The sequence below is a fragment of the Paracoccus sp. FO-3 genome, assembly GCF_006386455.1.
Classification (GTDB): domain Bacteria; phylum Pseudomonadota; class Alphaproteobacteria; order Rhodobacterales; family Rhodobacteraceae; genus Paracoccus; species Paracoccus versutus.
In genome coordinates this window covers 53,643-102,202 of record NZ_VCBQ01000002.1, presented here as the reverse complement: position 1 = coordinate 102,202, position 48,560 = coordinate 53,643, and the positions used below count along the sequence as shown (strand labels likewise).

The 48,560-nt window shown below is 68.4% G+C and carries 46 protein-coding genes and 1 tRNA gene (1 of these 47 only partly in view); 17 read left to right on the top strand and 30 right to left on the bottom strand.

Annotated features, from left to right (window positions below; all coding sequences use genetic code 11):
* Nucleotides 1-498 (top strand): WYL domain-containing protein (locus tag FE811_RS01120; protein ID WP_140846478.1); only part of this gene is annotated, 498 nt, incomplete at its 5' end.
* 97 nt (nucleotides 499-595) lie between these two features.
* On the opposite strand, the gene hslV is transcribed toward FE811_RS01120, so the two are convergent.
* Entirely contained in the window at nucleotides 596-1,150 is a 555-nt protein-coding gene (gene hslV, locus FE811_RS01115; protein WP_036758586.1) for an ATP-dependent protease subunit HslV, read from the bottom strand.
* A gap of 103 nt (nucleotides 1,151-1,253) precedes the next feature.
* On the opposite strand from hslV, the gene FE811_RS01110 reads away from it, so the two are divergent.
* Nucleotides 1,254-2,174: a hypothetical protein gene (locus tag FE811_RS01110; protein ID WP_116223211.1), complete on the top strand. Its 921-nt coding sequence runs from the start codon at nucleotides 1,254-1,256 to the stop codon at nucleotides 2,172-2,174.
* Nucleotides 2,175-2,176: 2 nt separating this feature from the next.
* Here the strand turns inward: FE811_RS01110 and trxA are convergent, their stop codons facing one another.
* The 6 genes from trxA to dapB are packed head-to-tail and all read right to left on the bottom strand — an operon-like array spanning nucleotide 2,177 to nucleotide 11,769.
* The gene (trxA, locus tag FE811_RS01105; protein WP_011749068.1) at nucleotides 2,177-2,500 is read right to left on the bottom strand and encodes a thioredoxin; all 324 of its coding nucleotides are present in this window, start codon (nucleotides 2,498-2,500) and stop codon (nucleotides 2,177-2,179) included.
* Nucleotides 2,501-2,552: 52 nt separating this feature from the next.
* Entirely contained in the window at nucleotides 2,553-5,927 is a 3,375-nt protein-coding gene (addA, locus tag FE811_RS01100; RefSeq protein ID WP_116223212.1) for a double-strand break repair helicase AddA, read from the bottom strand.
* Entirely contained in the window at nucleotides 5,917-8,859 is a 2,943-nt protein-coding gene (addB, locus tag FE811_RS01095; protein ID WP_116223213.1) for a double-strand break repair protein AddB, read from the bottom strand. Before addB ends, addA begins: the two co-directional genes overlap by 11 nt.
* Nucleotides 8,852-9,523, bottom strand: coding sequence for a nucleotidyltransferase family protein (locus tag FE811_RS01090; RefSeq protein WP_084197007.1), 672 nt, complete (start codon nucleotides 9,521-9,523; stop codon nucleotides 8,852-8,854). Before FE811_RS01090 ends, addB begins: the two co-directional genes overlap by 8 nt.
* Nucleotides 9,520-10,938, bottom strand: a complete 1,419-nt coding sequence (gene tsaE, locus FE811_RS01085; RefSeq protein WP_116223214.1) for a tRNA (adenosine(37)-N6)-threonylcarbamoyltransferase complex ATPase subunit type 1 TsaE — start codon at nucleotides 10,936-10,938, stop codon at nucleotides 9,520-9,522. Before tsaE ends, FE811_RS01090 begins: the two co-directional genes overlap by 4 nt.
* Before the next feature lie 24 nt (nucleotides 10,939-10,962).
* Nucleotides 10,963-11,769, bottom strand: coding sequence for a 4-hydroxy-tetrahydrodipicolinate reductase (gene dapB, locus FE811_RS01080; protein WP_116223215.1), 807 nt, complete (start codon nucleotides 11,767-11,769; stop codon nucleotides 10,963-10,965).
* Nucleotides 11,770-11,838: 69 nt separating this feature from the next.
* On the opposite strand from dapB, the gene rbfA reads away from it, so the two are divergent.
* Genes rbfA through truB form a run of 3 tightly spaced genes read left to right on the top strand, consistent with a single transcriptional unit; the run spans nucleotide 11,839 to nucleotide 13,898 of the window.
* Nucleotides 11,839-12,255, top strand: a complete 417-nt coding sequence (gene rbfA, locus FE811_RS01075) for a 30S ribosome-binding factor RbfA (RefSeq protein ID WP_024842789.1) — start codon at nucleotides 11,839-11,841, stop codon at nucleotides 12,253-12,255.
* Complete coding sequence (locus FE811_RS01070) at nucleotides 12,245-13,000, top strand: phosphodiester glycosidase family protein (protein WP_116223216.1); 756 nt, start codon at nucleotides 12,245-12,247, stop codon at nucleotides 12,998-13,000. The genes rbfA and FE811_RS01070 overlap by 11 nt, the downstream gene beginning before the upstream one ends.
* Before the next feature lies 1 nt (nucleotide 13,001).
* Complete coding sequence (gene truB / locus FE811_RS01065) at nucleotides 13,002-13,898, top strand: tRNA pseudouridine(55) synthase TruB (RefSeq protein ID WP_140846477.1); 897 nt, start codon at nucleotides 13,002-13,004, stop codon at nucleotides 13,896-13,898.
* Here truB and FE811_RS01060 read toward each other — a convergent pair.
* From FE811_RS01060 to FE811_RS01020, 9 genes are all read right to left on the bottom strand, one after another.
* Entirely contained in the window at nucleotides 13,895-14,731 is an 837-nt protein-coding gene (locus tag FE811_RS01060; protein ID WP_116223218.1) for an oxaloacetate decarboxylase, read from the bottom strand. The genes truB and FE811_RS01060 overlap by 4 nt on opposite strands.
* Before the next feature lie 110 nt (nucleotides 14,732-14,841).
* Complete coding sequence (locus FE811_RS01055) at nucleotides 14,842-15,780, bottom strand: MBL fold metallo-hydrolase (RefSeq protein ID WP_116223219.1); 939 nt, start codon at nucleotides 15,778-15,780, stop codon at nucleotides 14,842-14,844.
* Nucleotides 15,781-15,851: 71 nt separating this feature from the next.
* Nucleotides 15,852-16,499 carry an RluA family pseudouridine synthase gene (locus FE811_RS01050; protein WP_116223220.1) on the bottom strand — a complete coding sequence of 216 codons (648 nt, stop codon included), beginning with the start codon at nucleotides 16,497-16,499 and terminating at the stop codon, nucleotides 15,852-15,854.
* Nucleotides 16,496-17,122, bottom strand: a complete 627-nt coding sequence (locus FE811_RS01045; RefSeq protein ID WP_116223221.1) for a LysE family translocator — start codon at nucleotides 17,120-17,122, stop codon at nucleotides 16,496-16,498. The genes FE811_RS01050 and FE811_RS01045 overlap by 4 nt, the downstream gene beginning before the upstream one ends.
* Nucleotides 17,123-17,171: 49 nt before the next feature.
* Nucleotides 17,172-17,567, bottom strand: coding sequence for a GFA family protein (locus tag FE811_RS01040; protein ID WP_036753757.1), 396 nt, complete (start codon nucleotides 17,565-17,567; stop codon nucleotides 17,172-17,174).
* A complete protein-coding gene (locus FE811_RS01035) occupies nucleotides 17,494-17,997 on the bottom strand; it encodes a GAF domain-containing protein (protein WP_116223222.1) in 504 nt (167 codons plus the stop codon). The genes FE811_RS01040 and FE811_RS01035 overlap by 74 nt, the downstream gene beginning before the upstream one ends.
* Before the next feature lie 382 nt (nucleotides 17,998-18,379).
* Nucleotides 18,380-19,201: an NAD(P)-dependent oxidoreductase gene (locus tag FE811_RS01030; RefSeq protein WP_116223223.1), complete on the bottom strand. Its 822-nt coding sequence runs from the start codon at nucleotides 19,199-19,201 to the stop codon at nucleotides 18,380-18,382.
* Entirely contained in the window at nucleotides 19,198-20,052 is an 855-nt protein-coding gene (locus tag FE811_RS01025) for a glycosyltransferase (RefSeq protein ID WP_116223224.1), read from the bottom strand. The genes FE811_RS01030 and FE811_RS01025 overlap by 4 nt, the downstream gene beginning before the upstream one ends.
* Nucleotides 20,049-21,266, bottom strand: coding sequence for an NAD-dependent epimerase/dehydratase family protein (locus FE811_RS01020; protein WP_140846476.1), 1,218 nt, complete (start codon nucleotides 21,264-21,266; stop codon nucleotides 20,049-20,051). The genes FE811_RS01025 and FE811_RS01020 overlap by 4 nt, the downstream gene beginning before the upstream one ends.
* A 153-nt stretch (nucleotides 21,267-21,419) precedes the next feature.
* Here FE811_RS01020 and FE811_RS01015 point away from each other — a divergent pair, with 153 nt between their 5' ends.
* From FE811_RS01015 to FE811_RS00990, 6 genes are all read left to right on the top strand, one after another.
* Nucleotides 21,420-21,866 carry an Rrf2 family transcriptional regulator gene (locus FE811_RS01015; protein WP_024842801.1) on the top strand — a complete coding sequence of 149 codons (447 nt, stop codon included), beginning with the start codon at nucleotides 21,420-21,422 and terminating at the stop codon, nucleotides 21,864-21,866.
* Nucleotides 21,867-22,021: 155 nt separating this feature from the next.
* Nucleotides 22,022-22,870, top strand: coding sequence for a shikimate dehydrogenase (locus FE811_RS01010; RefSeq protein WP_116223225.1), 849 nt, complete (start codon nucleotides 22,022-22,024; stop codon nucleotides 22,868-22,870).
* Nucleotides 22,867-23,463 (top strand): dephospho-CoA kinase, encoded by a 597-nt coding sequence (gene coaE, locus FE811_RS01005; RefSeq protein ID WP_116223226.1) that lies wholly within the window; start codon nucleotides 22,867-22,869, stop codon nucleotides 23,461-23,463. Before FE811_RS01010 ends, coaE begins: the two co-directional genes overlap by 4 nt.
* Complete coding sequence (gene dnaQ / locus FE811_RS01000; RefSeq protein ID WP_036753738.1) at nucleotides 23,456-24,175, top strand: DNA polymerase III subunit epsilon; 720 nt, start codon at nucleotides 23,456-23,458, stop codon at nucleotides 24,173-24,175. Before coaE ends, dnaQ begins: the two co-directional genes overlap by 8 nt.
* Nucleotides 24,176-24,251: 76 nt before the next feature.
* Nucleotides 24,252-25,130, top strand: coding sequence for a YihY/virulence factor BrkB family protein (locus tag FE811_RS00995; protein WP_036753735.1), 879 nt, complete (start codon nucleotides 24,252-24,254; stop codon nucleotides 25,128-25,130).
* A 35-nt stretch (nucleotides 25,131-25,165) separates the two neighbouring features.
* Nucleotides 25,166-25,558 (top strand): GFA family protein, encoded by a 393-nt coding sequence (locus FE811_RS00990; RefSeq protein WP_116223227.1) that lies wholly within the window; start codon nucleotides 25,166-25,168, stop codon nucleotides 25,556-25,558.
* A gap of 5 nt (nucleotides 25,559-25,563) precedes the next feature.
* Here FE811_RS00990 and FE811_RS00985 read toward each other — a convergent pair whose 3' ends face one another.
* From FE811_RS00985 to FE811_RS00970, 4 genes are all read right to left on the bottom strand, one after another.
* On the bottom strand, nucleotides 25,564-26,196 hold the full coding sequence (locus tag FE811_RS00985) for a LysE family translocator (protein ID WP_072462152.1): 633 nt from the start codon (nucleotides 26,194-26,196) through the stop codon (nucleotides 25,564-25,566).
* 359 nt (nucleotides 26,197-26,555) lie between these two features.
* Nucleotides 26,556-28,337, bottom strand: a complete 1,782-nt coding sequence (locus tag FE811_RS00980) for a histidine kinase dimerization/phosphoacceptor domain -containing protein (RefSeq protein ID WP_072462153.1) — start codon at nucleotides 28,335-28,337, stop codon at nucleotides 26,556-26,558.
* A gap of 9 nt (nucleotides 28,338-28,346) precedes the next feature.
* Nucleotides 28,347-28,940: an RNA polymerase sigma factor gene (locus FE811_RS00975; protein ID WP_036753724.1), complete on the bottom strand. Its 594-nt coding sequence runs from the start codon at nucleotides 28,938-28,940 to the stop codon at nucleotides 28,347-28,349.
* Between the two features lie 5 nt (nucleotides 28,941-28,945).
* A complete protein-coding gene (locus FE811_RS00970; protein WP_019352327.1) occupies nucleotides 28,946-29,092 on the bottom strand; it encodes a NepR family anti-sigma factor in 147 nt (48 codons plus the stop codon).
* A gap of 93 nt (nucleotides 29,093-29,185) precedes the next feature.
* Here FE811_RS00970 and FE811_RS00965 point away from each other — a divergent pair, with 93 nt between their 5' ends.
* On the top strand, nucleotides 29,186-29,989 hold the full coding sequence (locus FE811_RS00965) for a response regulator (protein ID WP_072462154.1): 804 nt from the start codon (nucleotides 29,186-29,188) through the stop codon (nucleotides 29,987-29,989).
* 121 nt (nucleotides 29,990-30,110) lie between these two features.
* On the opposite strand, the gene FE811_RS00960 is transcribed toward FE811_RS00965, so the two are convergent.
* The 10 genes from FE811_RS00960 to FE811_RS00915 form a co-directional block, all read right to left on the bottom strand.
* Nucleotides 30,111-31,076, bottom strand: coding sequence for a nitronate monooxygenase family protein (locus tag FE811_RS00960; RefSeq protein WP_116223228.1), 966 nt, complete (start codon nucleotides 31,074-31,076; stop codon nucleotides 30,111-30,113).
* A gap of 84 nt (nucleotides 31,077-31,160) precedes the next feature.
* Nucleotides 31,161-32,216: an aldo/keto reductase gene (locus FE811_RS00955; protein ID WP_116223229.1), complete on the bottom strand. Its 1,056-nt coding sequence runs from the start codon at nucleotides 32,214-32,216 to the stop codon at nucleotides 31,161-31,163.
* A gap of 20 nt (nucleotides 32,217-32,236) precedes the next feature.
* A tRNA-Sec gene (locus tag FE811_RS00950) sits at nucleotides 32,237-32,332 on the bottom strand.
* Nucleotide 32,333: 1 nt separating this feature from the next.
* Nucleotides 32,334-34,265: a selenocysteine-specific translation elongation factor gene (gene selB / locus FE811_RS00945; protein WP_116223230.1), complete on the bottom strand. Its 1,932-nt coding sequence runs from the start codon at nucleotides 34,263-34,265 to the stop codon at nucleotides 32,334-32,336.
* Between the two features lie 19 nt (nucleotides 34,266-34,284).
* The gene (gene fdhE, locus FE811_RS00940) at nucleotides 34,285-35,193 is read right to left on the bottom strand and encodes a formate dehydrogenase accessory protein FdhE (protein WP_116223231.1); all 909 of its coding nucleotides are present in this window, start codon (nucleotides 35,191-35,193) and stop codon (nucleotides 34,285-34,287) included.
* A 24-nt stretch (nucleotides 35,194-35,217) separates the two neighbouring features.
* Nucleotides 35,218-35,904, bottom strand: a complete 687-nt coding sequence (locus FE811_RS00935; protein WP_114536060.1) for a formate dehydrogenase subunit gamma — start codon at nucleotides 35,902-35,904, stop codon at nucleotides 35,218-35,220.
* Nucleotides 35,904-36,902 carry a formate dehydrogenase subunit beta gene (gene fdxH / locus FE811_RS00930; RefSeq protein WP_072462160.1) on the bottom strand — a complete coding sequence of 333 codons (999 nt, stop codon included), beginning with the start codon at nucleotides 36,900-36,902 and terminating at the stop codon, nucleotides 35,904-35,906. Before fdxH ends, FE811_RS00935 begins: the two co-directional genes overlap by 1 nt.
* Nucleotides 36,899-39,982, bottom strand: coding sequence for a formate dehydrogenase-N subunit alpha (gene fdnG / locus FE811_RS00925; RefSeq protein ID WP_116223232.1), 3,084 nt, complete (start codon nucleotides 39,980-39,982; stop codon nucleotides 36,899-36,901). Before fdnG ends, fdxH begins: the two co-directional genes overlap by 4 nt.
* A 152-nt stretch (nucleotides 39,983-40,134) precedes the next feature.
* Complete coding sequence (locus tag FE811_RS00920; protein WP_052095844.1) at nucleotides 40,135-41,211, bottom strand: hybrid-cluster NAD(P)-dependent oxidoreductase; 1,077 nt, start codon at nucleotides 41,209-41,211, stop codon at nucleotides 40,135-40,137.
* On the bottom strand, nucleotides 41,211-42,449 hold the full coding sequence (locus tag FE811_RS00915; protein ID WP_116223233.1) for an aromatic ring-hydroxylating dioxygenase subunit alpha: 1,239 nt from the start codon (nucleotides 42,447-42,449) through the stop codon (nucleotides 41,211-41,213). The genes FE811_RS00920 and FE811_RS00915 overlap by 1 nt, the downstream gene beginning before the upstream one ends.
* Nucleotides 42,450-43,017: 568 nt before the next feature.
* Between FE811_RS00915 and FE811_RS00910 the strand changes: the two genes are divergently transcribed.
* The 5 genes from FE811_RS00910 to rsmG form a co-directional block, all read left to right on the top strand.
* Nucleotides 43,018-43,464 carry a CopD family protein gene (locus FE811_RS00910; protein ID WP_116223234.1) on the top strand — a complete coding sequence of 149 codons (447 nt, stop codon included), beginning with the start codon at nucleotides 43,018-43,020 and terminating at the stop codon, nucleotides 43,462-43,464.
* 123 nt (nucleotides 43,465-43,587) lie between these two features.
* On the top strand, nucleotides 43,588-44,859 hold the full coding sequence (gene rho / locus FE811_RS00905) for a transcription termination factor Rho (protein WP_024842822.1): 1,272 nt from the start codon (nucleotides 43,588-43,590) through the stop codon (nucleotides 44,857-44,859).
* A 16-nt stretch (nucleotides 44,860-44,875) separates the two neighbouring features.
* Nucleotides 44,876-46,132: a tRNA uridine-5-carboxymethylaminomethyl(34) synthesis GTPase MnmE gene (gene mnmE / locus FE811_RS00900; RefSeq protein WP_116223235.1), complete on the top strand. Its 1,257-nt coding sequence runs from the start codon at nucleotides 44,876-44,878 to the stop codon at nucleotides 46,130-46,132.
* An 8-nt stretch (nucleotides 46,133-46,140) separates the two neighbouring features.
* Complete coding sequence (mnmG, locus tag FE811_RS00895) at nucleotides 46,141-48,000, top strand: tRNA uridine-5-carboxymethylaminomethyl(34) synthesis enzyme MnmG (RefSeq protein ID WP_116223236.1); 1,860 nt, start codon at nucleotides 46,141-46,143, stop codon at nucleotides 47,998-48,000.
* On the top strand, nucleotides 48,000-48,560 hold the 5' portion of the coding sequence (rsmG, locus tag FE811_RS00890) for a 16S rRNA (guanine(527)-N(7))-methyltransferase RsmG (RefSeq protein WP_116223237.1). Its footprint extends 21 nt past the window's final position; 561 of the gene's 582 nt are visible here — the first part of the coding sequence; its start codon is at nucleotides 48,000-48,002; its stop codon lies beyond the right edge, outside the window. Before mnmG ends, rsmG begins: the two co-directional genes overlap by 1 nt.

The window sequence follows — 48,560 nt, the reverse complement described above, 5'->3', positions numbered from 1 at the left end:
CCCGCCGCGCCGGCGCTCGACCCGGAACTGCGCGACGCCGCGCTGCGCGGCCTGGCGCTGGCGGATCATCGCGGCGATCCGGTGCATGCCGCCGCCGCCCGCGCGGCGATGGACCGGCTGCAACAGGCCGACCCCGAGGGCGCGTTGCTCCTGCGCCTCTATCGCAAGCTGGACGTGCGCCCCGCCGCCCATTACCGCGAGGACATGCCCCAAGCGGCCGCCGCCGACCTGGCGCTGCTGCATGCGGCGATGCGCGCATGCCGGCCGGTCGCCTTCGGCTATGCCGACCTTGCCGGCAATGAAACGCAGCGAACGGTCCTGCCGCTGGCGCTGGTCCACCCGCCGCAGGGCGTCAAGCTGCTGGCCTGGTGCGAAAAGGCGCAGGACTACCGCCAGTTCTTCGTGCGCGCCATGCAGGGGCTAGCCACCGGCTCCGGCGATTTCCGCCGCGACCGCCTGGCGCTGCTGCAAGGGCTGGCGGCAAAGGAAGGCGCCTGAACCCGGCGCCTGCCTGCTTTCTCCGTTGCACAAATACCCTGGGGGACGCCCCGCAAGCCCCGTCGAGGGGCTTGCGGGGCGGGGGGCGAAGCCCCCGCTAGCCCAGAACCTCGACCGTCAGGTTGCCGTTGGTATAGACGCAGATATCCGCCGCGATCGCCATGGCCTTGCGCGCCACCGCCTCGGCATCCAGGTCGCCCTCCATCAGCCCGCGCGCCGCGGCCAGGGCGAAATTGCCGCCCGAACCGATGGCGGCCACGTCATGCTCGGGCTCCAGCACGTCACCGGCCCCCGTCACCACGAAGATGTCGCGCCCGTCGGTCACGATCAACATGGCCTCCAGGTTACGCAGGTATTTGTCCATGCGCCAGTCCTTGGCCAGGTCGACGCAGGCCCGCGCCAACTGGCCGGGCGCCGCCTCGAGCTTCTTCTCCAGCCGTTCGAGCAGGGTAAAGGCGTCCGCGGTCGAGCCGGCAAAGCCCACCACCACCTCATGCCCGCCGGGGCTCAGCCGGCGCACCTTGCGCGCCGTGCCCTTCATCACCGTCTGGCCGACGCTGACCTGGCCGTCCCCGGCGACGACCACGCGGCCGCCGCGTCGCACCGCCAGGATGGTGGTGCCGTGCCAGCCGGGAAATTTGTCTTCGGACATGCCTCTCTCCGATCTCTCGCCTGCGGGGTCAGATATGGGCCGGCCGGGGCTTTCGCAACCCGCCCCCTTCCGCCACGCCGCGCCAGCCGCTAGCGTGCCGGCCATGACCCACGCCCCCGTCCTGCGCGTCTACCTGGAAGGCTCGATGCTGGAAACGGCGCGGGCGGGCAGCTTCAACTTCATGGCCGTGCTGCGCCGGGCGGTCGAGGACGCGGGCTGGCGCGTCGAATGGCACAAGACCGGCGCCGCGGCCCGCATGGCCGCGCCCCTGCGCGACGGCTACGCGCTGTTTCACATGGAGGCGCCGACCCATGCGCGCGCCCTGACCTTTCGCCGCGCCTATCACTACCCGTTCTGGCAGATCGAGCCGGTGCCGCAACGCTGGCGCTTCCAGGTCGCGCAAAGCCGCCACGACCCCGCGGCCATCGACCCCGAGGCCGCGCGCAGCTTCGCCGACCGGCTGCGCGCCCGCGTGCTGCCGGGGCCGCCGCCCCGGCGCGGCGATGCGGTGCTGGTGCCGCTGCAAGGCCATATCCGCCGCTGCCGCTCGTTCCAGACCATGAGCCCCATCGAGATGCTCGAGGCGGTCGCCGCCACCGGCCGGCCCACCACCGCCACGCTGCACCCAAGGGAAGGCTACGACGATGCCGACCGCGCGGCGCTGGCCGGGCTGGCGGCGCGCCATCCGAACCTGACCATCGGTGGCGACAGCATGCGGCTCTTGCGCGACTGCGCCGTTGTCGCGACACAGAACAGCGCGGTGGCCTTCGACGGCTACCTGCTGGGCAAGCCGGCGGTGCTGTTCGCCCAGATCGACTTCCACCACATCGCGCTGAACGTCGCCCAGCTGGGCGCGGCCGAGGCGCTGGCGCAGGCCGAAACCCATGCGCCGGATTTCGACCGCTACCTGTTCTGGTTTCTTCAGGAAAAAGCCATCAACGCCACGCGGCCCGAGGCAGGCGCGCGGATCCTGGCGGCGATGCGCCGGGGCGGCTGGCCGATCGGGACCGCCCCCGGCACCTGAAATCAGATGGATTCGTCGATCCAGGCCTTCAGCGCGGCCTTGGGCGCGGCGCCGATCTTGTTCGACACGACCTGGCCGTCCTTGAACAGGAACAGCGCCGGGATGCCGCGCACGCCAAGCGCGGCGGGGCTTTCGGGGTTCTCGTCCACGTTGACCTTGACGATCTTGACCCGGCCCTCGTATTCGGCGGCCAGCTCTTCCAGCGAGGGGCCGATCTGGCGGCAAGGCCCGCACCATTCGGCCCAGAAATCGACCACGACCGGGGTCGGGGACTGACGGACTTCGCTGTCGAATTCGGCGTCGGAAACGGCTTGGGTGTTGGCCATCGGGCTCTCCTGCAATGTGCCGGCAGGGCCGGCAGGGCGTATCCGTCAACAGCTAGGCACCGGGGCGGTTGGGGTCAAGGCCCGCCATCACCCGATCCAGCAAGTCGTCGGGCAGCGCCATCAGGCTGCGCGCAGCCGTCCAAAGCACCGCAACCTCGACCCGCGCCTGCGGCCAGATCGACCGCAAAGCCGCGCGATAGGCGGCCATCTGTCGCAGGATGCCCAGCGGCACCGCCTGCGGCGTCCCCGGCACCTCGCGGTTCGACTTGTAGTCCACCGCCAGGATGCGGCCGGGCTCGACCACCAGCCGGTCCACCGCCCCGGTCAGGATGCCGATGCCCGGCACCGGCGCGGCCAGCGCTACCTCGGCCATCACCTCGGCCGCGTCGGAAAGCGCAAAGACCTGCGCCAGGTCCGGCGCCTCGATCACCGCGCGCGCCTCGGCCAGCAGCGCCGCCAGTTCCTCGGGGGCCGGCAGGCCGCCCTCGGCATCGGCCAGCACGTCGCGGGCCAGATCGGGCCATTCGGCGGGATCGCGGCCCGGCAGATGCTCCAGCAGCAGATGCAGCCGCGTGCCGAACAGCATCGCCGCCGCGGCATCGCCTTCGCCGGGCGCGCCGATCACCTTGGCGCCGCCCAGAGCCGTCGCGGCGACGGGGCGCAGCTTTTCGGGCGCGGGGGGCGGGGGCGCGCGCAGCCAGTCCGGCTCGGCCAGCACCGGCCTTTCGGCCGGCACCGCATCCGGCGCGTCCTCGGGCCAGTCGCCAAAGGACAGCCGGCGGATCTCGCCCCCCCAGGGCGCGGGCAGGCGCGCCTGGGCCAGGTCGGAGCGGCCCAGCCCGGCCTCGACCATGGCGTGCCAGCTGTCCTCGCCCTGGCCGGTCTCGCCCGCCGCGGCAACGATCAGCCAGCTTTCGGCGCGGGTCAGGCCGACATAGAGCAGCCGCTTGCGTTCCTGCAGCTGCCGCTCGGTCTGGGCGGCGGCCAGTTCCTCGACCGGATCGGGCCGCTCGCCCTTGCGGCCGCGCCACAGCGCCAGCCCGTCCGGGCCGGGCAGCACCGGCGCCTCGCGCGGGGGCTTGCGCTTGGCGGCGTCGGGCATGATGACGATGGGGCTTTCCAGCCCTTTCGAGCCATGCACGGTCATCACCCGGATCAGCCCCTCGCCATCCCCGGCCGAGCCGGGCTGGCGGCGGACCTCGACATCGTCGCCGGTCAGCCAGACCAGGAAGCCGGTCAGCGAGGGCGTCTCCGAGCTTTCATAGCTCAGCGCCTGCGACAGCAGCTCGTCGATGCCGTCCTGCGCCTCGGGGCCCAGCCGGGCGATCAGCCGCTCGCGCCCGCCGTGGCGGATCAGCAGGCGCTGGACCAGGTCATAGGGCCGCATGAAGCCGGTCTGGCCCATCAGGTCGGCCAGCACATCCACCGCATGGCGATGCGTCGATTCCCGCAGCCGCCGCCACAGGTATTCGCCACGCTTGCGCCCGGCGGCGAGGCGATAAAGCTGCTCCTCGGTCAGGCCGAACAGCGGCGAGCGCAGGCAGGCGGCCAGCGACAGGTCGTCCTCGGGCGTGGCCAGCACCGACAAGAGGGCGCGAATGTCCTGCACCGCCATTTCCCCGGCCAGCTTCAGCCGGTCGGCGCCGGCGACGGGCAGGTTCGCCGATTTCAGCGCCGCGATGATCTCGGCAAACAGTTCCGAGCGGCGCTGGACCAGGATCAGCACGTCGCCGGCGCGGATGCGGCGCCGCTGGCCGGTCTTGGCGTCCAGGATCGGCTGGCCCAGCATCTCGTCCACGGCGCGGGCGATGGCGCGGGCCAGCTGCACGGTTTCCGAATTCTCGGCCGGCTGGTCCACCGGGTCGGTCCAGTCGCCGGGCTCGGGCTTGTCGGGCTTGGGGATCGCCGGCCACAGGTCCACCCGGCCCGGCATCCCGGTGCGAAAGGCGCGGTGCTGCGGCGGATCGCCCAGGCCGCGCGCCGCGTCGCCGGCAAAGACCTGGTCGACCAGCGACAGGATCGCGGTCGAGCTGCGGAAGGAATGCCGCAGCTCCAGAACCTGCATCGGGTTCTGCACCGCCTGGAAGGCTTGCGCAAAGCCGGTGCGGCGGGCCTCGAACACCGCGATGTCGGCGCCCTGGAAGCTGTAGATCGACTGCTTGGGGTCGCCCACCACGAACAGGCTGCGGCTGCCGGGCCGCGCGCCCTGGCCGGCGGTGAACTCGTCCGTCAGCCGCTCGATCACCTGCCATTGCGCCGGGCTGGTGTCCTGCGCCTCGTCGACCAGGATATGGTCGATGCCGCCGTCCAGCCGGAACAGCACCCATTGCGCCATGCTGTTTTCCGACAGAAGCCGCGCGGTGCGGTCGATCAGGTCGTCGAAATCCAGGTGGCCATGCGCCGCCTTCTGCGCCCGGTAGCGGGTCAGGAAGCCATGGCCGAAACGGTGCAGCGCCAGCGTGCGCTCGGCATGGGCCAAGGCGATGCGGCGGGGGCGGGCGGATTCGACCCGTTCCATCAGGATCGCCAGGTCGTCGAGCAGGTCGGCGCAGGGGCCGCTGCGCAGCGCCTTGGTCGGGAAGCTGTCGTATTTCGCGGTAAAGGGCTCCTTGGCGCCGGCGCCGGTCAGCAGCACGGATTCGAGGATCGCCAGTTCCGCCAGGCCCGGCTGCGTCCAGTTGCCGGGGCCAAGCTTCGCCGCCGCCTTCTGGTCGGTGGTGCTGCCTTTCAGCAGATGCGGGACCAGCGCGGCGACGACCGTGGCGCCATCGGCGAAGCATTCCGCCAGGAGCGCCCGCATGTCCTCGCCCGGCACCAGCCCGCAAGCCGCCCAGAGCGCGTCCCGGTCCGCGGGGGCATCGAACCCCCGCAGACCGGCGAGGAAAGCGTCAAGCTTTTCGCCCGAATGCAAGGCCAGCAGGTCTTCCAGCTCGGGCGCATGGTCTCGGGCCATTTCCTCGATGATCTCGGCCCGGATCAGCGCGGCGCTGCGGTCGTCAAGCTCGGTGAAGCCGTGCGGCACCCCGGCCTCGATCGGAAAGCGGCGCAGGACGCCCGCGCAGAAGCTGTGGATGGTCTGGACCTTGAGGCCGCCCGGCGTCTCGATGGCGCGGGCGAACAGCCGGCGCGCGGCGGGCAGGTCGGGGGCGCCCGCCTCGCCCAGCCGCGCCAGTTCCGCGCGCAGCGCCGGTTCGGGCAGCATGGCCCATTGGCCCAGCCGCGCCAACAGGCGGTTCTGCATCTCGGTCGCCGCGGCCTTGGTATAGGTCAGGCACAGGATGCGCTCGGGCGCGGTCCCGGCCAAGAGCAGCCGCGCCACCCGGTCGGTCAGCACCCGCGTCTTGCCCGAGCCGGCGTTGGCCGTCAGCCAGGTCGAGCGATGCGGGTCCGCCGCCCGCACCTGCGCCAGCGTCGCCTCATCCATCATCGGCGAACCTCTGCGGCTGGGGGATTTCGGTCGTGTCCCATTCGCCATGCCGCGACAGGTGGTCGTAGTCGCTGGCATGGTCGGACCGCTCCATCGCCAGCCGCGCGGTAAAGCCGCGCTCGCCGCCCAGATAGCGGCGGATCAGGGTGACGAAGCCGGCCCAGGTTTCCTCGGCGAAGCCGGGGCTGAACTCGCGCGGCTCGGTCTTTCCCTCGCCGCCCAGCTGGATATAGCTGATGCCCTCGACCTCGGCCGGTCCCAGCGCCTTGAAGGCGCCGTGCCGGACCATGGCGGCCTCGAGCGGCAATTGCTTGTCGAAATGCGCGATCTGCTTGTCCGAGGGCGGCTTGCCGGACTTGTAGTCATAGACATGCACCCGGCCATCCTGCAGCAGGTCCAGCCGGTCGGGCCGGGCGATCAGGCGGAAATCCAGGCCGGGGACGCCCTGTTCGCCATATTCCTCGACCAGGATCGGCCGGCCGCGCGCCAGCCTTGCGGCCTCGTCCGCCATCAGCCGCTCGGCGATGCCGGCGATGCGCGCGCGCCAGAACAGCCGGGCCGAGGGCCAGGGCACCTCGGCCTCCAGCACCGCATCAGTGATGGAAAGCAGCCGCGCCGCCATGACCTGCGGCGCCTCGGGCAGGTCGGGCAGGCCGCGCAGGAAACGGTCCATGATGTGATGCAGCACGTTGCCGCGTTCGGCCGCGTCGGGTTCGGGGCGCAAGGGGTCCAGCGCGCGCAGGCCCAGCACGCGGCGGGCATAGACGGCATAGGGGTCGCGGATCAGCGTCCTGACCTCGGTCACCGACAGTTCGCGCAGCGCCGGCGGCGGCGGGATGGGCGAGGGGCGATGCGCCGGCGCCAGCCGCATCCGCGGCCGGGCCTGCAACTCGGCCAGGTCCAGCCAATGGCGGCCGCGATCCCGCATCGCCGCCAGCGCCTGCGGCCCCTGCTGATCGGGCAGCCCGCCCAGCAGGTTCACCAGCCGGTTCAGCCAGCGCGAGGGGATGGTCTCGGCCTCGGCATCGCGGCGGGCGCGGGTCAGCACCACCCGGCCCGCGCCAACTGCCTGCTGGAAGTCATGCGCGGCCAGGCCCACCTGGCGTTCGGGCAGGGTCAGCCCGGCGGCCAGCCGCATCGGCCGCGACAGCCACGGATCGGGGGGCAGGGCCTGCGGCCAGCCGCCCTCGTTCAGCCCGGACAGGATCACCAAGCCGGCGGCCTCGTCCACCGCCTCGGTGCGGGCCTCGCGCGGGCCGCGAAAGCGGACCAGCGGATGGGCGGCCACGTCCTGCCGCACCGCCTGTCCCTGCAATTCGTCGTAAAGCAGGTCGCAAAACTCGCCCGGCCGCAGGTCATGGCCCAGATGCGCATGGGCGGCCAGGTGGTCCAGCACCGACCGCGCCAGCCCGCCCGAAGCCTTGGCCCAAAGCTCGGAGGCATCGGCGCTGCCGCGGGGACCGGCGGCCAGATCCTCGGCCAAGGCGCGCAGATCGCGCAGCCGATCCGCCAGGGGCCGCGGCGCCCGATCCTGCGCCAGCGGCACGATGCGGTCCAGCAACTCGGCCAGCCATAGCGCCCAGGGCTTGCTGGAGCCGTCGCCCCGGTCCGCCCAGGCCCGCAGCGCCGCGCCGTCGGGAAAGGCGGGGCCGTTGCGGCGCAGGTGCAGTTCCAGGTCGCGGGCATGGCGGTTGTGGTCGCGCCGGTAGTCGGGGCCAAGGCCCGTCGCCGTCACCGGGTGCTTGAGCAGCACCAGCAGCGCGTCCAGCATCATCTCGGCCCCGAACAGGTCGGCGACATGGCGCAAAAACAGGCCGGCCGCGGTCAGCGGCAAGGGCTGGCCGGCGGAATCGTCGGGGATGATGCCCCAGCGGTCCAGCGCCGATTGCACGCGGCGCGTCAGCATGCGGTCGGCGGCGATCAGCGTCACCGGCTGGCCGCGCTCGACCGCCTCGCGGATGATCAGCGCCACGGCCTCGGCCTCTTGCCCCGGCTGCTCGGCCTCGATCAGGGTCAGGCGTTCGGTCGCGGGGACCAGCGGACCAAGGCGCGGGCCTTCCTCGATCCATTGGTCGGTGACGGGCGCCGGGCGCAGCGCCAGCGAGATCAGCCGGTTGCGCGCCGGGTGGGGGGCGGTGCCGGGCAACCATTCGCCGGGCGGCCCGAACTCGGCCAGCAGCGGCGCATAGCGCGCCTGCGGGTGATCCTCGGACAGCGCGTCGAGCCCGTCCCAGACCACCTGCGGCAGGTCGGCATCGAAGCCCGGCAGCACCACCGCGCCCATCGGCAGCCGGGCGACGGCGCGCATGAAATCCCGCGTCGCGCCATGCGAGCCGGTCGAGCCGGCGACGACCACCGGGCCCTGCGGCAGATCCTCGCCCCGCGCCCAGGCTGCGGCCAGCGCCTGGGCCGCGGCGCGCTGGCGGGCCTCGCGGTCCTGCGGCGGGTCGGACAGGTAATAGCCGGCGGCGATCTTGAGGAAGGCCAGCGCGCGGCCCCAATGCTGGGCATGTTCGCTGGCGTCGATGCGGTCCAGCGCCTGCGCGTCCAGCCCCTCGAGCTGCATCTCGGCCATCAGCGCCGCCAGCGAGGCGGCCAGTTCCGGCACCGATTGCCCCTGCGCCAGGTCGGGATCGGCCCGCAGCGCGGCGTCGATCAGGCGGCCCAGCTCCAGCCGGCGCGCCAGCGGCGCCGTGGCCGCGCCGCCGCCCAAGTCGGCGATCAGCCGCAGCCGGGGCAAAAGCAGCGGCCCGCGCCGGATGAAGGCCTGGCGCAGCGCCATCAGCGACTGGCCGGAGTTGGCATAGACCGTGACCCGCGCCATGTCCTGCGGCGGACGGTCCGCCATGCGCCGGACCAGCCCCTCGGCCAGGCCGCCGGCAAAATCGGCGCCGCAGGGCAGGGCGAATACGCCGTTCTGCCAGTCAGGCATCGAGCAGGCTCTCGGCCAGCGGGATGCAGTCGGGCCGGCCCACGTCGCACCATGCGCCGGGATGGACCAGGCCGTAAGCGCGGCCCTCGGCGATCATCAGATCCCAGAGCCGGTTGAGCGAGAACACCTGCTCGGGGATCTCGGCCAGCCGCTCGGGGCGGATGATCTGCACGCCGCCATAGACCAGGTCGCCCTTGCGGATCAGCCGGCCGGCAGAGCCAAGGCTGAAATCGCCGCCGCCCTGCCGGCCATGCGTCCGCGCCAGCGGCACCAGCATCAGAAGCGCGTCCATGTCCTCGCGCCAGCCGTCCAGCAGGGCGCGGACCGGGTTCGGGCCGGTCCAGACCACATCCGGGTTCATCGTGATCACAGGGCCGGGGCCAAGCAGCGGCAGCGCCTTGCGCAAGCCGCCCCCGGTCTCCAGCAGCAGGTCGGCTTCGTCCGAGACGGCGATGTCCTGCCCGGCGACGTGATCGCGGATCTGCTGGCCCAGGTGGTGGATGTTCACCGCCACCGGCCCGACGCCCGCCTGCCGCCCCAAGGCCAGCGCGCGATCCAGCAGCGTCTGGCCACCGACCGCGATCAGCGGCTTCGGCACCCTGTCGGTCAGCGGTGCCATGCGGGTGCCCTTGCCCGCGGCAAAGATCATCAGCGGCAAGGTCATCCGGCGATGCCCTCGATCACCTCGGGGGTCGGGGCCGGGATGCCCTCCAGCGCCTCGGCCAGCGGCGCCAGGGCCGGATGGGCCAGGTCGCGCTGGATCGCCGCCCAGACGCGCGGCATCATCGCCAGGTAGCGCCGCTTGCCTTCGCGCTGCGCCAGCCGGGTGAAAATGCCCATGATGCGCAGGTTGCGCTGCGCGCCCAGAAGCGCATAGGCGGCGCGAAACCGTGCCTCGTCCACCCCGGTCGCGGCGATGTAGCGGGCGATCTGCGCCGCCTCGATCCCGGGGGCGACGTCCCGGCGGGCGTCCTGCAGGGCCGAGACCAGGTCATAGGCCGGATGCACCGCCACCGCGTCCTGGAAATCCAACAGGCCCAGCGGCGCATCGGCCCGCCAGACCACGTTCTCGGCATGGAAATCGCGCAGGCCCAGCACCGGCGGCATGTCGGCGGCCAGCTTGGCATGCAGGTGCTCGATCACCGCGGCGACCTCGGCCCCCTTGCCGGGCGCGCCGGCGGCGGGGGGGTAGTATTCGGCGAAAAGCCCGACCTGATGCGCCAGTTCCGGCCCGTCGAGGCGCGGCACGAAATCCGGCGGCTCGTGGCCATGCAGCTGCACCAGCAGGTCGGTCATGCGGTCATAGATGCGGGGCGCAAGCTCGGGCCGCTGCTCCAGCACGCGGGCGACCAGGTCGTCGCCCAGATCCTCGATCAGCAGCAGGCCCTGCGCCTGGTCGGTGGCCAGGATCTCGGGCGCGTGCAGGTCCAGCGCCCGCAGCCATTGCGTCATCGCAACATAGGGCGCGGTCACGCCGGGCGAGGCATCCATCAGGACCGCGCTGCGCCCGCCGTCCTCGACCAGCCGGAAATAGCGCCGCGACGAAGCATCGCCCGCCAGCGGCCCGAGCCGCGCCCCGGACCAGCCGGCGCGGTGGATCAGCCGGGCGATGGCTGGCAGGCGGGTCATCAGGCCCCAATGCGGCTCGGAGCCCGCCAGGGTGATGCGGCGCAGGTCGGGCGCATCCGCCAGGGGCTCCAGCCCCACGGTCAGCGCGCCCTCCAGCGGGCTGCCATGCTCGGGCCATTCGACCAGCACGATGGCCTCGCGCATGGCCTCGTCGAGGCCAAGCTCGGCCAGTTCCTCGGGATGGGTCAGGCGGTAGAGATCGGCATGCCAGATCTCGGTCCCCATCGGGTCGGCATAGGTCTGGACCAGGGTGAAGGTGGGGCTGGGCACCTCTTCGGCCGCCTCGCCCTGGCGGGCGCGGATGAAGGCGCGGGCGAAATGGGTCTTGCCGGCGCCGACCGGCCCCTGCAACGCCACCACGTCGCCCGGTTTCAGGACAGCCGCCATCACCCGCGCCAGGCAGGCGGTCAGGTCGGCATCGGCATCGTCAAGCGTCGCAAGCAGGGTCATGGCGTGAACCTAGACGCTGGAGCCTCAAAGACCAAGCACATCCGCCATGTCGTATTCGCCCGGCCCCTTGTCCTGGCCCCAAAGCGCCGCACGCAGCGCGCCGCGGGCAAAGATGGCGCGGTCGGTGGCGACATGGCGCAGCACCACCCGCTCGCCCGTCGTGGCGAAGATCACGTCATGCTCGCCCACGATGTCGCCGCCGCGGATAGCGGAAAAGCCGATGGAGCCGGGCGCACGGGCGCCGGTGATGCCTTCGCGCGCCGGGGTGCGCAGTTCGTCCAGGCTGTGGCCGCGCCCGGCGGCGGCGGCCTCGCCCAGCATCAGGGCGGTGCCCGAGGGCGCATCGACCTTGCGGTTGTGATGCGCCTCGACCACCTCGACGTCCCAATCCTCGCCGAGCGCGGCGGCGACCTTGCGGGTCAGGCCGACCAGCAGGTTCACGCCCAGGCTCATGTTGCCGGCGCGGATGATCGGCGCGTGACGGGCGGCGGCACGCAGCTTGTCCAGGTCCGCGGGCTCGAATCCCGTGGTGCCGATCACATGCACGGCGCGGGCCTGCGCGGTCAGCTCGGCAAAGGCCACCGTCGCCGCCGGGGCGGTGAAGTCGATCACCGCCTGCGCCTTGGCGATGGCCTCGACCGCGTCGTCGGTGACGGTGATTCCCAGCGCCGCGCCGCCCATCGCCTCGCCCAGGTCGCGGCCGATCCAGGGGCTGCCCTCGCGCTCGATGGCACCGACAAGACGGGCCTGGTCCGACCCCAGAATGGTGCGCACCAGCATCTGCCCCATGCGGCCCGACGCGCCCGTGATGACGATTCCCGGTTTTTCCATGCTCGATCCCCCGTTTGCGGCATGTCTATCCCGTTGCGGCGCGGGCCGCGACCCCCTACATCTGCGCGCATGGCACAGAACCGCTTTCATTCCGGCACCGGCCCCTCGCAGCGCCAGCTTCGCGTGGGCGAGCTGATCCGCCGCACGCTTTCCGACGTCCTCCTGCGGGGGGATGTCCACGATCCCGACCTGAACCGGCATTCGATCACGGTCGGAGAGGTGCGGACCTCGCCCGACCTCAAGGTCGCGACGGCCTATGTGCTGCCCCTGGGCGGGCAGGGCGCCGAAGAGGCGCTGGCCGCGCTGCGCCGCAACGCGGGCGAGCTGCGCCACCTGGTCGCCAAGGCGATGACGCTGAAATACGCGCCGCAGCTGCGCTTTGTCTTGGACGAGACCTTCGACCGCATGGACGACACCCGCCGGCTCTTGTCCGAGGACCGGGTGCGCCGCGACGTCGAATCGCACCCGGAAGACGATGAAGATTGACCTCAAGCGCCGGCTGGGCCTGGCCCTTGGTGCGCTGATCGCCATAACCCTGCCCGCCATGGCCGGGATCTGCGAAAAGCGCGACTTCGACGGGCAGGGCTATGTGATCTGCACGCTGACGGCCGGGCAGGAGCCGGGGCTGCGGCTGTGGCTGAACGGCCCCGACGGCCGGGTCTTGGGCGATTTCACCGCCGTCCGCCGCACGCTGGCCGAGGGCGAGGTGCTGGGCTTTGCCATGAATGCCGGCATGTATCACCCGGATTTCACCCCGGTCGGGCTTTACGTCAGCGACGGCGTCAGCCAGCACGGGCTGGTGACGGCCGGCGGCGGCGGCAATTTCGGCATGCTGCCGAACGGCGTCTTCTGCACCGGCGGCGCGCGGCCCTATCAGGTGATCGAGAGCCGGGCCTTTGCCAGGGCCGCCCCGGACTGCCGCATCGCCACGCAATCGGGGCCGATGCTGGTCATCGACGGCGCGCTGCATCCGCGTTTCCTGGTGGACAGCGACAGCCGCTATGTCAGGAACGGCGTCGGCGTCTCGCCGGACGGGCAGACGGCGTGGTTCGCCATCTCGGACCGGGCGGTGACGTTCCACGAATTCGGCCGGCTGTTCCGCGACGGGCTGGGGGCGCAGGATGCGCTGTATTTCGACGGCTCGATTTCGCGGCTATACGCCCCGAGCCTGGGCCGCGCCGATTTCGGGCGGCGGCTGGGGCCGATCATCGGATATGTAGGACAGAACTAGAATGGCGCGAAAAAAGGGACGCGAGATCCACGGTTGGCTGATCGTGGACAAGCCGGCGGGCATCGGCTCGACCGATGTGGTCAGCAAGGTCCGCTGGGCGCTGGACGCGAAGAAGGCCGGCCATGCCGGGACGCTGGACCCGGACGCGACCGGCGTGCTGGCCGTGGCGCTGGGAGAGGCGACCAAGACCGTGCCGATCCTGGCCGAGGCGCTGAAAGCCTATGACTTCACCGTGGCCTGGGGCGCCGAAACCGCAAGTGACGACGCCTCGGGCCAGGTGGTCAAAACCAGCGACGCGCGCCCGAACGAGGCGGCGATCCGCGCCGCGCTGCCGGAGTTCACCGGCGAGATCATGCAGGTTCCCCCTGCCGTCTCGGCCGTGCGCGTCGATGGCGCGCGGGCCTATGACCTGGCGCGCGAGGGCGAGGTGGTGGAGCTGGCCGCCCGGCCGCTCTGGGTGGAATCGCTGGAGCTGCTGGGCGCGACCCGCGACAGTGCCGCGCTGCGCATGGTCTGCGGCAAGGGCGGCTATGTGCGCAGCATCGCCCGCGACCTGGGCCGCAAGCTGGGCTGCCTGGGCCATGTCGCGCAGCTGCGCCGCATCTGGTCGGGGCCGTTCGAGGCCGATGACGGCATCGCCTTCGACCGAATCGACCGCGCCAACCAGGCTGAGATCGAGGCGGCGCTGCTGCCCCTGCAATCCGCGCTGGCCGACCTGCCCGAGATGCAGGCGACCGAGATCGGCGCCACCCGCATCCTGAACGGCAATCCCGGCCAGGTGCTGGGCCATGCCGAATTCGGCGAGGAGGTCTGGGTCAGCCGCAATGGCCGCGCGCTCTGCATTGGCCGCTACATGGGCGGCGAGGTGCAGCCCTCGCGCGTGTTCAACCTGGGCTAGATCCCCCCGTCGCCCGGCGCCATGATCCGGGCGACCGTCGCGCCGGGCAGGGCCTCGGCGGCATAGGTGAAGGTGCCGGCGGATCGGACCTCCTGGGCGGCACGCATCAGCGCACCCAGCGCCGCCCGCGCGAAAGAGCCGCCGACGCTGATCCGCCGCACCCCGGCCTGCGCCAGCTCGGCCACCGACCAGGTCGGGCCCTTCAGCCCCATGACCACGTTGACGGGCTTGTCCACCGCGGCGCAGACCGTGCGGATCGCCTGCAGGTCCGGCAGCCCCGGCGCATAAAGCACATCCGCCCCGGCGGCGGAAAAGGCTTGCAGTCGCCGGATCGTGTCGCCCAGGTCGGGGCGGTCCCAAAGGAAGTTCTCGGCCCGCGCCGTCAGCAGGAAGGGCAGGCCCCGCGCCGCCTCTGCCGCGGCCTGGACGCGCTCGACCGCCAGGGACAGGTCGTGGATCGGATTGGCGGCATCGCCCGTCGCATCCTCGATCGAGCCGCCGACCAGCCCGACTTCGCAAGCCAGCCGGATGGTTTCGGCGCAGGTCTCGGGCGCGGCGCCGAAACCGTCCTGCAGATCGGCCGAGACCGGCAGCTTGGTCGCGCGCACGATCTCGGCGGCGTTGTCCAGGATCTCGTCGCGCACGAGACCGGCGATGGAATCCAGCTTGCCCCTGGAAAAGGCATAGCCGGCGCTGGTCGTGGCCAGCGCCTGGAATCCCAGGCTCGCCAGCAGCCGCGCTGAGCCGGCATCCCAGGGGTTGGGCATGACGAAGGCGCCATCCCCCTGGTGCAGCGCCTTCAGCGCCTCGAATCTGGCCTGTTGATCTGGCATCGCGCCTCTCCTGCAAGAACTCCACGCATGAGCCTAGCAGGACGGAACAAATTGTGAACGATTTTCTCGGCCCCTGTCGGGCCACGGAGCCTGCCGTGGCGCGAAGGCCGTCAGCCGGCGAATTGATAGGTCGCGGGCACGAAGCGATAGGAACCCTCGCCGTTCGGGGCGATGAAACCCAGCGCCGGGAAGGGCATGTGATAGCCGATGAAGGGGATCCTCTGTTCGGCCAGCCGGGCCAGCACCGCCTGGCGGGTGGCCGCGCCCTGGTCCTTGTCCACGTCGAAGCGCACATGCCAGGCCGGGCGCTGCACCGAATAGACATAGTGGTTGAAGCTGTCGCCGGTGATCAGCAGCCGCTGCCCGTCGCTTTCCAGCAGATAGGTGGTATGGCCGGGGGTGTGGCCATGCGCCTGCTCGGCCTTGATGCCGGGCAGGATTTCCTCGGTCCCCTCGATCTGCTGCGCCTTGTCGAGCAGCGGCACCACCTTGGCGGTATAGGCCTCGCTGGGATTGGCCGCCCAATAGTCGTTCTCGGGGCGGGGCAGGATCAGCTGGGCGTTGGGAAAGGCCGGGCTGTCGCCATCCATCAGCCCGCTGACATGGTCGCCATGCATATGGGTCAGCACGACATGGGTCACGTCCTCGGGCTTGACGCCGGCCTGCGCCAGCGAGGCGGCGTTGTTCGCGGGAACCATGCCCGCGTCGAACAGCACCAGCGCATCGGCGGTGCGCACCAGCGTCATGGTATAGGAGCCGCCGCTGCGGTCGGCGGGAATGAAATTCTCGGCACTGAGGCTTTCGAACTCGGCCGGCTCGGCATTCAGGCCGAAGGTCTCGATCGGGTTGTCGCTCATGCCGCCGCCGCCCAGCAGCGTCGTCACCTGGAAGCCGCCCAGCTGGATGGTGTGGGCCCGGCCCGGAAAGGCCGGCGCCTCGGCCGCAGGCTGGGCGGGGGCGGTCTGGGCATGGGCCGGCAGCACCAGCGCCATGGGCAAGGCGCCGCCCAGCATCATGGCACCGCGGCGGGTCATATCGGTCCTGAACATCTCTCCCTCCTCGTTGGTTCTTTTGCAAGCTTACGCGAGGGCGGCGGGTTCGGGCATGAAACCTGCGTGAACTAGAACGGGGCGGGCGCGGTAAAGCCTTGCATCACCCCGGTTTCGGGATGCTTGAAGCGCAGGCTTTCGGCATGCAGCATCAGCCGCGGGAAATCCGCCGCCGCGCCGGTGGCATAAAGCGGATCGCCCAGGATCGGATGGCCCAGCGCGGCCATATGCACGCGCAGCTGGTGGCTGCGGCCGGTGACGGGCATCAGCCGCACCCGCGTCTCGGCATCGCTGGCCTTGACCACCCGCCATTCGGTCTGCGCCGGCCGGCCCTGTTCGTGATCGACCTTCTGCCGCGGGCGGTTCGGCCAGTCGACGATCAGCGGCAGGTCCACCGTCCCGGTCTTCGGCTCGAGCCGGCCCCAGAGCCGCGCGACATAGGTCTTTTTCGTCCGCCGATCCTCGAATTGCTTGGACAGGTGGCGCTGCGCATGCGGCGTCAGGGCAAAGACCATGACGCCCGAGGTGTCCATGTCCAGCCGATGCACCAGCAACACGGTCGGGAAGGCGGCGCGCAGCCGCTCGATCAGGCAATCGGCGCGATCCTCGCCGCGGCCGGGGACCGAAAGCAGGCCCGCCGGCTTCTCGACCACCAGGATCTCGTGATCGGCATGGATCACGCGCGGCTGTTGGTCGGTGGGCTGGTAGAGGAAGCTCATTTCCAGACCAGCCGCAGGGCAAGGCCCGCGAACATCACCGCGGCGATGCGGTTCACGATGCCCAGCCGCTTGCCGATCACATGGCCGGCCAAGCCGCCGACCACGCCGTAACCTATCGTCACCAGCGTGCCCGACAGGGTGAACATCAGCCCCAGCCCCAGGATCTGCTGCCAGACCGGGCCGTATTCCGGCTTGGTGAATTGCGGCAGGAAGGCCAGCAGGAACAGCACCGGCTTGGGGTTGAGCAGGTTCGACAGCGCGCCGCGGCGGATGATGTTCCAGGGCCGGCTGGCGGCACGGGCGCGGGGATCGACCTCGCCCGCGTTCCAGCTTTTCCAGGCCAGGAACAGCAGATAGGCGGCGCCGACATATTTGATCGCGACCAGCGCGCCGGGATGGGCGGCGACCAGCGCGCCAAGGCCCACGGTCGCCATCGCCACATGGCAGATCACGCCCAGCCCGACGCCGAAACCGGCCAGCGCGCCCGCACGCGGCCCGTTCTGGATGCCGCAGGCGCTGGCGAAGAACACGTCCTGCCCCGGCGCCAGGTTCAGCACCAATGCCCCGGCCATGAAGGCCAGCAGCTGTTGCAGCGGAAAATTCGCCAAGGTGTCCCAGATCATCGCGCGCCCCCTTTTCCTGCCGCCTAGGCCGGGCGGCGCGGCGCGTCAACTATTCGCGCGGGTCTTGCGGCAGCCCGTCGGCGATGTCGTAATAGTCGCCCTTGTCGGCGACGAAGATATGGCCCAGCAGCCGCAGCCCGGTCGGGCTGTCGATGGCGCCCGCCGCCACGTCGATGATGTCCGAGCCGTCGCGCTGCCAGAACAGCGAGCTGCCGCAGTCCGGGCAAAAGCCGCGCCGGGCGAAGTCCGAGGCGCGATACCATCTGGGCTCGCCCTCGATCTCCAGCGAGCTGGGCAGGATCGCCGCCCAGTAATGCCCCGACCAGCGCCGGCACTGGCTGCAATGGCAGGCCTTCAGGTCGTTCGTGGCGTCATGGGTGCCGCGGAACCGGATCGCGCCGCAAAGGCAATGGCCGGTAAACGCGGTCACGTCCGAATGTGTCATCCAGGATCTCCTGCAAGCGGTCGGCATCGTCCTGCGTGAAAGCGTCCGGGCGGTCGCTGTCGATGTCAAGCACGCCGATCAGCCGCTCGTCCTTGCCCACCACCGGGATCACCAGTTCCGAGCGGGTCGAGCTGGCGCAGGCGATATGGCCGGGAAACGCCTCGACATCGGGCACCAGCTGGACCTGCCGCGTCCGCGCCGCGGCACCGCAGACCCCGCGCGAGAACGGGATCACCAGGCAGCCGTGGCCGCCCTGGTAGGGGCCGATCTTCAGCATCTTGGGCGCGGTGACGCGATAGAAGCCGGTCCAGTCGAAGCGCGCGTCCGAGTGGTGGATTTCGCAGGCCAGCGTCGCCATCAGCGCGACCTCGTCGGTCTCGCCATGGGTCAGGGCGCGGATGCGGGCGGCAAGGTCGTCGTAATCGGGCATGGCGCCAGACTAGCCCGGCGCGGCGGTCCTGTCACGGGGCTGCCTTCTCAGCCGGGCACGCGCCTATAGCTGCGGGGCCGCACCAGCGGCACCCCGGCGGGGTATCGCCGGGCCGCAGCCGCCAGCAGGTCAGAAAATGCCACAGCCGATCACCTGCGCCAGAACCGCCCAAGAACAGCGGGACGAAGCCGACGGCTCGCAGGGGCATGTCGCCAGGCATGACCAGGACCGAGCGGGCAAGGAAGCAACCGGCCATCACCGCAAAGGACAGGCAGAACGGGATGGAAAGGATCGCATGGGGCAGACCAACCAGAACAGGCCGCGGATTGGCGCAAAGGCGCATCTTGCCGCAACCGGCGGGAATCGGGTCTGGGAAATTCTGCTATGGTTGCAGGTCGTCCAGGATCGCCGGCAGATCCCGGTGCAGCAGCGCCATGCCGCCCGGCTGCCAGCCCAGCGCCTGCAACCGCGCGCAAAGCGGACGGCGCAGCGCGGCGGCATCGGCGCGCGCGGGCAGGGGCGTGGCGCAGCCGGTCAGGCGGGCGACCTCGGCCAGCAGGTCGCGGCGGTCCAGCACCAGGTCGCTGGCATTGTAGCTGCCAGCCATGGCGGGATCCTCCAGCACCAGCAGCACGGCGCGGGCCAGGTCGGCGCCATGCAGCTCAGTCGCGACGCGGGGGGGCGGGGTGGTGCCGCGCAGGAAATCCCCGATCAGCCTGGCCCATTTCTGCGGCGCGCCCGGACCATAGACCCCGGTCGGGCGCAGGCTGGCGGTCGCGAAATCCGCGCCGGCCATGGCGGCCAGCGCGGCCTCGGCCTCGGCCTTGACCTGGCCGTAAAGGCTGGTCGGGGCCGGTGAAAGCGCGTCGGGCAGCGCCATGCCCTGGGGGTGGCCGTCATGCACGGCGCGCGAGGACAGGAAGACCACCCGCCCGACGCCCTGGTCCCGCGCCGCCCGGAACAGCATCAGCGAGCCGTCCAGGTTGGCGCGGACGAAGCCCTGCGGATCTTCGCCCTCGCCGCCGCGATAGCGGCCGGGGGCGTGCTGGAAGGCGGCATGGACCAGCGCGTCGCAACCGCCCAGCTCGGCCGGGTCGCCCAGGCGCCAGCCGGGCAGGGTGGCAACCTCATGTCCCGCCTGCTCCGCGGCGCGGTGGATCCAGCGCCCGACAAGGCCCGAGGCGCCGGTCAGCGCGATCCTCATGCCACACCGGATGCGCAGCCGGGCGGGGGCGGCAGGTCGCGCGGATCGGGCACCGGCCCGTCGCCGGCATGGGCGCGCCACAGATCGACCAGCGGGCGCAGGGCCTCGGCCTTGGCGTGGTCCTGCCAGGGCTTTTCATATTGGTAATGCAGCACGCGGATGTCCTGCCAGCGCCACAGCTGCGGCAGGTTCAGCCAGACATATTGCAGCATGTTGTCAAAGACCGGCAGCCCGTGCCAGTCCGGGAAATAGCTTTCCAGAAAGGTCTGGTCGGTGCGGCGCCAGAACCGGCCGGGCTGGTCCAGCCGGGCCAGCATGGCGCGGAAGGTCTGTGCCGAGGGCCGGGCGGTGAAGACGCCCGAGTTCAGGCGGTGGAAATCGGCCAGGCTTTCATAGACATTCGGCGCGGCGGAAAATTCCGGGTAGTCGAACAGCCGGTCGATATTCTGCAGCACGATGGCATCGGCGTCGATGAACACCACGCGGTCGTAATCCAGCTGCCACAGCCGCAGCTTGGCGAAATTGTCCAAGGGCGTATGGAAGGGCGGCTTTTCGCCCTTGGTGAAGGGCGCGGCGCCGTGCAGCCGGTCGCGGGCGTGCAGGGCGTTGAACCCCTCGGAGGTGGGCAGCAGGTCCACCCGCACCGAGCGTACGTCCAGCGCCCGCAGCGCCTCGACCGCGTCGGGGGGCAGGTCGGTGTAAAGCAGGACCAGGTCGGCGCTGGTCCCGGTCCGGCGCAGCGACCGGAACAGCGCCGCCGCCCCGGTCGCATAGTCGGGATTGGTCGCCAGCGTGACAAAGGCGCGGCCGGACCGCGCCTTGCCCTGGGGGTGAATGCCTTCGGGGATCACGATACCGAACGCAGCCTCTTGCCTTCGGGATCATGCTCGACCCGCTGGGCGATGTCGCGGGTCCAGGCCGAGACGGCGGGCACGCGCGAGCGGTCGATGCGATGGGCATATCTGCGCGCCACGTCGACCACCTCGGAAAGCAGCCCCTCGGCCAGGGTGATGGGCTTGAGGCCCAGCGCCAGGAACTGGTCGTTCTTGACCACCAGCTCGTTCTCGTCGGCCTCCTTGCGGGGGTTGGGTAGATAGGCGACCTCGGCCCCGGTCATGCGGGCGACCAGCTCGGCCAGGTCGCGGACGCGATGCGTCTCGGTCATCTGGTTGAAGATGCGCACCCGCTCGCCGGCGGGCGGGGCGTCCCGCAGCGCCAGCTCGATGCAGCGCACCGAATCCTGGATGTGGATGAAGGCGCGGGTCTGGCCGCCGGTGCCATGCACGGTCAGCGGATGGCCGATGGCGGCCTGGATCAGGAAGCGGTTCAGCACCGTGCCATAGTCGCCGTCATAGTCGAAGCGGTTGATCAGCTGCTCGTGCCGGCGGGTCTGGTCGGTATGGGTGCCCCAGACGATGCCCTGGTGCAGGTCGGTGATGCGCAGCCCGTCGTTCTGGGCATAGAACTGGAACAGGATCTGATCGAGGCTCTTGGTCATGTGATAGACCGAGCCGGGCCGGGTCGGATACAGGATCTGCTGCGCGCGCGGGCCGGCGGGCGTCTCGATGGAGACGTCCAGATAGCCTTCCGGGATCGGGGCGCCGATGGTGGAATAGCCATAGACCCCCATGGTGCCCAGATGCACCAGATGCGCGTCGATGCCGGTTTCCACCAGCGCCGCCAGCAGGTTGTGCGTGGCGTTGATGTTGTTGTTGACCGTATAGACCTTGTGGCGGTCGGTCTTCATCGAATAGGGCGCGGCGCGCTGTTCGGCGAAATGGATCACCGCGTCGGGGCGATGCTCGGCCAGCCAGGCTTTCAGCCGCTCGAATTCCGTGGCCAGGTTCAGCAGGTGGAAATGGATCCGCCGCCCCGTCTCCTGGTGCCAGATCCGGCAGCGTTCCTGGATCGAATCCATCGGTGTCAGGGACTGCACGCCCAGCTCGGTGTCGATCCAGCGCCGCGACAGGTTGTCCAGGATGTGAATGTCATGGCCCAGATTGGACAGGTGCAGGGCGGTCGGCCAGCCGACGAACCCGTCGCCGCCAAGAACTGCGATGCGCATGAGCTACTCCTTGATGTTGCCCCGCAGAAATGCGCGGTCAATGTGACAAAACGATGACGCTTTGGCGATGGTTCCTGAACAGAAGGCGGGGCGCCCTGCAATTTCTTGCCGAAATCATTGCATGACGGGACGGCGAACACTAAGGATTCCCCTATGATCTCGCAGAAAACGAAATATGCCATCAAGGCGCTGATGGCCCTGGCAGATGAGGTCGCCGCCGGCGGCAATGCCCTGACGATCGAAGAGATCGCGCAGCGTTCCGGCGCGCCCAAGCGTTTTCTGGAACATATCATGCTGGAGCTGCGCAATGCCGGCTATGTCGGCTCGCGCCGCGGCCGGGCTGGCGGCTATGTGCTGATCAAGCGCCCGAACGAGATTTCCATCGGCGAATTGCTGCGCCAGGTGGACGGGCCCATCGCGCCGCTGCCCTGCCTGTCGCGCCGGTCCTATCAGCGCTGCGAGGATTGCACGGACGAGGCGACCTGCCGGCTGCGCCGCATGTTCGGCCAGGTGTTCTGGTCCTATCTGCTGCTGATCGAATCGCTGACGCTGGAGGATCTGGTGGCCGAGGGCGGCCTGCCCGAGATGAGCGTGGTCTGAACGCGACGCCCGGCCGGGGTTGCATTCTTGCCATGGCCCAGGCCGCGAAGGGCGATACGGCTTGACCCCAGGGCAGCCCGATAGCAGTTGTGACATGACATTCGATCCATCCCGATGCCGGGGCGACGCCCCCGAGAAAGCACCGCAGGTCTGCCATGGTTGACAGTTTGCCCGCCCCCAAGCATGCGCCCCTTGCCGGGGTCATCGGCTGGCCCATCGCGCATTCCCGCTCGCCCCGGCTGCACGGGCATTGGCTGCAGCGCTATGGCATCCCCGGCCATTACGTGCCGCTGCCGGTGATGCCCGAGCATCTGGCCGAGGTGCTGCGCGCCATGCCGCACATGGGCTTCGTCGGCGCCAACGTCACCATCCCGCACAAGGAAAGCGTGCTGGCGCTGGCCGATGTCGTCACCGACCGCGCCGCGCTGATCGGGGCGGCGAACACGCTGATCTTCCGCGCCGACGGCAAGATCCATGCCGACAATACCGACGGCTACGGCTTCATCGCCAATATCCGCCAGCACGCACCGGACTGGATCCCCGGACTGGGCCCGGCGGCGGTGATCGGCGCGGGCGGCGCGGCGCGGGCCGTGGTCGCCTCGCTGCTGGAAAGCGGGGTGCCCGAGCTGCGCATCGCCAACCGCACCCGCATCCGGGCCGAACAGATCCGGTCCGAGTTCGGCGCCAAGGTCGTGGTCTATGACTGGGCGCAGGCCGGCAACATGCTGGAAGGCGCGATGACCGTGGTCAACGCCACCTCGATGGGCATGGAGGGCAAGCCGCCGCTGCGGGTGCCCTTGGACGCGCTGTCGCCGGGCACGCTGGTCACCGACCTGGTCTATACGCCGCTGACGACGCCGTTCCTGGCCGAGGCGCAGGCGCGCGGCTGCGAGATCGTGGACGGGCTGGGCATGCTGCTGCACCAGGCCACGCCCGGCTTCGAGCGCTGGTTCGGCCAGCGCCCCGAGGTCGACGACGAATTGCGCCGGATCGTGCTGGCATGAGCTACCGTCTGGGCCTGACCGGCGGCATCGGCATGGGGAAATCCACCGCCGCGCAGATGTTTCGCGACCTGGGCCATCCGGTCTGGGACGCGGATGCGGCGGTGCATCGGCTTTACGCGCCCGGCGGCGCGGCCGTCGCGCCGGTGGCCGCCGCCTTTCCTGGCGTGCTGCGGGACGGCGGCATCGACCGCGCCGCGCTGCGCGAGGCACTGGCCGCCGACCCCTCGGGCTTTGCCCGGCTGGAGGCCATCGTGCATCCGCTGGTGGCCGAGGACCGCGCCGGCTTCATCGCCGCGCACAAGGACGCGCCCATCGTGGTGCTGGACATCCCCCTGCTGTTCGAGGGCGGGTCCGAGCGCCAGATGGACGGGGTGGCGGTGGTCTCGGCCCCGCCCGAGGTGCAGCGGGCGCGGGTGCTGGCCCGGCCCGGCATGACCGAGGCGGATTTCCAGATGATCCTGTCGCGGCAGATGCCGGATGCGGAAAAGCGCAAGCGGGCGGATTTCCTGATCCCCTCGGACACGCTGGACGGCGCGCGGGCGGCGATCATGGACATCTGCGCCCGGATCATGGCAGAACGGCCCCATGCGTGAGATCGTCCTCGACACCGAAACCACGGGCTTCGACCCCGATACCGGCGACCGCATCGTCGAGATCGGCGCGATCGAGCTGATGAACCACCTGCCCACCGGGCGCACCTTCCACGTCTATATCAACCCCGAGCGCCCGATGCCGCAGGAGGCGTTCGAGGTGCATGGCCTCGGCGACGACTTCCTGCGCGACAAGCCGAAGTTCGCCGAGATCGCGGCGGATTTCGCCGCCTTCATCGGCCAGGACACCCGGCTGGTGATCCACAACGCCAGCTTCGACATGAAATTCCTGAACGCCGAGCTGCGGCTTTGCGGCTTTCCGGTCATGCCCTTCAGCCGCGCGGTCGATACGCTGGAACTGGCGCGCAGCCAGTTCCCCGGCGCGCAGAACTCGCTCGATGCGCTGTGCCGGCGCTTCCGCATCGACAATTCGAACCGCACGCTGCACGGCGCGCTGCTGGACAGCGAGCTTTTGGCCGAAGTCTACCTGGCGCTGCGCGGCGGCCGCCAGCCGGGGCTGGTGCTGGAGACGGGGCCGCTGCACGGCGCCTCGGGTCCGGGCACGGGGGCGCAGGGCGCCGCCGCCCCCAGGGGGCAAAGGCCGCGCCCGCTTGCCCCCCGCATCACCGAGGCCGAGGCCCAGGCCCATGCCGCCTTCGTCGCGAAACTGGGCGAAAAGGCGGTCTGGCTGCGCTATCGGGACGTGAACCACTAGAGGGGCCGGAACCTTTCCCGCGGGGAAGCGGGTTTCCCCGCAGGGCCGGCGACCGAAACGGAAAAGGACGGGAACCTTGATCAGGGATTGGTGGCAGTTCGTCCTGGCGATCTTCGAGCGGATGGACAAGATCCACATGAGCCTGATTGCCGCCGGCGTGGCCTTCTATGCCATGTTCGCTGTCTTTCCCGGAATGGCGGCGCTGTTTGCGCTGTGGGGGCTGTGGAACGACCCCGAGGTGATCGAGCAATACGTCCATACGACGGACGGCTTCATCCCGCAAAGCGCCGCGGACATCATCTATGGCCAGATCAGCGCGCTGGTAGCGGCGGGGCGCACGCAGCTGGGCTGGACCACGGCGATCTCCTTCATCATCGCCACCGTCTCGGCGCGGGCGGGGGTGGACGGGCTGATCCGCGGGCTGAACGCGGCCTATGGCGTGCGCTCGCATTCCACGGTCATGGGCTTCCTGCTGGCCTATGTGCTGACGCTGGTCATCGTGCTGGTGATCGCGCTGGGGCTGCTTACCATCGTCGTGGTGCCCATCGCCTTCAACTTCCTGCCCGACGTGCCCCTGCGCAACTGGCTGATCGGCGCCCTGCCCTGGATGGCGATCTTCTTCATCGTGCTGGTGGTGATCGGCATCCTCTATCGCTATGGGCCGAACGTGAAGACGCCGCGCACGGCGATCTTCACCTGGGGCTCGGTCTTTGCGGCGCTGGCCTGGGCGGCGGCCTCCTATGGCTTTTCGGCCTACCTGGCCAGCTTCAACAGCTACAACCGCATCTATGGCTCGATCGGCGCGGTGATCGCGCTGCTGATGTGGTTCTACCTGGGCGGCTTCACCGTCATGCTGGGGGCGCTGATCAACGTGGAACTGTCCCGCCGCCGCCGCTTCATCGCCGCCAAGAAGCTGCGGCAGGCGACGCGAAAGGACGCGGGCAAGGCATCGTGAACCGCCCGCCCGCCCGATCCTGAAGGAGGCGCGGCATGGACCGTTTCACCGGCGGCTGCCTGTGCGGCCAGGTCAGAATCACCGCATCCGGGCGCCCCTGGCGGGTCGGCCTGTGCCATTGCCTGGACTGCCGCAAGCATCACGGGGCGCTTTTCCACGCCTCGGCGGTGTTTCCGCAGGACGCGGTGACGATCGAGGGCGAGACCCGCGACTACGCCGGGCGGTTCTTCTGCCCCCGCTGCGGCTCGTCCGTCTTTGCCCGCAGCCGGGATGAGGTCGAGGTGAACCTGGGATCGCTGGATGCCCCGGACCAGCTGGTCCCGACCTATGAGCTGTGGACCATCCGCCGCGAAGCCTGGCTGCCGCCGTTTCCGCTTGCCCGGCGATACGAGCGGGATCGGGACGGCCCTGGCCGCTGCGAGGACTAGAGGAGTCAGCGCCGGGTCTCGGCCATCATCCGCAGCGCAAGCCCGGCCAGGACCGTCCCCATCAGCCAGCGCTGCACGACCAGCCAGAACGGCCGGCCGGCCAGGAAGACCGCGATGCTGCCCGCCGCAAGCGCGATGAGCGCGTTCACGCTGACGCTGACGGCGATCTGCGTGGCCCCCAGGGCCAGCGACTGCGCCAGCACGCTGCCCTGGCCGGGCGTCACGAATTGCGGCAGCAAGGACAGATACATGACCGCGATCTTTGGGTTCAGCAGGTTGGTCACGAACCCCATGGCGAAAAGCCTGCGGGCGCTGTCCCTGGGCAGGTCGCGGACCTGAAAGGCCGAGCGCCCGCCCGGCCTGACCGCCTGCCAGGCCAGGTAAAGCAGATAGGCGGCCCCGGCGAGCCGCAGGGCGTCATAGGCATAGGGCACGGCCATGACCAGGGCCGTGATCCCGAAAGCCGCGCAAAGCATGTAGAAGACGAAGCCCAGCGCGACGCCCCCCAGCGAGATCAGCCCCGCCAGCGGCCCCTGGCAGATCGAGCGCGAGACGAGATAGATCATGTTGGGACCGGGCGTCAGCACCATGCCCAGCGAGATGGCGGCAAAGGCCAGCAGGTTCACAGGATCGGGCATGGCGTTTCCTTCGCGGATGGCAAGGCGCCGCAATCGGCCGACTGCGCCGCAGCCATGACGCTAGCAGCCGGCAGGCCGCGCAGCAACGCCGAGCGTCGGCAGGCCGCGCGATTCCGGCGCATCACCTTGCGCCGGGGAAAGCCGCCCGTCCAGCTTTCGCCGGTCGGACCAAGGCCACCGGGAAGCGAACCGCCTCTTCTAACAGGCTGCTGAAAAGGGATTTTGAGAGGGACGCAGCGGAAATCGTTCTGGATCCAGCTGATATCAGCCCGAAAATGGGGTGTTTTCGGCAAATTTGAAGCGGATTTCCCGGTTCCCCGCCCGCGCTGTCCTGTCGCAAGGACTTTTTCAGCAGCCTGCTAATGCCGCGAGCCCGGCCGCGCGGCCGAGGTCAGCACCACCTGCGGCATCTCGGCCCCTTCGCGCTTGTGCAGGTTCTCGACCTGGAAGCGCAGGCGCAGAAGGAAGCGGCCCTCGCCCATCTCCTGCTCGGCCTCGCCTTCCAGCTGGGTGGCGAAGGCCTCGATCAGCTGGCTGCCAAGGCCGGTGCCCTCGGCCAGGCTGCTGGCGCCGATCGAGTTCTCGACCTCCAGCACCGCATGGCCCGGCCCGTCCGCGCGCAGCGAGACGCGCACCCAGGGCTCGGCATCGGGGTCGGAAACGCCGGAATATTTCAGCGCATTGGTGAAAGCCTCGGTCGCCAGCAGGCTCAGCGGCACCGCCTGGTCGGGCATCAGCACCAGGGGCTCCAGCCGGGTGTCTATGCGCAGCCCGGCGCCGGGGCCGACCGAGGCATTGGTCATCTGGTTGATGATGTCGCGGATCAGCCGGTCGGCCTGGACCGAATCCAGATGCTCGGCCTGGTAGAGGTTGCGATAGATCGTCGCCAGCGACGCCACCCGGTCCTGCACCGAACGCAGCACGCGCCGGGCATCGTCATGCTCGATCACCCGGATCTGCATGTTGATGATCGAGGCGATCAATTGCAGGTTGTTCTTGACCCGGTGATGCACCTCTTTCAGCAGCACGGTCTTTTCGTTGACCGCGGCCTCCATCGCCTCTTCGTCGCGGATCAGGATGCGCGCCATGTTGTGGAAGGTCTGGCTCATGTCCTCGATCTCGGCGGGCGCGTCGGCCAGCACCGGCGGCGGGGCCGAGCGGTCGCCGATGGCAAAGCGGCGCATCTGGCTGCGCAGCTCGCGGATATGGCGCAGCACCAGGCGATAGACCGCGAAATAGGCCACGGCCAGCGAGGCGGCCCACAGGATCAGCGGCAGGATCAGCGCCGTGCGCCGGGTGATGTCGATGCCGGTGATGCCGGATTCGGCGCGGTTCCACGACCCCAGCGCATAGACGAGGCCGGGCACCACCGGCACGACGCTGAACACCCGCCGCTCGCCCGAGTTGGAAATGTCGCGGAAGGTCGTCTCGCTGCGCGACAGAAGCGAGGGCAGCGACTTGCCGCGCGGCAGCACCTCGGTGATGTCGCCCGCGCCCTCGCGGTCCGACGAGATCACCTCGCCCTGGTTGTTGAAGGTCAGGATGCGCGCCCCCTCGGTCCCCAGCCCCGAGACATGGGTCGAGCGCAGCAGGTCGTGCGACATCGAGACGGCGATGAAGCCCAGCAGCTCGACCCCGCGGTAAAGCGGCTGGATCACCACCACCACCGCCTTGCCCGTGACCGGCCCGTCGGCGCTGGTCGTGACCAGCGTGCCGGGGCTTTCGCTGAACTGGCGAAAGGCGGATTCGCCGGAAAGGTCGTGCACGCCGCGCACCGAGGAACATTCCGTCACCCCGTCGAGCCGGGTGAAGCCGGCATAGACGAAGTTCACCGTGCGCTGGACCAGGCCGCGCATGATGTCGGAACAGGCCTGCGGCCGGTCCATCGTCTCCAGCACCGCCGGGCCCAGCGCGTCGGCGGTGCCGAGCGCGCTTTGCAACAGCGCCCTTTCCCCGGCGGCGGCGGTGGCAGTGCGGCCCAGAAGCGCGATTTCCGAGGATCGCTGGTATTCGCGCGACAGGTGCAGCGTCTGGATGACCGAGATCAGCCCGATGGGCAGGATCGCCACCGACAAGAGCCCGCCCAGCCGAAAGCCGAGGCCCTTGGTGAATTCCAGCTTGTCCAACAGCCGCCGCAGCACGACGCCATCTCAGCGCAGGATCGGCGTGTTCTGCGCCATCACCGCCAGCGTGGCCCGGTCGGTCATCTCCAGCTCCTCGCCCTCTTCCAGATGCAGAAGCTCGGCCAGCTTGCGCCGGCCGCGATTGGCGCGCGACTTGACGGTGCCGACGGCCACGCCGGTCATCGCCGCCGCTTCCTCGTAGGAAAAGCCCGAGGCGCCCACCAGGATCAGCGCCTCGCGCTGTTCGTCGGGCAATTGCTCGAAGGCGGCGCGGAAATCGTTCAGCGCAAGGCGGCCGTCGTGCTCGGGGCGGGTGGCCTGGCGCGCGGCATGGATGCCGTCGGAATCGCTGACCTCGCGCTTGGTCTTGCGGCGGGCGGAATAGAAGGTGTTGCGCAGGATGGTGAACAGCCAGGCGCGCAGGTTGGTGCCGGGCTGGAACTTGTCGATATGCGTCCAGGCCTTGACGATGGTGTCCTGCACCAGGTCGTCGGCCGAGGCCCCCTCGCGGGTCAGCGACAGCGCGAATGCGCGCAGCGCCGGCAGGTGATCGACCAGTTCGTCCCGAGGATCGCCATGGTCCTGGGAACGGGTCGTCCGCGCCGGTTTTCGATCGGTCATCCGGTTCACTCCTGCTCGCGCAATTTGTCGAGCAGTTGCAGGAACCTGTCGGGTATCTGCTGCGTCGCGTCCTGCTCATAGACGCGGCGCAGATTCTCGTCGATCTGCTTTTCTATGGCTGCTCGCCTGCGTTCCTCACGCCTGGTATTCATTTTTTAGTTATTCCCGGTAATCTTGTGCGCACCTTGCCTAACCGTTACCTATCCGATCAGGTTCCGACACACGACGCTTTTTTCGAGGTAGACATGACCGCAGCGGATCTTGCCCAGTCCATCAGCCGGGAACTGCCCTATCTGCGTCGCTATGCGCGCGCGCTGACCGGCAGCCAGACCGCCGGCGACAATTACGCCGCCGCCACGCTGGAGGCGATCCTGACCGATCGCAGCCTGATGGATGGCGAGGACACCCGCATCGGGCTGTTCCGCACCTTCCACGCCATCTGGCAAAGCTCGGGCCAGCCGGTCGAGCTGGAGGCGCAGACCCCGCGCGAGGCCCGCGCCCAGGCGCATCTGCGCGGCCTGACCCCCAATTCGCGCGAGGCGCTGCTTTTGCGCACCATCGAGGAACTGCGCTACGACCAGATCGCGCAGATCATGCAATGCCCGCAGCCCGAGGCCGAGGAGCTGGTGCAGATCGCCCTGAACGAGATGGGCCAGTCGCTGACCGGCAAAATCATGGTGATCGAGGACGAGACCATCATCGCCATGGACCTGAAGGGCATCGTGCAGGCCATGGGCCACGATGTCACCGGCATCGCCCGCACCCATGCCGCCGCCGTCGACCTGGCGCATCAAAGCCGCCCGGACCTGATCCTGGCCGATATCCAGCTGGCCGACGGCTCGTCCGGGATCGAGGCGGTGAACGAGCTGCTTGCCAGCATGGGCGACATCCCGGTGATCTTCATCACCGCCTTCCCCGAGCGGCTGCTGACCGGCGACCGGCCCGAGCCGGCCTTCCTGATTTCCAAGCCCTATTCCGAGGAACAGGTGCGCTCGGCCGTCAGCCAGGCGATGTTCTTCGCCTCGACCGAGGGGCTGGCGGTGTCCTGACGCACCGCCGCCGCGCCTGGGGGCGCGGTGGGGAGGAGTGTTTGGCAGACGGTGAAAGGCGCGGGCCTTGGCGCCCCGCCGTGCCGTTGCAGGAGTATTTGGGGAACGAAGAAGCCGGGGGTCAGGCGCAGAGGGCGGCGCGGGCTTCGGCATGTTCGCGGGCCAGGCGGTCGATCAGCCGGGCGGCGGGCAGGATTTCGCGCACCGCGCCGATGCCCTGGCCCGAGCCCCAGACCTGGCTCCAGGCCTTGGGCCGCGACGAGGCTTCGGCGAAGTTCATGTCCGACACGTCGCCGCGCTCCAGGCTGGCCGGATCGAGCCCGGCGGCGCGGATCGAGGGCGCGAGGTAATTCCCCGACACCCCGGTGAAGAGCGAGGAGGTGACGACGTCCTCGGCCCCGCAATCCACGATCATGCGCTTGTATTCGGGCTGGGCGTTGGCTTCCTCGGTGGCGATGAAGGGGCTGCCGACATAGGCCAGGTCCGCGCCCATGGCCTGCGCCGCCAGCACCGCGCGGCCGGTGGCGATGGCGCCCGACAGAAGCAGCGGGCCGTCGAACCATTCGCGGATCTCCTGCACCAGGGCAAAGGGCGATTGCGGCCCGGCATGGCCGCCGGCGCCCGCCGCGACCGCGATGAGGCCATCGGCGCCCTTTTCGATCGCCTTCTTGGCAAAGCGGTTGTTGATGACGTCGTGCAGAGCGATGCCGCCGCAGTCATGGGCGGCCGCGTTCACCTCGGGGCGGGCGCCGAGGCTGGTGATCCAGATCGGCACCCGGTGGCGGTGGCAGATCTCGATGTCGCGTTCCAGCCGTGCGTTCGAGCGGTGCACGATCTGGTTCACCGCGAAGGGGGCGGCCGGCTTGTCGGGATTGGCCTGGTTGTGGCGGTCCAGTTCCTCGGCGATGCGGGTCAGCCAGGCGTCAAGCAGCACCGGCTCGCCGTCCTTTTCGCGGGCGTTGAGCGCCGGAAAGCTGCCGACGATCCCGGCCTTGCATTGCGCGATCACCAGTTCGGGCCCCGAGACGATGAACATGGGCGAGGCGACGACGGGGATGCGCAGGTGCGACAGGATCGGGGGCAGCATGAAATCCTCGTGGGGCAGGTGACGCGGGCAGATTGCCCGCGCCGCGCCATGCTGCCAACCCTGCCGTGGCGTCGCGGGGGCGCTTCAGTAGGGCAGCGGGTGGCTGCGGTGCAGCTTGTCGATGCGCTTGAGCGCCTCTGCCGGCAGCCGCAGGTCCAGCCCGGCCAGAAGATGGTCGAGCTGCAAAAGATCGGTCGCGCCGATGATCGGGATGGCGTGGAACGGGCGCTGGCGGGTGAAGGCGATGGCCATGTGGACCGGGTCCAGCCCCAGTTCGGCCGCCAGCCCGTGCCAGGCGGCGACGGCGGCATCGGCGCGGGCGGTGCGCCGCCCGCCCAGGTCGCCCGGTCCCCCATTGGCGCGATCGGTGGCCGCGCGGCTGCCGGCGGGCTCGGCCCCGCCTTGGTATTTCCCGGTCAGCAGCCCCGCCGCCAGCGGAGAATAGGCCAGCAGCGTCACCCCTTCGTTCACCGCCAGTTCAGCCAGGTCGGTGTCGAAGGCGCGATAGAGCAGCGAATATTCGTTCTGGATGCTGGCCATGCGCGGCGCGCCCATGCGTTCGGCCGTGTCGATCCAGCGCGCCGTGCCCCAGGCCGATTCGTTCGACAGGCCGATGGCACGGACCTTGCCGGCGCGCACCGCCTCGTCCAGGGCGCCCAGCACGTCCTGCATATGCGCCAGCGTCGCGGCGCGGTCCTGTTTCGAGGGGTCGTAGCGCCAGTTCTGGCGAAAGGCATAGCTGCCGCGCACCGGCCAGTGCAGCTGGTAAAGATCGATGTAATCGGTCCTGAGCCGCCGGAGCGAGGCGTCGATGGTGCGGCGCAGGATGGCGCCGTCGAAGCCCTCGGCCCGCACCTTGTCGCCGGGGCCGGCGGCCTTGGTGGCGATCTGCACCCGGTCGCGGCCGCCGCGCGCGGACAGCCAGTCGCCGACGATTTCCTCGGTCCGGCCCACGGTCTCGCGCCGCACCGGGTTCACCGGGTAAAGCTCGGCCGTGTCGAGGAAGGTGATGCCGGCGGCCAGCGCGCGGTCCATCTGGGCATGGGCCTGGGCCGCGCCCGTCTGGTTGCCGAAGGTCATCGTGCCCAGGCAGACCGCGCTGACCCGAACCTTGCTGCTGCCAAGCACCGTGCTGTCCATTGCTATCCTTTCGTCGCATCTGGCGGAAGAGAGTGGGAGTCGAACCCACCCGAGACAGGCTCACTGCCCCAACCGGATTTGAAGTCCGGCCGCCCCACCGGGGACGCTTCTCTTCCCTTATTCCCGCTCGTCCGACCCGTCCGGCGTGAACAGGTCGACCCGGTGCGGGTTGATGCGACGAAGATCGCCCCGACGCAAGGTCAGACCGAGACGGTCGAAGAAGTCAAGGATCTGGATCGCCACCTTGCGCCCGTTCCGCACCCGGTCGCGAAAGGCCGGGGCGGTGAACCAGCCGTCGGCGCTGGCGGCGGCGAGGTCGCGGATGATGCCGACCATCTCGACCGTGGTGGCGCGGGCAAAGAAATGGTCATGCGCGATCTGGTCGATGCGGCCCTGGCGCGCGGCCATGCGCAGGATGCGGCGGACCTCGGGTTCCTCGGCGCCGAACGCATGGGCAAAGTCGCGCACGCGGGGCGGGCGAAAGCGGTCCTCGCCGGCAAGCTGCGGCAGGATGCGCTCCAGCAGCGCCTCGTCCTCGGGCGCAAGGCGGGGCAGGTGGCCGGGCAGGCGGATGAAGGCGCCGTCCAGCGCGATGCGGCCCGCCGCCGCCTCGGCGCGCAGGAAGGCGGCGAAATCGGGCTTGGGCAGGCGCGGGTCCAGCATGAGCCGCAGCTTTTCCCGCCCGAGCCCCTGGAGATCGGCATTCTCGGCGTGAAAGGCGGCCAGTTCCGCCTGCATCTGCCGGCGCAGCGCCGCCAGCCGGTCGGGGCCAAGCGCCTGCCGCGTGCCGGGGACGATGGCGATGCCCGAGGCGGCGATGGCGCGGTCAAGCTGGGCTGGGGCCAGCGCGCGGTCGCGGGCAAAGGCGTCCAGGTCGATCAGCGCCGCGCCTGCCAGCGCGGCCAGCGCATCGGCCGGGTCGGGCAGGGCCATGGCGCGCAGCACCGCCAGGCGCTCGGGCCGGGCGCGGTGGCGGGCGGGGGCGCGCAGGTCGATCAGCCGCCCGCCGCCGATGGTGCGCCGGGCCGAGACGTCGCGCAGGATGAAGCGCTCGCCCAGGGTCGCGGCCAGGGGACGGTCGAGGACGAGCTGCGCCAGCCCCTCCTCGCCCGGTGCCAGCGGCCCTTGCAGCGGCACGATGCGGGCGCCGGTTTCCGCCGCGCCCAGATGCAGGCGGGCGGGAAACCAGGTGGCCAGCGGCTTGGGCTCGGTCCCCAGCACGCGCAGGCTGACGTCGATGCGCTGGGTCGGCGCGTGCAGCGCCGGGTCCATCGCCACGTCGCCGCGATGGATCGCATCGCGCGTCACGCCCTCGCCGGCCAGGTTCAGGGCGCAGCGCTGGCCAGCGAGCCCGGCCTCGGCCTTGCGGTTCTGGGCATGGACGGCGCGCACGCGGGCCGGCAGTCCCGTGGGGCTGATGGCGATCTGGTCGCCCGGCGCGACCCGGCCCGACAGCACCGTGCCGGTGACGACGGTGCCCGTCCCGGCCAGGGTAAAGCTGCGGTCGATGGCCATGCGAAAGCGTGCCGCGGCAGCGCGGGCGGCGGTCTGCGCCTCGGCCCGCACCAGCGCGGCGCGCAGGGCGTCGATGCCCGCCCCGGTCAGGGACGAGACCGGAAAGACCGGCGCCCCGGCCAGCCCGGTCGGGGCCAGCAGTTCCGCGATCTGGGCACTCAGGGCGACGATGCGGGCAGGGGGCGCAAGATCGGACTTGGTCAGCGCGACCATGCCGCGGCTGATGCCCAGCAGGTCGAGGATCGCCAGATGTTCGCGCGTCTGCGGCATGATGCCGTCATCGGCGGCGACGACCAGCAGGGCCAGGTCGATGCCGCCGGCCCCGGCCAGCATGGTGTGGACGAATTTCTCGTGCCCCGGCACGTCGACGAAGCCGGTGACGGCGCCGCCGCCCAGGTCGGCATAGGCGAAACCCAGCTCGATGGTGATGCCGCGGGCCTTTTCCTCGGCCAGCCGGTCGGTCTCGATGCCGGTCAGCGCCCGGACCAGCGCGCTTTTACCATGGTCGATATGCCCTGCCGTGCCGACGATCATCGCCCGCGCCGCACCGCCGTCAATAACCGGCCAGGAAGGGGTTGAAGCCGCCCCGCTTCCATTCGGTGTCCCGCATCATCAGGTCGAGGCCAAGGCTGGCCACGTCGTCGGCGATGGGCTCCAGCGATGGGTTGCGGTTCTGATACAGGATCTTGACCCAATGGTCGCATTCGCGGCAGACCTCGGCCTTGACCGTGGCCTCGCCGGTTTCGACCGAGCGATAGCTGATGCCCTTGGTCGAGCCGCAGCAGAGGCATTTTACCCGCACCTCGTTCCACAGGGTCTGGCAGGTGGCGCAGGAACAATAGCGCGCGCCCTCGGCGCCGATGCTTTCGGTCACCAGGCTGGTCGCCGGGCGGCCGCCGCAGGCCGGGCAGATGCCGGTGCGGATCGGCACCAGCTTCTCGGCGTCCAGCGCCGCCGCCTGCATCGCGGCATGGACCTGCAGGGCGGCGGCGGCGAACAGATGCGGGGCCACGCTGTCCTCGGGGATGGTGTCGGCCAGCACATTGTCCATGACCCAGTCGCGATCCGCGGGCTCGGCCGCATGCAAGGCCGCCAGCGCCAGCCGCGCAGGCTCGGGCATGTCCAGCGCCGCCAGCCGCCCAAGCAGCAAGGGCAGCGCCTGCGCCAGCCCCTCGCGCATGGCGTTGCGGTCCAGCGGCGGCATGCGGCTGGCCCGCGCCAGTTCGATCCGCTGGGACGGCGGCGGGTCGGGCGGCGGCAATTCGCGCGCCAGATCAGCCTGCGCCCGGCAAAGCCCGGCCAGGAAACGCAGGTAAGGCGCAAGGTTCGGGCTGTGGCCGGCCAGGAAATCGAACCGCTCGGCGCGGGTCGAGAACAGCGCCGCAGGATCGGGCAGGCGGGCCAGGGGAACCTTGGCGACGCCGCCGATCATCGCGGAATCGGGTTTCAGGGCGGTGGACATGGCTTCCTTTCGGGTCGCTTGCGCCTACTCTGCCGGGCCGCCGCCCTCGCGTCCAGCCACTTCGCGCAGCCATTTGCGATGGTGCCGCCAGGCCCAGCCGCCGGTCACGGTGCCGCGGGTCATGGCCCGGATGGTGCCGCGGGTCCAGATCGCCGCATAGACGTGCAGGATGAAGGTCAGGATGATCGCGACCGCCGCCACCGCATGCACCAGCACCGCCCAGCGCCGCACCGGGATCGAGACCAGATGCGGGAAATATTCCTGCCAGATCATCACGCCCGAGACGATCAGCACCACGATCAGCACCGACATGGCCCAGAAGACGAATTTCTGCCCGGCATTGTATTTGCCAAGCTCGGGCAGCTTTTCCTCTTCGCCGCGGACGACCTCGCCGATACGGCTGACCCAGGTGCGGTCCTCGGGGCGGGGCAGGTTCAGCCGCCACATCTGCAGGAAGAGCAGAAGGAAGCTGAAGAACAGCAGCACGCCCACGAAGGGATGCAGCCAGCGCGTCATCTGCCCGCCGCCGAACAGCCCGGTCAGGAAGTAGAGCGAGGGGTGGAACAGCGCCAGGCCGGACAGCAGCAGCGCGATCAGGCTGGCCGCCGTCACCCAATGGTTCAGCCGGGTGATGCCGCGATAGCGGCTGACCGTCACCGGGCGGCGGCTTTCGATATGGTCGCCCGCTTCGGAGAACATGCGCTTGGCCATCACAGCACCTCCCTTCCCGGCGGAACCGGGGGGTCACGCCCCTCGACCAGTTGCTCGGCATGGGTTTCATCCTCGGCCGAGACCTTGTTGGCGCGCGTCATCAGCCCGTGCAGGACCGAGCCGATGGCCGCGGCGCCGATCGCGGCCAGGCCCAGCGTCTTGGTGACACCCTTCCAGCCCTCGACCACCGGAGAGATGCGCGGCTCTTCCGGCAGGTCGGAGTAAAGCGAGGGCTGGTCGGCATGGTGCAGCACATAGAAGACATGCGTGCCGCCCACCCCTTGCGGGTCGTAGATGCCGGCATTGTCGTAGCCGCGCGACTTCAGGTCGTCGACCCGCGCCTCGGCATGGGCCAGCATGTCCTCCTTGGTGCCGAAGACGATGGCCTGGGTCGGGCAGGCCTTGGCGCAGGCCGGCCCCTGGCCCACCGCCACCCGGTCCGAGCAGAGCGTGCATTTGTAGCTGACATGGGTTTTCTGGCTGATGCGCGGGATGTTGAAGGGACAGCCGGTCACGCAATAGCCGCAGCCGATGCAGTTCTCGTGGATGAAATCCACGATGCCGTTCGAATATTGCACGATGGCGCCGGGGGCCGGGCAGGCCTTCAGGCAGCCCGGATCGGCGCAATGCATGCAGCCGTCCTTGCGGATCAGCCATTCGAAATCGCCGGTCTGCGGGTTCTCGTATTCCGAAAACCGCATCAGGGTGAACATGTCGGGCGTCAGGTCGTGCGGGTTCTCGTAGAGGCCGACGTTCTGCTCGATCTCGGGATAGGTGTCGTTCCATTCGGCGCAGGCCGACTGGCACGCCTTGCAGCCGATGCATTTCGACACGTCGATCAGCTTGGCCACCGGCGTCAATTCGCGCGTCGGCGGCGGCAGGTCGGGCGTGGCCGAGGCGCGGACGACGTCGCCCGGCCCCAGGTTGGCCTGCATCGGTTGCACCGGCGGGTTCGAGACCGCGGTGCGCGGGCTGTCGAGGTTCGGATCGGTCGTCATGACACCGCCTCCCCTGTCGCGGGTTCGATATTGACCAGGAACGCCTTGAACTCGGGCGTTTCCACATTGGCGTCGCCGACGAATGGCGTCAGGCTGTTCGGGCCGAAGCCCTTGCGCGCCGCGCCCATGAAGCCCCAGTGCAGCGGGATGCCGATGACATGCACCAGCTTGTCGCCGCATTGCATCGGCTTCAGTCGCCCCGTCACCAGCGCCTTGGCCTTGACCTCGCCGCGCTTGGACCAGACCCGGACCCAGCCGCCACGCCGGATGCCTTTCTCGGCCGCCAGTTCCTCGCTGATCTCGACGAAGAACTCGGGCTGAAGCGCGGCATTGATGCGGTTGTGCTTGGTCCAGTAATGGAAATGCTCGGTCAGGCGATACGAGGTCGCGGCGATCGGGAACTCTTCGCTGGTGGCGAATTGCTCGGCGTCGCCGACGAAGACCCGCGCCACCGGATTGCCGCGCATCTGCGGGTTGAACACGTTGGCAAGGGGCGATTCGAAGGGCTCCATATGCGTCGGGAACGGCCCGTCGCGCATCATGCCCCGGCTGAACAGGCGCGAGACGCCTTCCTGGTTCATGATGAAGGGGCCGACGTCGCCGGGCTTCGCCGTGGGGGCGATGTCGGGCACGTCATAGCCGGTCCATTTCTCGCCGTCCCATTCCAGCAGCTTGCGCGAGGGATCCCAGGGCCGGCCCTGCAGATCCGCCGAGGCCCGGTTGTAGAGGATCCGCCGGTTCAGCGGCCAGGAAAAGGTCCAGTTGGGATAGGCGCCGGTCTCGTCGGGGTCGGCATTGTCCCGGCGGGCCATGTTGTTGCCGTCCTCGTTCCAGCAGCCGGAATAGATCCAGCAGGCGCCCATGGTGGTGCCATCGTCGCGATACTGGCTGAAGTTCAGCAGCTGCTTGCCCTTGGCGGTCAGCACCTTGGCCGGGTCGGCGGGGTCGCGCACATCCTCCAGCGCGCGGCCGTTCAGCTCCTTGGCCAGTTCCTCGGGCGTCGGCTCGTCGGGGTCGGCATAGTCCCAGGTCAGGTTCAGGATCGGGTCGGGGAAAACCCCGCCTTCGTCCTGGTAGAGCTTTTTCACCCGCAGGAAGATCTGCGCCATGATCCAGGTGTCGTGCCTGGCCTGGCCGGGCGGGGTCGCCGCCGACCAGTGCCATTGCAGCCAGCGACCCGAGTTGACCAGCGCGCCGTCGTCCTCGGCAAAGCAGGACGAGGGCAGTTCCAGCACCTCGGTCTGGATCGAGGCGGTGTCCACGTCGTTGTGTTCGCCGTGGTTTTCCCAGAAATGCGCGGTTTCGGTCGCCAGCGGGTCCATGACCACCAAGAGCTTCAGCTTGCTCAGCGCCGAGGTCAGCTTGGCCCGGTTCGGGAAGGACAGCAGCGGGTTGAAGCCCTGGCAGAAATAGATGTTGACCTGGCCGGCATCCATCAGCTCGAACATGCGCAGGATGTCATAGGTCGGCACATCCAGCTTGGGCAGGTAGTGATAGGCCCAGTCGTTCTCGGCCGTGGCCGCGTCGCCCCACATGGCCTTCATGAAGCTGACCATGAACTTGGGATAGTTCTGCCAATAGCTGGTCTGCCCCGGCCGCAGCGGGGTAAAGCTGCGGCTGGACATGTAGGTCTGCCAGTCCGGCTCCTTCTCGGTCGGGATGTTCAGGTAGCCGGGGATCAGGTTCGACATCAGCCCGATGTCGGTCAGCCCCTGGATGTTGGAATGGCCGCGCAGCGCGTTCATCCCGCCGCCCCGGACGCCGATATTGCCCAGGATCAGCTGCAGCATCGCCATGCCGCGGATGTTCTGCGAGCCCTTGGCGTGCTGGGTCCAGCCCAGCGCATACATCGAGGTCATGGTCTTGTCGGGGGCCGAGCATTCGCCGATCATCTCGGCGATCTTCAGGAAGCGGTCGCTGGGCGTGCCGCAGACCTGCTCGACCAGTTCGGGCGTGTAGCGCGAGACATGTTCCCTGAGCAGGTTCCAGACGCAGCGCGGATGCTCTAGCGTCATGTCCACCTGGGCAAAGCCGTCCTCGCCGATGACATAATCCCAGCTCGACTTGTCATAGTCGCGCTTTTCCGGGTCATAGCCGGTGAACAGCCCGTCGCTCCAGCCGAACTCGTCCTTCACGATGAAGGCGGCGTTGGTGAAGGCTTTCACATAGTCCCATTGCACCTTGTCGTTCTGGATCATCCAGTTGATCAGGCCCATCAGGAAGGCGATGTCCGAGCCGGGACGGATCGGCGCATAGTAGTCCGCCACCGAGGCCGTGCGGGTAAAGCGCGGGTCCACCACGATCAGCCTGGCGCCGCGATTGGCCTTGGCCTCCGTCACCCATTTGAAGCCGCAGGGATGGGCTTCGGCGGCATTGCCGCCCATGACGACCACGAGGTCGGTGTTCTTGATGTCGGTCCAGGAGTTGGTCATCGCTCCACGGCCAAATGTCGGGCCCAAACTGGACACCGTGGGGCCGTGTCAGACGCGCGCCTGGTTGTCGAATCCGACGATCCCCATGGCGCGGACCGTCTTGTAGGTCAGCCATGCGGTTTCATTGGTGGTGGCCGAGGCCGCCAGATAGCCGGTGGTGGTCCAGCGGTTGACGGGCACCCCGTCGTCGTTGGCCAGCACCATGTTGGCGTCGCGGTCGTCCTTGAGCGCGCGGGCGATCTTGTCCAGCGCCTCTTCCCAGGAAATCTCCTCGAAGCTGGCGGCGCCGGGGCGGCGGATGCGCGGCGTGGTCAGCCGCGTCTCGGCATTGACGAAATCCTTCAGCGCCGCGCCCTTCGGGCAAAGCGTGCCGCGGTTGGTCGGATGGTCGGCATCGCCCTCAATATGGATGACCCTGGCCTCTTCGCCGGCCTTCAGGTCGCCGTCGGAATAGATGATGACGCCGCAGGCGACCGAGCAATAGGGACAGGTGTTGCGCGTCTCGGTCGTCGAGGCCAGCTTGAAGGCACGCACATGCGCCTGTTCCGCCGCCTCCGCCCCGCCGAAGCCCATGGCCCCCAGCGATGTCGCCGCGACACCCGCACCCGCCAGTTTCAGGAAACCGCGCCGCGAGAGGTCGATATTCATCGTGCCCTCCTTTTGCCTGTCGAAGAGATAGGTACGGGGTCAGGATCGCGCGGTATGGTAGTTCTGTCAAGCTTGGCACGAAAAAGGCGCGGCCATGGCCGCGCCCCCAAGCTCTTGTTATTTCGTTATGTTTATGCTTGCATAACGAAAGTTCAGACCTCGACCGAGACCGCACCGATCGGATGCGAGCAGCAGGCCAGGATATAGCCCTCCTCGATGTCCTCGTCAGTGATGCCGCCGTTATGGACCATATGCACCTCGCCCGCGGTCTTTCTGATCTTGCAGGTGCCGCACAGGCCGAAGGTGCAGCCCGAGGGGATGTTCAGCCCGTTGGCCTTGGCCACCGCCAGCACGGTGTCGGTCTCGGCACATTTCGCCACCACGCCCGAGCTTTCGAAGGTGATCTGGGCGGCGCTTTCCTCGTCCGGGACCACGTCGTCCAGCACCGGGGCCTCGGCCTCGTTGCGGATGGGCGCGCCGAAGCTTTCCTGGTGATAGCGCTCCATGTCGAAGCCCAGCGCGATCAGCATGTCGCGCACCGCCTGCATGAAGGGCTCGGGGCCGCAGCAGAACACCTCGCGCTCCAGGTAGTCCGGCGCCATCAGGCCCAGCATGATCTGGTTCAGCCGGCCGCGATAGCCGTGCCAAGTGCGGAACGGATCGGCCTCCTCGACGGTGAAGCGCAGCTGCAAGCCGGGCACCCGGTCGGCCATGCCTTCCAGCCGCTGGCGGAAGATGATGTCGGCGGGCGCGCGGGCGGCATGGACGAAGACGATGTCCGGCATCTCGCCCGAATCCCAGGCCCAGGTCGTCATCGACATCATCGGCGTGATGCCCGAGCCGGCCGAGATGAACAGGTATTTCGGCGCCTCGTGCTGGACGAAGGAAAAGATCCCCGCCGGGCCAAAGGCCTTGAGCCTCATTCCCGGCCGCAGGTGGTCGATCATCCAGCGCCCTCCGACGCTGCCCGGCTGCGCCTTGACGGTGACTGAGATGGACAGCGGCCGCGACGGGCTGGAGCTGATGGTATAGGTCCGCTGCACGTTGCCGCCCGGCACCGGCAGATCCAGCGTGACGAACTGGCCGGGCTGGTAGTCGAACCAGGAACCCGAGGGCGCGCGGAAGGTGAAGGTGGCGGTGTCCGAGGTCTCGGGCACCACCATCGCGCATTCCAGCGGCTCGTCGTCCTTCCACGGGCGGTCGCCGAATGCCTTGACCAGGACCGCCATTATTCGGCCGCCATCGCCGGACGCGGGGACAGGCGGTCCATCATCTGCCGCACATACCAGTCGACGAAATGGATCACGCCCTCTTCCTGGTTGGGCGAATAGGGGCCGGGCTCGTAGGCCGGGGACAGGATGCCCTTCTGGTTCTCCTCGACCACACGGCGGTCCTCGTCATTGGTCGCCAGCCACACTTCGGTCAGCTTTTGCAGGTCGTAGTCCACGCCCTCGACCGCGTCCTTGTGGACCAGCCATTTCGACGTCACCTCGGTCTCGGTCGGAGAGATCGGCAGCAGGCGGAAGACGATGGCATGATCGGGCAGGAAGTGGTTCCAGCTCGACGGGAAGTGATAGAACATCAGGCTGCCGGCGTCGTTCCACGGGATCATGCCCATGCGCCGGTTCACCGCCGCCTTGGTGGACATGGTGAAGCTTTCGGCATTGTTCAGCAGCGGCACGCGGGCAAAGCGCCATTGCATCCCCGGATCGTTCACGAAGCGCGCGGGCAGGCCGGCCTTGTCGCAGCGGTCCCAATGCGACAGGATCTCGGGCGAGGCGGCATTCGGCCCCTCCATCACCGTCATCAGCGGGTTGTCGGAATAGGTCCGGCACAGCGAGGGGTGGCTGCCGCCGCAATGGTAGCACTCGCGGTTGTTCTCGATCACCAGCTTCCAGTTGCCCTTCTCGACGATGGTCGAGGTAAAGGCGACCTTGGCGTTCGACAGGTCGCTGGCGCCGACATAGTCGCGCAGGAAGCCGCCCAGCCGTTCGAAATCCGGCGGGTTGTCGGCGAGGCAGATGAAGACCATGCCGCCCTCGACCCGGCAATGCACCGGCTTGAGGCTGAATTGCGACGGATCGAAATCGGGGCCCATGTCGCGGGCGAACAGAAGCCTGCCGTCGAGGTCATAGGTCCATTGGTGATAGGGGCAGACCAGCTTGGGCGAGGTGCCGTTCTGCTTGGGGCACAGCCGCTGGCCGCGGTGGCGGCAAACGTTGTGGAAGGCGCGGATCTGCCCGTCGGCGCCGCGCACGATCACCACCGGATATTCGCCGATCTGCAGGGTGGCGTGGTTGCCAGTCTTGGGAATGTCGCAGGTCGGAATGGCAAAGAGCCATTCGCGATACCACAGATTCTCCAGGTCGGCGTGATAGGCGCCCTCGTCGCAGTAGAGATCGCGGCTGAGCGAGAAGTTCTTCCGCCGGTTGGCGAGCTGGTCCAGGATTTCAGCTGTGTTCAGCATGGCTTGATTCCGTCACAAAGGGGCGTCCTTCGCAAAGCATTGCACCCGTTTTCCCCGCTGTAACTTGCCAAATGCGACGCCCGCATGACGCAAACGAACCTCGGGCGGCTTTGCACGACCTCCTGTCCGGCCCAAAGCGGCGCGGGACGGGGGCAGGACCGCGATGCGCGCAAGGCATGGGCATAAGCCTGGGGATAAGCCGCGGCGACTCGGAGGGTCGAATCTGTGGAGATTGCGCGGCCTTTTTCCGCCCGTGGATGACCCCGCGGGACAGAGCGGGAACGGATGCGGCTTCTCCACATGTCGATAACCGGGCGGAAATCACCCACAAGCTGTGGAAAAGAAAAATTTTCACAAACTTATCCACAGACGGTTTTTTCCTATCCTGCTGTTTATCTTTGGTTTTTTCGTTAACAAATCGTTAACAATGTTTTTTTCCCCAAGCGGCGTGAGTTGGGGAATGTCGGCGCGGAGCGAAGATTTCCAGTCATCCACAGCCCCAACCACAACATCATCCTTTCTTTATCTTCCTTTATTTTTGATAGAGAGATGGCGCCGGAGGTGTGCCATGAACGATTTCCTGCCCCTTGCTTACCCCTGGATCAAAGCCCTGCATGTCATGGCGGTGCTTTCCTGGATGGCAGGGCTGTTCTATCTGCCGCGGCTGTTCGTCTATCACGCCGAGCGCGGCCATATCGGGCAAGAACCGGTGCAGTCCTTCCAGATCATGGAGGACAAGCTGCTGCGGATGATCATGAATCCGGCGATGATCGTGACCTGGATCGCGGGCCTGGCGCTGGTGCTGACGCCGGGTATCGTGGACTGGACGATGATCTGGCCCTGGACCAAGGCGGCCGGCGTGCTGGGGATGACCTGGTTTCACATGTGGCTGGCCGGCCAGCGCAAGGCGCTGCTCTTGGGCCAGGGGCTGAGCGGCCGGCGCTACCGGATGATGAACGAGGTGCCGACGCTGCTGATGGTCATCATCGTGCTGTCGGTGATCGTGAAATTCTAGAAGAATTGACTCGCGCGCCGATAATGCCTATGTGACCCGCATCCGCCGTCCGGCGGATTTTTCCTGACACAGTTTCTGCGCGGGCCGATCATGCGTCGGACAGCGCGTGCCCATAGGCTAGACATGACCGAAGAACGCCTCAACCTGTCCGATCTCAAGGCCAAGAGCCCGGCCGACCTGCTGGCCATGGCCGAGGAATGGGAGATCGAGAACGCCTCGACCATGCGCAAGGGCGAGATGATGTTCTCGATCCTCAAGGAACATGCCGAGGAAGGCTTCGAGATCGGCGGCGACGGCGTCCTGGAGGTGGTCCAGGACGGCTTCGGCTTCCTGCGCTCGCCCGAGGCGAACTACCTGCCCGGTCCCGACGACATCTACGTCAGCCCCGACATGATCCGCCAGCACAGCCTGCGCACCGGCGACACGGTCGAGGGCGTGATCCGCGCGCCCGGCGAGAACGAGCGCTATTTCGCCCTGACCAAGGTCGAGAAGATCAATTTCGAGAACCCCGAGAAGGCCCGCCATAAGGTCGCCTTCGACAACCTGACGCCGCTTTACCCGAACGAGCGGCTGAAGATGGAAATCGAGGATCCGACCATCAAGGACCGCTCCGCCCGGATCATCGACCTGGTGGCGCCGATCGGCAAGGGCCAGCGTTCGCTGATCGTGGCGCCGCCGCGTACCGGCAAGACGGTGCTGCTGCAAAACATCGCCCATTCGATCGAGAAGAACCATCCCGAATGCTACCTGATCGTGCTGCTGATCGACGAGCGGCCGGAAGAGGTGACGGACATGCAGCGTTCCGTCAAGGGCGAGGTGATTTCCTCGACCTTCGACGAACCGGCCAGCCGCCATGTCGCCGTTTCGGAAATGGTGATCGAAAAAGCCAAGCGCCTGGTCGAACATAAACGAGATGTTGTGATCCTTTTGGACTCGATCACAAGACTTGGTAGGGCCTTCAACACCGTCGTGCCCAGTTCGGGCAAGGTTCTGACCGGCGGCGTCGATGCGAATGCCTTGCAGCGGCCGAAGCGGTTCTTCGGCGCGGCGCGCAACATCGAGGAAGGCGGCTCGCTGACCATCATCGCCACGGCCCTGATCGACACCGGCTCGCGCATGGACGAGGTGATCTTCGAGGAATTCAAGGGCACCGGCAACAGCGAGATCGTGCTGGACCGCAAGGTGGCCGACAAGCGCGTGTTCCCGGCCATGGACATCCTGAAATCCGGCACCCGCAAGGAAGAGCTGCTGGTCGATGCCAAGGATCTGCAAAAGACCTATCTGCTGCGGCGCATCCTGAACCCGATGGGCACCACCGATGCGATCGAATTCCTGATCTCGAAGCTGAAGCAGACCAAGACCAACAGCGAATTCTTCGATTCGATGAACGCCTGACGGCGCGGAGGATGCGGTGGATACGATCTTTGCCGAGGCGACCCCGCCCGGCCGAGGGGGGGTTTCCGTCGTCCGCCTGAGCGGACCGAAGGCGCGTGCGACCCTGGAATCCCTGGCCGGGCCGGTGGCGACGCCGCGCCTGGCGGCCTTGCGGGCGCTGCGGGACGGCGAGGATCTGATCGACCGCGCCCTGGTCCTCTGGTTCGAGGAAGGCCATAGCTTTACCGGCGAGGAAGTGGCCGAGTTGCACCTGCACGGTGCCCCGGTGATCGCCAACCGGCTGGCGCAGGCACTTCTGTCGCGAGGGCTGCGAAGGGCCGAGGCGGGTGAGTTCAGCAAGCGCGCCTTTCTCAACGGCCGCATGGACCTGGCTGAAGCCGAGGGGTTGGCCGATCTGCTGTCCGCCGAGACGGAAGCGCAGCGCAAGCTGGCGATGCGGGCGACAGAAGGCGAGTTGGGGCGCAAAGCCGACGAATTGCGCGCCAAGCTGGTTCGCGCCGGAGCCCTGATCGAAGCCAGCATCGATTTCGCGGATGAAGAAGTGCCCGAAGAGGTTCCGCCCGAGGCTTTGGACCTGATTGCGGCGGTTCGCGCTGATATTCGGCTGATGCTGGCAGGCTATCCCGCCACCGAACGCTTGCGGCAGGGCTATGTGGTGGCGATCGTTGGGCCGCCGAATGCCGGGAAATCGACGCTGCTGAACCGGATCGGCCAGCGTGACATCGCCTTGGTGTCCGAGGTCGCGGGGACGACCCGCGATATCCTGGAACTCCATACCGATCTGCGCGGCTTGCCGGTGACCTTCCTGGATACGGCCGGCTTGCGTGAAAGCAGCGATCCGGTCGAGGCCATGGGGGTTGCGCGGGGATTGCAGAGAGCGGCCGAGGCCGACTTGCGTATCCACCTTACGGTCGACGGGATTGCCGATGCGGCGACAGCGGGCGACATTGTCGTCCGCGCCAAGGCGGATCTGGGCCGGGGCGAGGGGATCTCGATCTCCGGGCTGACCGGGGAAGGGGTCGCCGAGCTTCTGGATCTGGTTTATGATCGCTTGCGAGTCAGGGCGGCGGATACCGGGCTGGTCGGGCATAAAAGGCAGGCGGAAGCCTTGCAGCGCGCCCTGTCGGCCCTGGAGGTCGATCACGACATGGCGCCGGAGTTTCTTGCCGAAGCCTTGCGCCAAGGGGCGCAGGCATTGGCGATGATGGTTGGACGTGTGGGGGCAGAGGATTATCTTGACGAGATCTTCAGTTCCTTCTGCATCGGAAAGTAGGGTTTCACGTGAAACAATACGACGTAATCGTGATTGGTGGAGGTCATGCCGGTGTGGAAGCGGCCATGGCGGCCGCACGCATGGGCGCCGAAACCGCGCTGATAACGCTGAATCAGGACGATATCGGAACGATGTCCTGCAATCCTGCAATCGGCGGGCTGGGCAAAGGCCATCTGGTGCGGGAAATCGACGCGCTCGACGGGGTCATGGGAAGGCTGGCCGATGCTGCAGGCATTCAGTTCCGCTTGCTGAACAGGCGCAAAGGGCCTGCCGTCCAGGGACCGCGCGCGCAGGCCGATCGCAAGCTTTATCGAGCGGCTGCAGCGCGGGCGGTGGCCGAACAAGCCCGCTTGACGCTGGTGCTGGGCGAAGCTGCTGAGTTGCTGCATGAGCGGGCTGTGGTTCATGGCTTGCGTCTGGCCGATGGCACGGAACTGCAGGCACGGCAGGTCATCCTGACCACGGGAACCTTTCTTAACGGGTTGATTCACATAGGCGAGATCACTCGCCCCGCCGGCCGCTGGGGCGGGTCGGCATCGGTGCGGCTCGCGGCGTCGCTTCGCCCGCTCAACCTGCCGCTGGGCAGGCTGAAGACCGGCACGCCTCCGCGCATTCTCCGCAGCAGCATCGACTGGGAAAGCCTGGATGAGCAGCCGGGTGACGACGAGCCGGTGATGTTTTCATACCTGTCCTCCGGCCCGGAGGTGCAGCAGATCAGCTGCGCGATCACCCATACGAACCCGGACACCCACGGCATCATTCGTGACAATCTTGCTCGGTCGGCCATGTATGGCGGCCGGATCGATGGGGTGGGGCCGCGCTATTGCCCTTCGATCGAAGACAAGATCGTCCGGTTTGCCGACAAGAATTCGCACCAGATCTTCCTGGAACCCGAGGGCCTGGACAGCGATCTGGTCTATCCGAACGGCATTTCGACCTCTCTGCCGGAAGAGGTGCAGCTTGCCTATGTCCGCTCGATCCGTGGCCTGGAAGCGGCGGAAATCGTGCAACCCGGCTATGCTGTGGAATATGACTATGTCGATCCGCGTGCGCTGACGCCGGCGCTGGAGGCCAAGGCCCTGTCGGGGCTGTTTCTTGCCGGGCAAATCAACGGGACGACCGGCTATGAGGAGGCGGCAGCGCAGGGATTGGTGGCTGGCCTTAACGCCGCATTGAAGGCGCAGGGGCGGGAGAGCCTGCATTTCAGCCGCTCCCAAAGCTATATCGGCGTGATGATCGATGACCTTACCACGCGCGGGGTCAGCGAACCTTACCGCATGTTCACCTCTCGCGCCGAGTTTCGCCTGTCCTTGCGGGCTGACAATGCCGATCAGCGCCTGACCCCGCTGGGGATCGGGACCGGTTGCGTGGCTCAGGCCCGCCAGGAAGCGTTCTCTGAAAAGATGCGTCGCTATTCGGCAGCTCGCCGCCGGGCGGAATCCGTCAGTTTCACGCCCACGGAGCTTTCCCGCGCGGGGATCGAAGTGCGGCAAGACGGCGCTCGGCGCAGTCTGTTTGCGCTGCTTGCCCAGCAGGAAATACCGCAGAATCAGGTCCTTGCGCTGGACGAAGAGCTTTTGTCGCACGACCAGGCTACCATTGCACAGCTGGCGGCAGATGCGCTGTATCATCAATACATGGACCGCCAGGGCAAGGATGCCGAACTGCTGCGCAAGGAGGAATCGGTCGCTATTCCGGCCGGGTTCGACTATGACGCACTTTCCGGCCTCTCCAACGAACTCAAGTCCAAGCTGAACAAATATCGCCCCGCAACCCTGGCAGCGGCTGCAAGCATCGAAGGCATGACGCCCGCGGCGCTGACGCTCATCCTTGCCGTGATCCGAACCGGCGAGCGGAAAACGGCTTGATGAGTGTTTCACGTGAAACAGAGCGCCTCACCGCCTATGCGGAACTGCTGCGAAAGTGGAACCCGGCCATCAACCTGATTGCGCCGTCCACATTGGACCAGATCGAGACGCGGCATGTCGCAGACAGCCTGCAACTGGCCGAAATGGCCAGAAATGGCCCGGAAAATTGGGTCGACCTTGGCAGCGGCGGCGGTTTTCCCGGTATCGTCATGGCGATCATGCGGCCTGACCTGGATCTGACCCTGGTCGAAAGCGATCAGCGCAAGGCTGCATTCCTGCGCAACGTGGTGCGCGAATTGGCGCTGCCCCGCGCGCGGGTGATATGCAAGCGCATCGAGGCGCTGGATAGGCTTGATGCCGCCAATATCAGCGCAAGGGCCCTTGCCCCGCTTCCGCTGCTCATGGCATATGTAGACCGGCACCTGAGCGCATCGGGAACGGCATGGCTGATGAAAGGCCGAAACTGGCAAGATGAGGTCGCTCAGGCGCGAACCGATTGGAAATTCGAACTAAAGCCCCACCAAAGCGCGACCGATCCTGACGCGGCCATTCTGGAAATC

Coding starts and splice junctions, on each gene's coding strand:
- hslV (WP_036758586.1), bottom strand. CDS start 1,150: ATGTCCGAAGACAAATTTCCCGGCTGGCACGGCACCACCATCCTGGCG.
- FE811_RS01110 (WP_116223211.1), top strand. CDS start 1,254: ATGACCCACGCCCCCGTCCTGCGCGTCTACCTGGAAGGCTCGATGCTG.
- trxA (WP_011749068.1), bottom strand. CDS start 2,500: ATGGCCAACACCCAAGCCGTTTCCGACGCCGAATTCGACAGCGAAGTC.
- addA (WP_116223212.1), bottom strand. CDS start 5,927: ATGATGGATGAGGCGACGCTGGCGCAGGTGCGGGCGGCGGACCCGCAT.
- addB (WP_116223213.1), bottom strand. CDS start 8,859: ATGCCTGACTGGCAGAACGGCGTATTCGCCCTGCCCTGCGGCGCCGAT.
- FE811_RS01090 (WP_084197007.1), bottom strand. CDS start 9,523: ATGACCTTGCCGCTGATGATCTTTGCCGCGGGCAAGGGCACCCGCATG.
- tsaE (WP_116223214.1), bottom strand. CDS start 10,938: ATGACCCTGCTTGCGACGCTTGACGATGCCGATGCCGACCTGACCGCC.
- dapB (WP_116223215.1), bottom strand. CDS start 11,769: ATGGAAAAACCGGGAATCGTCATCACGGGCGCGTCGGGCCGCATGGGG.
- rbfA (WP_024842789.1), top strand. CDS start 11,839: ATGGCACAGAACCGCTTTCATTCCGGCACCGGCCCCTCGCAGCGCCAG.
- FE811_RS01070 (WP_116223216.1), top strand. CDS start 12,245: ATGAAGATTGACCTCAAGCGCCGGCTGGGCCTGGCCCTTGGTGCGCTG.
- truB (WP_140846477.1), top strand. CDS start 13,002: ATGGCGCGAAAAAAGGGACGCGAGATCCACGGTTGGCTGATCGTGGAC.
- FE811_RS01060 (WP_116223218.1), bottom strand. CDS start 14,731: ATGCCAGATCAACAGGCCAGATTCGAGGCGCTGAAGGCGCTGCACCAG.
- FE811_RS01055 (WP_116223219.1), bottom strand. CDS start 15,780: ATGTTCAGGACCGATATGACCCGCCGCGGTGCCATGATGCTGGGCGGC.
- FE811_RS01050 (WP_116223220.1), bottom strand. CDS start 16,499: ATGAGCTTCCTCTACCAGCCCACCGACCAACAGCCGCGCGTGATCCAT.
- FE811_RS01045 (WP_116223221.1), bottom strand. CDS start 17,122: ATGATCTGGGACACCTTGGCGAATTTTCCGCTGCAACAGCTGCTGGCC.
- FE811_RS01040 (WP_036753757.1), bottom strand. CDS start 17,567: ATGACACATTCGGACGTGACCGCGTTTACCGGCCATTGCCTTTGCGGC.
- FE811_RS01035 (WP_116223222.1), bottom strand. CDS start 17,997: ATGCCCGATTACGACGACCTTGCCGCCCGCATCCGCGCCCTGACCCAT.
- FE811_RS01030 (WP_116223223.1), bottom strand. CDS start 19,201: ATGAGGATCGCGCTGACCGGCGCCTCGGGCCTTGTCGGGCGCTGGATC.
- FE811_RS01020 (WP_140846476.1), bottom strand. CDS start 21,266: ATGCGCATCGCAGTTCTTGGCGGCGACGGGTTCGTCGGCTGGCCGACC.
- FE811_RS01015 (WP_024842801.1), top strand. CDS start 21,420: ATGATCTCGCAGAAAACGAAATATGCCATCAAGGCGCTGATGGCCCTG.
- FE811_RS01010 (WP_116223225.1), top strand. CDS start 22,022: ATGGTTGACAGTTTGCCCGCCCCCAAGCATGCGCCCCTTGCCGGGGTC.
- coaE (WP_116223226.1), top strand. CDS start 22,867: ATGAGCTACCGTCTGGGCCTGACCGGCGGCATCGGCATGGGGAAATCC.
- dnaQ (WP_036753738.1), top strand. CDS start 23,456: ATGCGTGAGATCGTCCTCGACACCGAAACCACGGGCTTCGACCCCGAT.
- FE811_RS00990 (WP_116223227.1), top strand. CDS start 25,166: ATGGACCGTTTCACCGGCGGCTGCCTGTGCGGCCAGGTCAGAATCACC.
- FE811_RS00985 (WP_072462152.1), bottom strand. CDS start 26,196: ATGCCCGATCCTGTGAACCTGCTGGCCTTTGCCGCCATCTCGCTGGGC.
- FE811_RS00975 (WP_036753724.1), bottom strand. CDS start 28,940: ATGACCGATCGAAAACCGGCGCGGACGACCCGTTCCCAGGACCATGGC.
- FE811_RS00970 (WP_019352327.1), bottom strand. CDS start 29,092: ATGAATACCAGGCGTGAGGAACGCAGGCGAGCAGCCATAGAAAAGCAG.
- FE811_RS00965 (WP_072462154.1), top strand. CDS start 29,186: ATGACCGCAGCGGATCTTGCCCAGTCCATCAGCCGGGAACTGCCCTAT.
- FE811_RS00960 (WP_116223228.1), bottom strand. CDS start 31,076: ATGCTGCCCCCGATCCTGTCGCACCTGCGCATCCCCGTCGTCGCCTCG.
- FE811_RS00955 (WP_116223229.1), bottom strand. CDS start 32,216: ATGGACAGCACGGTGCTTGGCAGCAGCAAGGTTCGGGTCAGCGCGGTC.
- selB (WP_116223230.1), bottom strand. CDS start 34,265: ATGATCGTCGGCACGGCAGGGCATATCGACCATGGTAAAAGCGCGCTG.
- fdhE (WP_116223231.1), bottom strand. CDS start 35,193: ATGTCCACCGCCCTGAAACCCGATTCCGCGATGATCGGCGGCGTCGCC.
- FE811_RS00935 (WP_114536060.1), bottom strand. CDS start 35,904: ATGGCCAAGCGCATGTTCTCCGAAGCGGGCGACCATATCGAAAGCCGC.
- fdxH (WP_072462160.1), bottom strand. CDS start 36,902: ATGACGACCGATCCGAACCTCGACAGCCCGCGCACCGCGGTCTCGAAC.
- FE811_RS00920 (WP_052095844.1), bottom strand. CDS start 41,211: ATGGCGGTCCTGGTCAAGGCATTCGGCGACCGCCCGTGGAAGGACGAC.
- FE811_RS00915 (WP_116223233.1), bottom strand. CDS start 42,449: ATGCTGAACACAGCTGAAATCCTGGACCAGCTCGCCAACCGGCGGAAG.
- FE811_RS00910 (WP_116223234.1), top strand. CDS start 43,018: ATGAACGATTTCCTGCCCCTTGCTTACCCCTGGATCAAAGCCCTGCAT.
- rho (WP_024842822.1), top strand. CDS start 43,588: ATGACCGAAGAACGCCTCAACCTGTCCGATCTCAAGGCCAAGAGCCCG.